At 68.1% G+C, this 57,294-nt stretch carries 53 protein-coding genes (2 of these 53 only partly in view); 34 read left to right on the top strand and 19 right to left on the bottom strand.

All coding sequences use genetic code 11. The features are described 5' to 3' along the window. Window positions 1-4,187 carry the 3' portion of a TIR domain-containing protein gene (locus ACFXKN_RS03565; RefSeq protein ID WP_378945497.1) on the top strand. It extends 1,558 nt beyond the left edge of the window, so the window shows 4,187 of its 5,745 coding nt (coding positions 1,559-5,745); the start codon falls outside the window, past its left edge; the stop codon is at window positions 4,185-4,187. 142 nt (window positions 4,188-4,329) lie between these two features. Here ACFXKN_RS03565 and ACFXKN_RS03560 read toward each other — a convergent pair whose 3' ends face one another. The 4 genes from ACFXKN_RS03560 to ACFXKN_RS03545 form a co-directional block, all read right to left on the bottom strand. Then, window positions 4,330-6,381 carry an NERD domain-containing protein gene (locus ACFXKN_RS03560; RefSeq protein WP_379432293.1) on the bottom strand — a complete coding sequence of 684 codons (2,052 nt, stop codon included), beginning with the start codon at window positions 6,379-6,381 and terminating at the stop codon, window positions 4,330-4,332. A 105-nt stretch (window positions 6,382-6,486) separates the two neighbouring features. Next, on the bottom strand, window positions 6,487-7,689 hold the full coding sequence (locus tag ACFXKN_RS03555; protein ID WP_379432292.1) for a serpin family protein: 1,203 nt from the start codon (window positions 7,687-7,689) through the stop codon (window positions 6,487-6,489). Between the two features lie 77 nt (window positions 7,690-7,766). Continuing rightward, on the bottom strand, window positions 7,767-8,390 hold the full coding sequence (locus ACFXKN_RS03550; protein ID WP_378945508.1) for an alpha-ketoglutarate-dependent dioxygenase AlkB: 624 nt from the start codon (window positions 8,388-8,390) through the stop codon (window positions 7,767-7,769). A 106-nt stretch (window positions 8,391-8,496) separates the two neighbouring features. Next, window positions 8,497-8,874: a winged helix-turn-helix transcriptional regulator gene (locus ACFXKN_RS03545; RefSeq protein WP_379432427.1), complete on the bottom strand. Its 378-nt coding sequence runs from the start codon at window positions 8,872-8,874 to the stop codon at window positions 8,497-8,499. A gap of 48 nt (window positions 8,875-8,922) precedes the next feature. Between ACFXKN_RS03545 and ACFXKN_RS03540 the strand changes: the two genes are divergently transcribed. After that, complete coding sequence (locus ACFXKN_RS03540) at window positions 8,923-9,330, top strand: YybH family protein (RefSeq protein ID WP_379432291.1); 408 nt, start codon at window positions 8,923-8,925, stop codon at window positions 9,328-9,330. A gap of 210 nt (window positions 9,331-9,540) precedes the next feature. Here the strand turns inward: ACFXKN_RS03540 and ACFXKN_RS03535 are convergent, their stop codons facing one another. Beyond that, window positions 9,541-10,506, bottom strand: coding sequence for a zinc-binding alcohol dehydrogenase family protein (locus ACFXKN_RS03535; RefSeq protein WP_379432290.1), 966 nt, complete (start codon window positions 10,504-10,506; stop codon window positions 9,541-9,543). A gap of 99 nt (window positions 10,507-10,605) precedes the next feature. Here ACFXKN_RS03535 and ACFXKN_RS03530 point away from each other — a divergent pair, with 99 nt between their 5' ends. Then, the gene (locus tag ACFXKN_RS03530) at window positions 10,606-11,181 is read left to right on the top strand and encodes a TetR/AcrR family transcriptional regulator (protein WP_379432289.1); all 576 of its coding nucleotides are present in this window, start codon (window positions 10,606-10,608) and stop codon (window positions 11,179-11,181) included. A 42-nt stretch (window positions 11,182-11,223) separates the two neighbouring features. Here the strand turns inward: ACFXKN_RS03530 and ACFXKN_RS03525 are convergent, their stop codons facing one another. Together ACFXKN_RS03525 and ACFXKN_RS03520 are read right to left on the bottom strand one after the other, a co-directional pair. Continuing rightward, window positions 11,224-12,327 carry a sensor histidine kinase gene (locus ACFXKN_RS03525; RefSeq protein WP_379432288.1) on the bottom strand — a complete coding sequence of 368 codons (1,104 nt, stop codon included), beginning with the start codon at window positions 12,325-12,327 and terminating at the stop codon, window positions 11,224-11,226. After that, entirely contained in the window at window positions 12,320-13,003 is a 684-nt protein-coding gene (locus tag ACFXKN_RS03520) for a response regulator transcription factor (protein WP_378945530.1), read from the bottom strand. Before ACFXKN_RS03520 ends, ACFXKN_RS03525 begins: the two co-directional genes overlap by 8 nt. 89 nt (window positions 13,004-13,092) lie before the next feature. On the opposite strand from ACFXKN_RS03520, the gene ACFXKN_RS03515 reads away from it, so the two are divergent. From ACFXKN_RS03515 to ACFXKN_RS03495, 5 genes are all read left to right on the top strand, one after another. Further along, the gene (locus ACFXKN_RS03515) at window positions 13,093-13,677 is read left to right on the top strand and encodes a M15 family metallopeptidase (protein ID WP_379432287.1); all 585 of its coding nucleotides are present in this window, start codon (window positions 13,093-13,095) and stop codon (window positions 13,675-13,677) included. Beyond that, window positions 13,677-15,002: a DoxX family protein gene (locus tag ACFXKN_RS03510; protein ID WP_379432426.1), complete on the top strand. Its 1,326-nt coding sequence runs from the start codon at window positions 13,677-13,679 to the stop codon at window positions 15,000-15,002. Before ACFXKN_RS03515 ends, ACFXKN_RS03510 begins: the two co-directional genes overlap by 1 nt. Before the next feature lie 40 nt (window positions 15,003-15,042). Next, on the top strand, window positions 15,043-15,678 hold the full coding sequence (locus ACFXKN_RS03505) for a LysE family translocator (protein ID WP_379432286.1): 636 nt from the start codon (window positions 15,043-15,045) through the stop codon (window positions 15,676-15,678). Between the two features lie 135 nt (window positions 15,679-15,813). Further along, complete coding sequence (locus ACFXKN_RS03500) at window positions 15,814-17,334, top strand: FAD-dependent monooxygenase (protein WP_379432285.1); 1,521 nt, start codon at window positions 15,814-15,816, stop codon at window positions 17,332-17,334. A gap of 157 nt (window positions 17,335-17,491) precedes the next feature. Beyond that, on the top strand, window positions 17,492-18,403 hold the full coding sequence (locus tag ACFXKN_RS03495; RefSeq protein ID WP_378945542.1) for a DMT family transporter: 912 nt from the start codon (window positions 17,492-17,494) through the stop codon (window positions 18,401-18,403). Between the two features lie 13 nt (window positions 18,404-18,416). Here the strand turns inward: ACFXKN_RS03495 and ACFXKN_RS03490 are convergent, their stop codons facing one another. The 3 genes from ACFXKN_RS03490 to ACFXKN_RS03480 all read right to left on the bottom strand — a co-directional run bounded on the left by ACFXKN_RS03490 (window position 18,417) and on the right by ACFXKN_RS03480 (window position 20,098). Beyond that, window positions 18,417-18,845 carry a DUF6463 family protein gene (locus ACFXKN_RS03490; protein ID WP_378945546.1) on the bottom strand — a complete coding sequence of 143 codons (429 nt, stop codon included), beginning with the start codon at window positions 18,843-18,845 and terminating at the stop codon, window positions 18,417-18,419. 130 nt (window positions 18,846-18,975) lie between these two features. Then, window positions 18,976-19,266 carry a hypothetical protein gene (locus ACFXKN_RS03485; RefSeq protein ID WP_378929126.1) on the bottom strand — a complete coding sequence of 97 codons (291 nt, stop codon included), beginning with the start codon at window positions 19,264-19,266 and terminating at the stop codon, window positions 18,976-18,978. A gap of 274 nt (window positions 19,267-19,540) precedes the next feature. Then, complete coding sequence (locus ACFXKN_RS03480; protein ID WP_379432284.1) at window positions 19,541-20,098, bottom strand: TetR/AcrR family transcriptional regulator; 558 nt, start codon at window positions 20,096-20,098, stop codon at window positions 19,541-19,543. Window positions 20,099-20,197: 99 nt separating this feature from the next. Between ACFXKN_RS03480 and ACFXKN_RS03475 the strand changes: the two genes are divergently transcribed. The 8 genes from ACFXKN_RS03475 (at window position 20,198) to pyrF (ending at window position 30,224) form a co-directional block, all read left to right on the top strand. After that, window positions 20,198-21,049, top strand: a complete 852-nt coding sequence (locus tag ACFXKN_RS03475; protein WP_379432283.1) for an SAM-dependent methyltransferase — start codon at window positions 20,198-20,200, stop codon at window positions 21,047-21,049. A gap of 416 nt (window positions 21,050-21,465) precedes the next feature. Continuing rightward, window positions 21,466-22,068, top strand: a complete 603-nt coding sequence (gene pyrR, locus ACFXKN_RS03470) for a bifunctional pyr operon transcriptional regulator/uracil phosphoribosyltransferase PyrR (protein ID WP_378945558.1) — start codon at window positions 21,466-21,468, stop codon at window positions 22,066-22,068. Between the two features lie 76 nt (window positions 22,069-22,144). Further along, entirely contained in the window at window positions 22,145-23,098 is a 954-nt protein-coding gene (locus ACFXKN_RS03465) for an aspartate carbamoyltransferase catalytic subunit (RefSeq protein WP_379432282.1), read from the top strand. Next, on the top strand, window positions 23,095-24,393 hold the full coding sequence (locus ACFXKN_RS03460) for a dihydroorotase (RefSeq protein WP_379432281.1): 1,299 nt from the start codon (window positions 23,095-23,097) through the stop codon (window positions 24,391-24,393). The genes ACFXKN_RS03465 and ACFXKN_RS03460 overlap by 4 nt, the downstream gene beginning before the upstream one ends. A 12-nt stretch (window positions 24,394-24,405) precedes the next feature. After that, window positions 24,406-24,921 carry a transporter gene (locus ACFXKN_RS03455; protein WP_378945569.1) on the top strand — a complete coding sequence of 172 codons (516 nt, stop codon included), beginning with the start codon at window positions 24,406-24,408 and terminating at the stop codon, window positions 24,919-24,921. After that, window positions 24,918-26,033, top strand: coding sequence for a glutamine-hydrolyzing carbamoyl-phosphate synthase small subunit (gene carA / locus ACFXKN_RS03450; protein WP_378945572.1), 1,116 nt, complete (start codon window positions 24,918-24,920; stop codon window positions 26,031-26,033). Before ACFXKN_RS03455 ends, carA begins: the two co-directional genes overlap by 4 nt. Beyond that, window positions 26,033-29,395, top strand: coding sequence for a carbamoyl-phosphate synthase large subunit (gene carB / locus ACFXKN_RS03445; protein WP_378945577.1), 3,363 nt, complete (start codon window positions 26,033-26,035; stop codon window positions 29,393-29,395). Before carA ends, carB begins: the two co-directional genes overlap by 1 nt. A gap of 1 nt (window position 29,396) precedes the next feature. Beyond that, complete coding sequence (gene pyrF, locus ACFXKN_RS03440; RefSeq protein WP_378946244.1) at window positions 29,397-30,224, top strand: orotidine-5'-phosphate decarboxylase; 828 nt, start codon at window positions 29,397-29,399, stop codon at window positions 30,222-30,224. 168 nt (window positions 30,225-30,392) lie between these two features. Here the strand turns inward: pyrF and ACFXKN_RS03435 are convergent, their stop codons facing one another. Next, on the bottom strand, window positions 30,393-31,496 hold the full coding sequence (locus ACFXKN_RS03435) for a serine hydrolase domain-containing protein (protein ID WP_378945580.1): 1,104 nt from the start codon (window positions 31,494-31,496) through the stop codon (window positions 30,393-30,395). 155 nt (window positions 31,497-31,651) lie between these two features. On the opposite strand from ACFXKN_RS03435, the gene ACFXKN_RS03430 reads away from it, so the two are divergent. From ACFXKN_RS03430 to ACFXKN_RS03420, 3 genes are all read left to right on the top strand, one after another. Continuing rightward, window positions 31,652-32,302: a DedA family protein gene (locus ACFXKN_RS03430; protein WP_378945583.1), complete on the top strand. Its 651-nt coding sequence runs from the start codon at window positions 31,652-31,654 to the stop codon at window positions 32,300-32,302. Window positions 32,303-32,420: 118 nt separating this feature from the next. After that, a complete protein-coding gene (locus tag ACFXKN_RS03425; RefSeq protein ID WP_378945589.1) occupies window positions 32,421-33,629 on the top strand; it encodes a histidine kinase in 1,209 nt (402 codons plus the stop codon). Then, window positions 33,620-34,276, top strand: coding sequence for a response regulator (locus ACFXKN_RS03420; RefSeq protein ID WP_378945594.1), 657 nt, complete (start codon window positions 33,620-33,622; stop codon window positions 34,274-34,276). Before ACFXKN_RS03425 ends, ACFXKN_RS03420 begins: the two co-directional genes overlap by 10 nt. 4 nt (window positions 34,277-34,280) lie before the next feature. Here the strand turns inward: ACFXKN_RS03420 and ACFXKN_RS03415 are convergent, their stop codons facing one another. Continuing rightward, entirely contained in the window at window positions 34,281-34,625 is a 345-nt protein-coding gene (locus tag ACFXKN_RS03415) for a DUF6463 family protein (protein ID WP_378945597.1), read from the bottom strand. Window positions 34,626-34,655: 30 nt separating this feature from the next. Between ACFXKN_RS03415 and ACFXKN_RS03410 the strand changes: the two genes are divergently transcribed. The 7 genes from ACFXKN_RS03410 to ACFXKN_RS03380 all read left to right on the top strand — a co-directional run bounded on the left by ACFXKN_RS03410 (window position 34,656) and on the right by ACFXKN_RS03380 (window position 41,825). After that, entirely contained in the window at window positions 34,656-35,246 is a 591-nt protein-coding gene (locus ACFXKN_RS03410; protein ID WP_378945600.1) for a TetR/AcrR family transcriptional regulator, read from the top strand. Between the two features lie 348 nt (window positions 35,247-35,594). Then, window positions 35,595-35,915, top strand: coding sequence for an integration host factor, actinobacterial type (mihF, locus tag ACFXKN_RS03405; protein ID WP_056815410.1), 321 nt, complete (start codon window positions 35,595-35,597; stop codon window positions 35,913-35,915). 6 nt (window positions 35,916-35,921) lie between these two features. Continuing rightward, window positions 35,922-36,506, top strand: coding sequence for a guanylate kinase (gmk, locus tag ACFXKN_RS03400; RefSeq protein ID WP_056810544.1), 585 nt, complete (start codon window positions 35,922-35,924; stop codon window positions 36,504-36,506). 27 nt (window positions 36,507-36,533) lie between these two features. Next, window positions 36,534-36,812, top strand: coding sequence for a DNA-directed RNA polymerase subunit omega (gene rpoZ / locus ACFXKN_RS03395; protein ID WP_378945604.1), 279 nt, complete (start codon window positions 36,534-36,536; stop codon window positions 36,810-36,812). A gap of 29 nt (window positions 36,813-36,841) precedes the next feature. Then, on the top strand, window positions 36,842-38,059 hold the full coding sequence (coaBC, locus tag ACFXKN_RS03390) for a bifunctional phosphopantothenoylcysteine decarboxylase/phosphopantothenate--cysteine ligase CoaBC (protein ID WP_378945610.1): 1,218 nt from the start codon (window positions 36,842-36,844) through the stop codon (window positions 38,057-38,059). A 215-nt stretch (window positions 38,060-38,274) separates the two neighbouring features. Further along, a complete protein-coding gene (gene metK / locus ACFXKN_RS03385) occupies window positions 38,275-39,486 on the top strand; it encodes a methionine adenosyltransferase (RefSeq protein WP_378945615.1) in 1,212 nt (403 codons plus the stop codon). 14 nt (window positions 39,487-39,500) lie between these two features. After that, window positions 39,501-41,825 (top strand): primosomal protein N', encoded by a 2,325-nt coding sequence (locus ACFXKN_RS03380; RefSeq protein WP_378945618.1) that lies wholly within the window; start codon window positions 39,501-39,503, stop codon window positions 41,823-41,825. A gap of 73 nt (window positions 41,826-41,898) precedes the next feature. Here ACFXKN_RS03380 and ACFXKN_RS03375 read toward each other — a convergent pair whose 3' ends face one another. Further along, a complete protein-coding gene (locus ACFXKN_RS03375) occupies window positions 41,899-42,744 on the bottom strand; it encodes an SDR family oxidoreductase (RefSeq protein WP_378945623.1) in 846 nt (281 codons plus the stop codon). 80 nt (window positions 42,745-42,824) lie between these two features. On the opposite strand from ACFXKN_RS03375, the gene ACFXKN_RS03370 reads away from it, so the two are divergent. Next, window positions 42,825-43,412, top strand: coding sequence for a TetR/AcrR family transcriptional regulator (locus ACFXKN_RS03370; RefSeq protein ID WP_378945626.1), 588 nt, complete (start codon window positions 42,825-42,827; stop codon window positions 43,410-43,412). Between the two features lie 60 nt (window positions 43,413-43,472). Here the strand turns inward: ACFXKN_RS03370 and ACFXKN_RS03365 are convergent, their stop codons facing one another. From ACFXKN_RS03365 to ACFXKN_RS03350, 4 genes are all read right to left on the bottom strand, one after another. Beyond that, complete coding sequence (locus tag ACFXKN_RS03365; RefSeq protein ID WP_378945629.1) at window positions 43,473-43,919, bottom strand: type II toxin-antitoxin system RatA family toxin; 447 nt, start codon at window positions 43,917-43,919, stop codon at window positions 43,473-43,475. Between the two features lie 16 nt (window positions 43,920-43,935). Beyond that, window positions 43,936-45,171 (bottom strand): aspartate aminotransferase family protein, encoded by a 1,236-nt coding sequence (locus ACFXKN_RS03360; RefSeq protein ID WP_378945632.1) that lies wholly within the window; start codon window positions 45,169-45,171, stop codon window positions 43,936-43,938. Window positions 45,172-45,241: 70 nt separating this feature from the next. Then, window positions 45,242-46,273 carry an SDR family oxidoreductase gene (locus ACFXKN_RS03355; RefSeq protein WP_378945635.1) on the bottom strand — a complete coding sequence of 344 codons (1,032 nt, stop codon included), beginning with the start codon at window positions 46,271-46,273 and terminating at the stop codon, window positions 45,242-45,244. Between the two features lie 289 nt (window positions 46,274-46,562). Next, window positions 46,563-48,725: an MMPL family transporter gene (locus ACFXKN_RS03350; protein WP_378945638.1), complete on the bottom strand. Its 2,163-nt coding sequence runs from the start codon at window positions 48,723-48,725 to the stop codon at window positions 46,563-46,565. 126 nt (window positions 48,726-48,851) lie between these two features. Here ACFXKN_RS03350 and ACFXKN_RS03345 point away from each other — a divergent pair, with 126 nt between their 5' ends. Then, window positions 48,852-49,448, top strand: a complete 597-nt coding sequence (locus ACFXKN_RS03345; RefSeq protein WP_378945641.1) for a TetR/AcrR family transcriptional regulator — start codon at window positions 48,852-48,854, stop codon at window positions 49,446-49,448. On the opposite strand, the gene ACFXKN_RS03340 is transcribed toward ACFXKN_RS03345, so the two are convergent. Continuing rightward, window positions 49,435-50,817, bottom strand: coding sequence for a flavin monoamine oxidase family protein (locus ACFXKN_RS03340; RefSeq protein ID WP_378945644.1), 1,383 nt, complete (start codon window positions 50,815-50,817; stop codon window positions 49,435-49,437). The two genes, ACFXKN_RS03345 and ACFXKN_RS03340, sit on opposite strands and share 14 nt — an antisense overlap. A gap of 259 nt (window positions 50,818-51,076) precedes the next feature. Here ACFXKN_RS03340 and ACFXKN_RS03335 point away from each other — a divergent pair, with 259 nt between their 5' ends. The 6 genes from ACFXKN_RS03335 (at window position 51,077) to ACFXKN_RS03310 (ending at window position 57,023) form a co-directional block, all read left to right on the top strand. Continuing rightward, complete coding sequence (locus ACFXKN_RS03335; protein WP_378945649.1) at window positions 51,077-51,775, top strand: PadR family transcriptional regulator; 699 nt, start codon at window positions 51,077-51,079, stop codon at window positions 51,773-51,775. A gap of 62 nt (window positions 51,776-51,837) precedes the next feature. Next, window positions 51,838-52,857, top strand: coding sequence for an esterase/lipase family protein (locus tag ACFXKN_RS03330; RefSeq protein ID WP_378945652.1), 1,020 nt, complete (start codon window positions 51,838-51,840; stop codon window positions 52,855-52,857). A gap of 76 nt (window positions 52,858-52,933) precedes the next feature. Further along, window positions 52,934-53,473 carry a peptide deformylase gene (gene def, locus ACFXKN_RS03325; protein ID WP_378945655.1) on the top strand — a complete coding sequence of 180 codons (540 nt, stop codon included), beginning with the start codon at window positions 52,934-52,936 and terminating at the stop codon, window positions 53,471-53,473. Beyond that, window positions 53,473-54,396, top strand: coding sequence for a methionyl-tRNA formyltransferase (gene fmt, locus ACFXKN_RS03320; protein ID WP_378945658.1), 924 nt, complete (start codon window positions 53,473-53,475; stop codon window positions 54,394-54,396). Before def ends, fmt begins: the two co-directional genes overlap by 1 nt. Before the next feature lie 829 nt (window positions 54,397-55,225). After that, window positions 55,226-56,584: an RsmB/NOP family class I SAM-dependent RNA methyltransferase gene (locus ACFXKN_RS03315; RefSeq protein ID WP_379432425.1), complete on the top strand. Its 1,359-nt coding sequence runs from the start codon at window positions 55,226-55,228 to the stop codon at window positions 56,582-56,584. A gap of 94 nt (window positions 56,585-56,678) precedes the next feature. Then, on the top strand, window positions 56,679-57,023 hold the full coding sequence (locus ACFXKN_RS03310) for an MmcQ/YjbR family DNA-binding protein (RefSeq protein ID WP_378945662.1): 345 nt from the start codon (window positions 56,679-56,681) through the stop codon (window positions 57,021-57,023). Between the two features lie 24 nt (window positions 57,024-57,047). On the opposite strand, the gene ACFXKN_RS03305 is transcribed toward ACFXKN_RS03310, so the two are convergent. Next, a protein-coding gene (locus ACFXKN_RS03305) for an RNA polymerase sigma factor SigF (RefSeq protein ID WP_378945665.1) crosses the window boundary here: on the bottom strand, window positions 57,048-57,294 show its final stretch. The gene runs 662 nt beyond the window's last position; the window shows 247 of its 909 coding nt (coding positions 663-909); the start codon falls outside the window, past its right edge; the stop codon is at window positions 57,048-57,050.

Raw genomic sequence — 57,294 nt, 5'->3', positions numbered from 1 at the left:
TCGATGACCAGGCCGGTGACCCGGCGCCCGTGGTCGATCCGCACGGGCGTTTGCTGGAGCGCATCGCCGAGGTCTGCGAGGCGCGCTACCCGGGCGCGCGGATCAGGCGTGTCGAGGCGGACCCACCGCATCTGTTCGTCACTCATCATCGTGACGGGATGGCCGCGCAGTGGCGCATCGGTGCCCATGTGGGGGATCCGTCCAGGCAGGTGGTCGAGGATTTCCTCGCACACGACCCGGAATTCGGCTCCGAGCTCGTCTATCGCGGTGCGGTTCCGGCCCGTTCGTTGCGGGAGGAGGCGGCGGGTCAAGGTTTACGCATCCGCAGCTTTCTGGAGTTCCAGGGCATGCTGGATCTGACCGACTACCTCGCCCAACAGCTGCTCGCCCTGCGCACCGACCGACGCTACCCGCCCGAGTTGTATGTGCCGCAACGATTTCGGCTGCTGGAACAGAGCGAAACCGCGATTCGCGACGATCTGATCGCCGAACTCATGGGCGTCGTGACCGCCGATCACGGCTGGTTCGTGCTCCTGCTCGGCGACTTCGGGCGCGGCAAGACGTTTGCGCTGCGCGAGCTCGCCCGCCGGATCAGTGAGTCGACGCCCGCGCTGATCCCGATTCTGATCGACCTGCGAGCACTCGACAAGACCCACTCGGTCGACGGGCTGGTGGCCGCCCACCTGGCGAATCACGGCGAAGACCGCATCGATCTGAAAGCGTTGCGGTACATGCTGCGCGAAGGCAGGGTGGTGCTGCTGTTCGACGGCTTCGACGAGTTGGTGACCCGGATCAGCTACGAGTTCGCGGCCGACCACCTCGAGACCCTGCTGCAGGCTGCCGTGGGCAAGGCGAAGATCATCGTGGCGAGCCGGACGCAGCATTTCGAGTCAAGGGCCCAGGTATTGACGGCGCTGGGCGAGCGGGTCGGTCTGCTCGATGACCGACGCATCATCAATATCGAGGAGTTCGCGCCGCCGCAGATCCATGCCTTCCTCACCAACCGCTACGGCGGTGACACGCGGCGCGCCGACGCCCGAATGCAATTGATCAGGGGGATTCAGGATCTGCTCGGGCTCGCGCAGAACCCGCGCATGCTCAGCTTCATCGCCGATCTCGAGGAGCGCCGATTGCGCGCGGCCGCGGGGACGACCAACGCCATCGGCCCGGCCGCGTTGTATCGGGAAATTCTCGATTCCTGGCTTCGCTACGAGGTGGACCGCACGACTACTGTCGCCGGATCGCTGCCGGGGCTGGGACTGGACGAATTATGGCGGGCCGTCACGGCTTTCGCGCTGCGGGTGTGGGAGAGCGGTAGGGGCTACCTGCGTGCAGCCGAATTATCGGAAGTGGCAAGGGAACTCACCGACACTGCCGTCCAGGATCGAATGTCGGTCCAACAGTCGGCGCATGCCATCGGATCGGGCAGCCTGCTGGTGCGCACCGACGACGACCTGTTCGGGTTCATCCATTCCTCGGTGACCGAGTGGCTGGTGGCCGATCACATCGCCCACCTGCTCGGCGCGGGCGTGCGGGCGCCACATCTCGCGCAGGCCCAATTATCGCTGCTCATCATAGATTTCCTGTGCGACCTTGCCGACCCGCGCGTGCTGCGCGCCTGGGCGGAGTCGGTGTTGTCCGACGCAGCCGCGGACCCGAACTCACGCACCAACGCGCTGCGGATCACCACTCGGCTGCGCACGGCGCCGAGCTCGGACCTACGCGGTGCGATATTGGCCGGCGAAGACCTCTCCTACCGCGACCTGCAAGGGGTCGATCTGAGCGGCGCCGATCTGAGCGGTGCGCGCTTGATCGGGGCGAACCTGACGCATGCGGTGCTGCGCGGTGCACAGCTGGTCGCGGCGCGTCTGGACGAAGCACGCCTCGTCGGCGCCGATCTGACCGACGCGGACCTCACCAGGGCGCGCCTGATCCGTACTGACCTGACCGGCTCGCGTGGGCGGGGTAGCCGCTGGCAACGCGCCGCGCTCCTGGACGTGATCGGCCACGCCGCGGGGGCGGATCTGCGCGGGGCGGCCGTGGTACCCGGCGGATCGGTGCACACCGAATTCGCTCCTGCCGCACTGGGTGTGCGGCACGGATTCCACGCCAGCCGCGGCAGGCTGCCCCAGCCCGTCGCCTACCGCCCGGACGGCGGTACGGTCGCGATCGGCAGTGACGACGGGGGTGTCCTGATCTGTGACGCCGACACCGGTCGCCCGCTACGGATGCTGCAGACCCACCGCGTGCGCACCTTTGCCGTCGCCTACACCGACCAGGTACTGATCACCGGCTCCGGCGACGGAACTGTCGGCATCTGGGATGCCGACAGTGGGGAACTGCGACGGATTCTGCGTGGTCACGAACAGTGGCCGTGGCCGGTGTTGCTCGGTCCCGACGGCGATCTGCTCGCCACCGGTGACGCGCATGGGGTGCTGCGGCTGTGGTCCTTGCCCGGCGGGGACCTGCACCACGAGTGTTCGCCACCCGAAGACGGCATGGCCTTGATCTACAGCATCGCCCTGCACGGTCGCACGCTCGCCGCCGCCTACGGCAACGGCATGGTGCGCCTATGGGACATCGAAACCGGCAGGCAAACAGGCGAATTCCAGGCAGTGGGCGGTGCCGCCTACCGCATCGCCTTCGACTCGTCGGGCACCCGGATAGCGGTAGGTGGTGTCGACGGAATACTGACGCTCTGGGACCCGGTCACGTGCACGCTCACGGGCAGACTGACCGGCCACACCGGGCGGATCTACACGTTGGCCTTCCACCCCTCCCGCGACTTGCTGGCCAGCGGGGACACCGACGGGCTGCTGCGCGTCTGGAATACCGACACCGGCGAGGTACTCCACGCGCCGACCGAACACAGCGCGGCGATCTACTGGCTGTCCTACGACCCGTCGGGTGAGCTGCTGGCCTCCGGGGACAGCGCGGGGCTCGTCTGCCTGCGTGCGACCGAGACCGGTCAGCTGCGGCACCGTCTCACCGCCCACACCGGATCTATCTGGCCGTTCGCGTTCCGGCCCGACGGCACCCAGCTCGTGGTGACCGACGACCAATTCACCACGCGTTTCTGGGATCCGGTCACCGGCGCGTGCCGATACCTGCTCACCGGGCACGGCCGCCGAACCACGGCGGTGGGCTTCAGCGCCGACTCGGCGATGTTGTCCACCCGTGGCAACGACGGCGTCGTCCGGCTGTGGGACACGGTCACCGGACGGCTCGTTCGCACGCTGACCGGCAGCGACGACCACCTGCTGACCTTCGAGTCGGCGCTGTTCAGCACGGTGCGGCCCCATCAGCTGGCCACGGTCGGCAACGACGGCAGACTCAGCCTGTTCAACCTCGACACCGATTCCTATGAGCGCCACATCAGTATCGAGGACGCACCGATCTGGGCGATCGCGTTCGACCCGTCCGGTGAACTCATCGCCACGGCGAACGACGACGACACCGTGGCGATCTGGAACCGCGCGACCGGCGCCCAGTACGGGATCTACCGTGAGCATCGAGGCAGGGTGCGATCCCTCGCCTTCAGCGCGGACGGAGCGCTGATGGCATCCGGCTGCGACGACTCCGCTGTTCGGATCTGGGATGTGGAGTCGGGGCAGTGCTTGCAGACTCTGCGCGGGCACGGAGACCGGGTGTACGGGGTGGCATTTCACGATAACCGCGTCGCCAGCGTCTCCTGGGACGGCACGGCACGGATCTGGGACGTGACGTCGGGCGAGGCGGTACACGAATTGACGCGGCACACCGGAAAACTCTGGTCGGCGGCCATCGACGCCGAGCGTGGCATCCTCGCCACCGCGGGCGACGACCTGGTGATCCGGTTGTGGGACATGGGTACCGGTCGGCATCTGCACACCCTGGAAGGTCATCGCCGCCGGGTGTCGACCTTGGCGTTCGATGCGTCGGGTGATCTGCTCGCCAGCGGTAGCGAAGATGGAAACGTCATGTTGTGGTCCGGTGCGGCGGATCACGGCGCGCCACCGTCGATTCGCGCGGTACTGCTCGGACTGCCCGAAGGATGGGCCGCGTTGACGCCCGACGGGCGATACAAATACGAGGGAAACGTCGCGGGCCAGTTCTGGCATGTGATCGGAACGACCCGCTTCGAGCCGGGCGAACTCGATCCGCATCTCGCCGAGGTCGTGCTGGTCGCCATGGATGCCCCACTGTGAGCCGATGAGCCCGACGGCCTCCGCCGATGGGTGTACGAGGAACCGGCGGAGGCACGACCGGCGCTGGGTAGGCGCGGTGTCGGGTTGTGCTCGGGGCACGGGGTGATCCTGCTACCTCGAGTGCGCTCGAGGTCAAGGGGGCTCAGCGGGGAGCGTGGACCAACGGGGCCAGGAAGCCGGTGAGCTGGGCTGTCGAGGGCTGGCCGAGGCGGCGGCCGAGGTAGTCGGGGGCGTCGGCGGCGGCGCGGCAACGATCCTGGTCGGTGTTCGACGGGTTGGCGGCATAGCGTTCGCCGAGCATGGTCGCCTTGGCGACCTCGCGTCCGGTGTGGAGTTCGTAGACGGCTACCTCGTAGGTCGCGCGGAAGAGGTTGACGGTGCGCCCTATCGGTGTGCCGGGGGAGGGACCGTACTGGCAGGTCTGGACGAGGTCGCGCAGTTCCAGCTGCTTCATGCAGGCGATGAGCTGCACGGTCGACGGGTCGTCCGGATTCCACGCGGCCGGATCGTCCGGGTGGACCATGGTCGTGAGTTCACCGGACAGGTAGATCGGCCGTGCGCCGTCGCGCTGATAGGGCGCGGCATTCGGGAACGGTTTCTTGTCCTCGCCACACATCCGGTCGAAGTCCGACATCTCGAATCGGCTCGCCTGCACCGCCGTGATCGCGAAGAACCCCGCCCCGAACAGCCCGATGAACAGCAGCAACGCGACACCGGGCCCCACGCGCAGGCCCCGCCTCGGTGTGCTGCGCTCCCGGACGGGGCGATTGTGCCACCGCTCGATCAGCGACGGACCGTTCCCCCGACGCCACGACCGCCACCTTTCCGAGGGAGTCGGTCGCCGCGTCGTCCGGTCACGTTCGACCCAATCGGACCAGTGCTCCGGGTTCTCCTGGTGCGCTTCGGGTTCCGAGGAACGGTACGGGGGCGCGACGGCAGGGGTGCTGCTCGCTGCCGACGGGGTACTCCACGATCCGGTCCCGCCTGTCGACCCTGTGGTACCGATCGCCCCAACGGCACCCAGTGCGGCAGCCGTACCAACCACGGCGGCCGTACCAACCACAGCACTTGAGCCGACCGTCGGACCCGCGTCGGCGTCGGCCGGGGTCCCGGTGAAGGCATCCTCGTCGTCCGGTGCGGGTTCAGGGACATCCGGTGACGGGTCGTCCTCGGCAACTTCGGAAGAGGGAGCCTCGTTCGTCACCTGCTCAGCGGATGCGGGTGCGGATTCGGGCGTCGGCTGTCCGATCGCTGTGGCCGATGCCACCGAGTCGTCCGCCTCCTCGGCCTGTGTGTCGGTGAATTCTTCGCTCGGAGAAGGCGGTTGTGCCGCTTCCTCGGAATGTATCGGTGTCGCGGACTCCTCGAGGTGAGTCGACGTCGGGGTTCGATGGGCGAGTCGGTCGATCGCAGCGAGGAAAGCGGGTGTTGCCGCTTGGGCGACCCGTGTCGAACTGGCCGGCGCCGCAGCGGGATTCGCTGGCGTGGCGGAATCTGCTGTCTCCGGAGGGGAGCCGGGCTCCACGGCAGTCGGGGCAGCGGGCCGAGACGTGGTCGCAGGGTCGAGAACGGCCGGAAAACCCTGTGCCACCAGCTCATCGGAGGCGGGCAACAGATGGCCCAGGTTCAGTGCGGCGAATACCCGGGTGACGTCATCGATACTGAGCCGGACGGTGCGACCGCTCTCCGCCTGGAAATAGTCGTGCAGCGCGCCGGCGTCATCGCGATCGATCAGCACCGCACGGTACCCGTCGGCGATTCTGGTTTCCTCGATGGTGATCTCGGCACCGGGCTGGGAGACCAACGCGATCACCGCGTTCACCCAGCCGAAGATCCCCGACTGCTGCAGCAAGCTCTTGGCCGCGAACACCTGCCGACGCACCTGGACGAACGGGTTCGGCACCCGCACGGCGTGATAGAGCGCGGCCGGTTCGCCGTCGATGGTCCACGGCCCGTTCGGCGGGGTGGCGAGGGTGCCTTCCTGGCGGGCGGTGAATCCCTTCACCTCCACGATGGTCACGCTCTGCGGCGTGCACACCAGGGCGTCGACCTCGACCGACCCGCCCCGGCTCTCCGGCACATGGCAGCGGAACACGGCGACGCCACCCGCCTGAAACGCCTGATCGCGGACGGCAGCGCCGACGATCTGTTCTGCGCCTTCGAGTTCGCTCTCGTCCGCGACAACGACGATCACCACGACCCCCTGTGCACCCGACTGCGGACTTCTACCAGGATACGGCCTCCACTAGCCGTATCGAAACCGAATCCTGTTGCTGAGCAACATCTTCGGCAATGTCGATTACCGATCTCGCCACGGCGGCCCCGGGTTTCGACCCCGCGCAGGCGCCTCACCGACCGGTCGGACCCACTCCACCGGCGGCTTCGTGACCTGACCGGCCACCAAGACCAGTCCGGTCGGCCGATCCACCGCGAGGAATCCGAAGGGCCGGTCGATACTCACCGACGTGATCGTCGACCATGACTTCTGCGGAATGCCGCCCAGTCGCATTCCCACGGCCGTGACGGCGGCCGCTTCGAAGCCTTCAGCGTCGAAGCGCGCGATGACATCCTGGCCCGCGGCGTTGAGCGCCAGCGGATCCGAAGCGAGTCCGGTGAAATGGGAACCGTGAATGTTCATCGCGGTGGACATTCCGAACAGCGCCGCATGACGAGCGAGGTTGTGCTTGTTCTCGACCTCGAACGGCGGCAATTTCAGCACCACGGAATCGCGACCGCCATAGGTCTCCCGTCGACTCACCGACAGGCAAGGCGCTATCGTGCCGACCGGCAGTTCTGTCCGCACATCGACGGCCCCGTCCAGCGCCGCGAGGCCGGCGGCCACGCCGTCGCGCGGATCCACTCCGATCAGCAGATGCACATCGAGTTCGCCTCTGCCCGTGACGATCACGCGGGTGACGTCGTTGTCCAGTACCGACACACTGCCGTCGGGATGGCTCGTCCGGTACAGGCCGGGTCCCCGATGTCCTTGCCACGGACCGGTTTCCGGTGTGTAGAGGACCTCGGCGAACGGAGTCACCCAGCGAGTGCGCGCCATCAAGGCGGTGGCCAGCGCGAGGACGGTGTCCGAGGTGATCGGCACCGGGAACTTCTTGATCAACCCCTGGGTCTGCTCGTGTGCCCACGCATCGAGTGCCGCCGGATCGCCCAGCTCGCCTACCGTCCCGGCGGGCATGCTGCGCACCCACTCCGCGCGCAAAGTCAGGCCCGGCCGAACCCATGCCCCGATCGCCGTCGACACCTCGCGCGAAGTGTCCAGCGATTTCAGCATATCCAGCCCCGCCGCATGCGCCTGCTCGGCCGCAACCCCTACCGCGGCGGCGAGCTCGTCGCGCGCCCGCCCGGACGCCGCCCCCGCCAATACGGCCAGCAACGGCCACAAGCCCGCCCCCGACACCACCGCGTCCTCGCCCTCGAAGGTCGCGCACCACCGCCCCGTCAGCGCATTCGAGGCCCGCACATGCGGCAACAATGAACTCCCCATCCCCGGATCCTACGACCAGCCACCGACAATCCGCCACGTCGGCGAAATCCGTAAGTATTGCTCACGCGCCAGCCGGGCTACCGGACGCCGCGTGGGCGGAACTGGACGCTGATGCGGGGTCCGACCGGGCGCGCGGTCTTGGGAACCGCGTGCTCCCAGGTGCGTTGACATGCCCCACCCATCACCAGTAGATCCCCGTGTCCCGCTGTGAATCGTACGCTCGCACCCCCACCGCGCGGCCGCAGCAGCAGCGAGCGTGGTGCCCCGACCGACACGATCGCGACCATCGTGTCGTGGGTGGCGCCGCGGCCGATCGTATCCCCGTGCCAGGCAACGCTGTCGCGGCCGTCGCGATAGAAACACAGTCCGGCCGTCCGGAACGGTTCACCGAGCTCGGCCGCGTAATGCGTGGTCAACACCGCCCGCGCTCGGACCAGAATGTGATCGGGCAGCGGATCGTTCTCCCCGAAGAACGACACCAGCCGCGGCACGTCGACGACCCGGTCGTACATCGGCCTGCGTTCGGCATGCCAGGGAACACGCTCGGCCAGCCGATCGAACAGCTGACTCGCCCCGCTCAGCCAGCCGGGTAGCACATCGACCCAGCTGGTCGCGTCGAGTTGGGTGCGCCGGATCGCCTCGATCGAACCCAGGGCAATCGCCTCACCGTCGAACAGTGAACCTTGCAGGGGCAGCGGCATGAGCGCCAGTCTACAACGGGTTCGAATGTATGTTCGATAGATGGCGCATCCAGCGCGTCGGAACGGCGCGGTAAGCGGCACGTCCCTGGCGTTGATCTCCCGCCGGCTAAATCCTGTCGAGAGCTAGACGTAAAGCAGCCAAGGTGTTGCCGGTCCGGTAGAGCTCGATCAGCAGTGGTCGCAGCGCCCGGCCGAGATCGGTGAGGTCGTAGCTCGTGCGCACGGGGAAGCCGCGATGCGTCCGTCGCTCGATCAGCGCGCGGGCTTCGAGTTCGCGAAGCCGGTCGGTCAGCACTTTGGCACTGAGCGCCGGCAGCCGGTCTCGCAGCTCACCGAACGAGAGCGGCCCACTCATGAGTTCGCGCACCACCAGGGTTGTCCAGCGGCCCGCGATGGCAGCCAGGGTGACCTCGACCGGGCAGTCCGGTTCCGGCGCGCGGGTTCGCCCGCGGTCGTCGGGCACGAGCTCGTCATCCCAGCCCATGTCGGTCACCGTTTGGTTGCCTACGCGCGCGCCGAGTTGGCTGTCGCTATGACTCGCATCAGTTCTCGTCACACCCCCACTGTCGCCCTCACCGCCGACCCGGGGCAACATCCCGCGGTGTTCGCGGCCCGCTTCAACACCGGCGACTCGGACTCGCTCGCCGAGGTGTACACCGACGATGCCGTATTCGTGCCGGAACCGGGCAGTCAGGTCACCGGGCCCGCGTTGCGAGCGGCCAATGCCGAGTTCCTCGCGCTCGGCCTGCCTATTCGAGTCAGCCCGCGCCACACTTACGTCGCAGGAGATATCGCGCTGCTGATCGTCGACTGGGAGATCGACGGCACCGGCCCGGACGGCGAGCCGGTCCATGTGTCGGGAACGGCCACCGACGTCGCCCGTCGCGACGCCGACGGCTACTGGCGCTACGTCATCGACAATCCGTTCGGTATCGCCTGAAACCGTCGGCCCGGGGGGCTACCTATCCGCGGCGGTCCGCGAAGCTGGGGGACGCCGCCGGCATCGAGACCGATGTCGGCGATGGCGATCCAGCTGGCGGCGGGTCGTCGTCGGCGGCACAGGATGAGTCGCTGAGGCCGGTCGTGTGCGGCGATGTCATCCCAGCTGATATCGACCCGCTCATCGCGGACACCCTGCGCGCCGGAATCGTCAAGGTCGCAACAGAACGGTGCCGAATGCGACCCGGTCCTCGAGCATTCGGTGCGCGTCCGCGGCGCCGGCGAGGGGGAGAACCGAGTGGACCACGGGTGTCAGTAGGCCCTGCGCCGAAGCGGTCAGCGCCGGCGACCGCTGCCGGGCGACTTCGCCGAGCCAGGCCGTGCCCGCGCAGCCGGTGAGTGTGAGCCCACGCAGGATCAGGTCGGTGACGCTCAGCTGTGCGGGTGCGCCGTCGAGCCAGCCGTAGCTGAGGATCCGGCCGCGCAGAGGTGTGATCAGGTCGAGCAGTGGGGTCAGTGAATCGCCTCCGATGGAATCGAATACGACGTCGACCGTGCCGCCGGCGAGCAGGCCGGCCAGCTGGTCTGCCCAGTCGGGCGCGGTGTGGTCGAGGACCTCGTGCGCGCCGTTGTCGCGCGCGAGGCGGGCCTTCTGTTCCCCGCCCGCGGTGCCGATCACGCGCACGCCCGCGGCGGCGCACAGCTGAGTGAGGCAGCTGCCGACGCCGGTAGCTGCCGCTTCGACCAGGACGGTCCCGCCCGCGGTGACGGCCGCGGTCTGCATCAGCGCCAGTGCCACCGACCCCGGCATCAGGATCGCGGCGGCGTGCTCGATGGTCAGCTCGTCCGGGATCACCGTCACCGAATCAGCTTCGGCGACAACGAGTTCGGCATAGGAGCCGAACCCGCTGGTCGACGCGACCACTCGTGCGCCGAGCAATCTCTGATCAACGCCCGTACCGATATCGACCACCGTGCCCGCGGCCTGGAACCCGAAGACCTCGGGCAGCGGCGCGGGAAAGGGGAACGCGCCTGCCCGAACCTTGGTCTCCGGGTACAGCACCGGCACCGCCTCGGCCCGGAGGACGACCTGCCCTTCGCCCGGGCGAGGTTCGCCGACCTCGCGCGCTACCAGAACGTCGGGTGTGCCGGTCTCGGTCATTACGATTGCCTGCATCAGAACTCCATAAGTTGACTGTCGGTCCAGATATCTCGAACGATATGGACCGTCGGTCAACTTGTCAACCGATCGGCGGGTGCCGAGAAAGCGGGTGCGATGACCGACCGACGTCCTACCGAACGCGCCGATGCAGCGCGCAACCGTCGAGCGATCCTCGATGCCACCGCCGCGCTGCTGGCCGAACACGGCGCGGCCGGGGTGACGATGGATCGGGTGGCGGCAGCGGCAGGCGTCGGGAAGGGCACCATCTTCCACCGTTTCGGCAGCCGCGCCGGCCTGCTCTACGAACTCGTGGCCGAGGGCGCGGCCGGGCTGATGACCGCGGTCTCGAGCGGCCCGCCACCCCTGGGGCCGGGCGCGCCGGCGACCGACCGGCTACTCGCCTTCTTCGACGCCATGACGAGCCTGGTCACCGACGATGTGGAACTGATCGCGGCCTATCAGGCGATGCCGCCACATCCCCGCAGCGCCGAGTTCCACACGTTCTGGGCACAGCACATCAGCGCCCTGTTGCGCGAAGCCCGCCCCGACATCGACGCCGAAACCGTCGGCGCACTGTTGCTTTCGACGGTCGGCGGGGAACTCACTCAGCAACTGGCCAGGGCGGGGGAAGTCGACCGTTTACGCTCGGCGATAGCGGAGCTGGTTCGTTCGGTTCTGCGCGCCCCCTGAGCGCGCTGTTCGCGGCCCAACCGCCGGCCGAGACCGCGCCAGTCACCGCCATGCCGTCGGCTGCAGTGGTTGCCGGGGAAGCTGCACTGTGACGCGAAGCCCGCCCGCCGGACGGGGAACGAGGGTGAGGATTCCGGCGTGTGCCCGGGTGATGCTGTCGACGATCGCCAGGCCGAGGCCGACGCCGGTGTGATCGGTGCGGATGCGTTCGGTGCCGCGCTGAAACGGCTCCACCAGCGTGGAAACCGACGCGGGGGTGAGCTGGGCGCCGGTGTTCTCGACGGTGAGCGACACGGTCTCGCGGTGCAGGCTGGTCGTGACCCACACGGTGCCCTGTGCCGGCAGATTGTGGACGATCGCGTTGTGCACGAGGTTCGTCGCCAACTGCAGCAGCAGGGCGCGTGAGCCTACGGTGGGGGTCACCTCGCCGGAGGTCTCGAGGATGACGCCGTGGTCCTCGGCGAGGGAGAGCAGTGTTTCGGTGGCTTCCTCGGCCAGCAGGGACAGATCGACGTGTTCCCGGGTGAACGACCGCTGGTCGGCACGGCTGAGCAGGAGCAATGCTTCGGTGAGGTCGATCGCCCGGGTGTTGACGGCGTACAGGCGGTCGACCAGCTCGCTGGTGACGCGGGTGCGATCATGGCGCGCCACGTCGAGCAGCGTCTGCGTGATCGCCAGCGGCGTGCGCAGTTCATGGGAGGCGTTGGCGGCGAATCGCTGCTGTTCGGTGACGTGTGCTTCCAGCCGGGCGAGCATGATGTCGAAGGCGTCGGCGAGTTCACCGAATTCGTCGCCGCGGCCGGGTAGCCGGATTCGGTGGGCGAGTGATCCGTTCGCGGCCGTGCGGGTGGCGGCGGTGATGCGAGCCAGCGGAGTGAGCATCCAACCGGCGAGAAACCATCCACCCACGAGACCGATCGCCAGCAGGAAGGCCATCACAATGGTCACGAACGGAGCGAACGAGCGCAGCAGCATGCCGCGATTGATCCAGAAATCGCCGCCGGTGGTGTAGATCCAGCCTTCGGGTAGGTACCACAGGTAGTAGACACCCACGGCAGCGATCAGCAGCGAACCCACGAGCATGATGAAGCCCGCGTAGCTGAGCGTGAGTTTGAGGCGAACACTCAATCCGGGGGCCCTACCCACGGTCTGCTCCGTCCCGCCCGGTGCTGATGCGGTACCCGACACCGGCCACGGTGGCGATGACCCAGGGTTCGCCGAGACGTTTGCGAAGCGCTGAGACGGTGATACGCACAGCGTTGGTGAACGGGTCCGCGTTCTCGTCCCATGCCCGTTCCAGTAGTTCCTCGGCGCTCACGACACCGCCTTCGGCAGCGATGAGGACTTCGAGCACCGCGAATTGCTTGCGGGTCAGCGCGATATAGCGGTCGTCGCGGTAGACCTCACGGCGGAACGCGTCGAGCCGCAGCCCGGCGAGCTCCCGCACCGGTGGCCTGATGTGGGCGCGTCGGCGGTCGAGGGCCCTGAGCCGGAGCACGAGTTCTCGGAGTTCGAAGGGTTTGGTGAGATAGTCGTCGGCGCCGAGCCCGAAACCGGACGCCTTGTCGTCGAGCCGGTCGGCGGCGGTGAGCATCAGGATCGGTAGACCGCTGCCGGAGGCGACGATGCGTTGGGCGATCTCGTCGCCGGAGGGACCCGGGATATCCCGGTCGAGGACGGCGATGTCGTAGGTGTTGATGCTCAGCAGCTCCAGCGCGATGTCGCCGTCGCCGGCGATATCGGCCGCGATCGCGTCCAGGCGAAGGCCATCGCGGATGGCTTCCGCCAAATAGGGTTCGTCCTCGACGATCAGTACACGCATAGACGCTCGATTCTCCCAGTCGGGGGATATCGTCGGCGTATCTGAAACCGCATACGCGCCGGCAACACCATGCTGCCTTGACTGAGGGCATGAACCACAGTGAACCAGCGACACGCCGTCTCCGGTCGTCCGTCGTTGCCGCCCTTGTCGTCGTCTCTGCCGGTGTCCTCGTTTATCAGTCGCTGCCGTCCCTGTCCTCGGTCGCACGATCCATCGACGCCTATCTCGGCGGCCACCGCGGTCCGCCCGGCGCGACGCTCTTCGATGACGAGAATCCGTCCCTGGGCAACCTCGACCCCGCCTTGCTCTCCGCTCTTCGCGAAGCTGCCACCGATGCCGCCGACGACGGGGTCGAGCTGGTCGTCAACAGCGGCTGGCGGTCCCCGGAATACCAGGAACAACTTCTGCGCGAGGCGGTCTCGAAGTACGGCTCGGATACCGAAGCCGCGCGGTGGGTGGCAAGCCCCTACACGTCTGCTCACGTGGCGGGCGAGGCGGTCGATATCGGGCCGACCGAGGCCGCGGCATGGCTGTCCGCGCACGGTGCCGAGTACGGGCTGTGCCAGATCTACGCGAACGAACCCTGGCATTACGAGCTACGCCCCGGCGCGGGGGAGCTCGGCTGCCCGCCCCTGTACGCCGACCCGACCCACGACCCGAGGATGCAACAGTGATCACGGCAGCCCCGGCCACCCCATGGACCGGTCGACTCGCGCCGACCCAGCTCGCGCTCCGCTTCTGCGTCATCTATTTCGGCCTGTTCTGCCTGCTCCTCACCTATATCCCGTTCGCGCTGCTCGGCATCCTCGGCCGGTGGATCCGCGAATACCGGGGGCCGTGGAACATGCCCATCACCGACCCCGTCACCGGTCCGGTCGGCAGAACGGTCTTCGGGGTCGACGCACAGCTACACCAGGACTCCGGAGCAGGCGACCAAACCGCCGTCTGGGTGCTGGTGTTCTGCCTGCTGGTTGTCGCGGTGGTGGGCACCACGGTGTGGACGGCCGTCGACCGTCGTCCCTCGTCCCCCCGCCTGCTGGCATGGTTCACGCTGTTCCTGCGGCTGTGTCTGGGCGGACAGATGGTGGGGTTCGGGTTCGCCAAACTGATCCCCACCCAGATGCCCGCGCCCACACTGGCTCAGCTGTTGCAGCCGTACGGCGAACTGAGTCCGGCCTCGGTGCTGTGGCTGCAGGTCGGTAGCTCCTATCCGTATGAGATGGCGCTCGGCGCAGTGGAAGTCGTGGCTGGGCTGCTGCTGTTCGTGTCCCGGACCGCGGTGCTCGGCGCCGCACTGAGTCTGGCGTGCACGGCTCAGATCCTGCTGCTGAACATGACGTTCGATATCCCCGAGAAACTGCTCGCCTCGCACCTGTTGCTGATCAGCCTGATCCTGCTCGCCCCGTACCTGCGTCGACTGGCCGATGTCCTTGTGCGGCAACGCGCGTGCGGGCCACTGACGCAACCCGCGCTGTTCACCGCCGCCCGGAAGAACCGCATCGCGACCTGGGCGGTGGCGGCCATGGGCCTGTGGGTCGCGCTGGGCAGCGGCTACGACCGCTGGGTGGTCTGGCAAGAGCAATCCGGTGCCGCGAGCCCCAAGTCCGAGCTGTACGGCATATGGGAGGTGCGGGATTTCACCCTCGACGGGCAGCTGGTGCCGCCGCTGACGACCGATGAAACCCGCTGGCAGCGACTAGTTTTCGACGATCCAGCGCAAGCGACCTACCAGCGGATGAACGGCGAATTGGTACCGGCACGCGCCTACTTCCGCCCCGACGGACAGCTGGAACTCGCCTCTGACACAACCGGCGCGTCCGAGCGGCGGCCACCCTTCGCGACGTTGGCCGCTGACCGACCCACCCCAGACCAACTGCTACTGAGCGGAATACTGCACGACCGCCCCGTCACGATCACCCTGGAACGCCGGGACCCGAACACCTTCACCTTGCGCAGCCGCGGGTTCCACTGGGTGCAGGACTATGCGTACTTCCGGTAATCGGAACGGCGGCGGGGTCGGGGCAGCTACGCTCCGACAGATGGTTCCGCTGTCGAATGCCGCGGCCTTCGCCGTCGCCTCCCTGATCATCATTGTGATTCCTGGCCCGAACGTGCTGTTCGCGATTGGTCGAGCACTGACGCTGGGGCGGCGGTCCGCTGTGCTGTCGGTCGCGGGTGCCGTCGCTGGATCGTTCGTACCCTTGGTCGCGGTGTCGGTGGGCCTCGGTGCGGTCTTGATGGCGTCGGCGACGTTGTTCCTGCTCGTGAAGATTGTCGGAGCCGGTTATCTGATCTATCTGGGCGTCGCGACGATCCGGCAGCGGAAGGAGCTGGCGGCGGCCTTGCAATCGAAAGCTCCGAGTATCGGTGGAAGCCGGGTGCTCGGACAGGGGTTCATCGTCGGCGCCACCAACCCCAAGACGATCGTGTTCTTCGGCGCGGTTCTTCCGCAGTTCGCGGTTCCGGCCGAAGGTGGGCTACCCGCGCAGTTGCTGATCCTCGGCGCGATCTTCCTGACGATCCAAGCGCTGTCGGATGGTTGCTGGGCGTTGCTCGCGGCGACGGCGCGGTCGTGGTTCGCGCGTTCTCCGCGTCGCCTCGAAACTGTCAGCAGCACAGGCGGGCTGATGATCATCGGAGTCGGTGCGGGGATGGCGCTGAGCGGAACCAACTAGCGTGGCCGACTCACTCGTTGCCCCTTCTAACTTATAGCTCACCCGGGGGCTTGCGGCAAGGCCCTGGTGGTGCTGCACAATCGCTGGGCAATGCAGGGACCAGCCACATTCGGGAGTGACAACAACATGCAAGAGATGACCACCGACGTGATCGTTGTCGGCGCTGGGCCTGCCGGATTGATGCTCGCGGGGGAGCTGGGCCGGACCGGTGTGCGGCCGTTGGTGCTCGAACGCCGTGAACGGCCGGGTACCGCGCAGAAGGCCAGCGGTCTCGGTGGGCGGATTCTGGATGTGTTGCGCTTTCGCGGACTGCTCGACCGGATGACGGCGGTCAGCGGTGACCCGAGTCCGAAGCCGATTTTCCCCTTCGGGGGCGTGCACCTCGACTTCACCGGTCTCGACGAAACTCCGATGCACGCCATGGCGATTCCGCAGGCGCGGGTCGAGGAGCTCCTCGCCGAGGACGCCGTCGACCTCGGCGCCGAGATCCGGCGCGGACACGAGGTGGTCGCGGTGACCCAGGACGACGACGCGGTGATCGCGCAGGTGAACGGGCCGGACGGGCCGTACCGGGTGCGCGCCCGCTACCTGGTCGGCTGCGACGGTGGCCGCAGCCGGATCCGCGAACTGGCGGGAATCGAATTCCCCGGCAGCACCTATCCGGAGGTCAACCGGTTGGCGGTGGTCGCGGTGCACGAGTCGGTGACCGTGCTCGCCGACGGCGGGATCGAGGTACCCGGTCTCGGCCGGATCGATCCGGGATTCACCCGCACCGACAACGGGGTGTTCGCGCTCGGACGGGTCAGCACCGAGGACCGGGTGATGTTCTTCCAGACCACCGAGAACGACGAAGCCGAATACGACAACGACGAACCGCTGACCATATCCGAACTCGGCGACAGCGTGCGGCGCGTGCTGGGCGCGGAGGTGCCGCTGGGTGCGCCGACCCGCTTGTCGCGCTACCAGTTCCAGGACCGCCAGGCCGAGAACTACCGTGTGGGCCGAGTTTTCCTGGCCGGTGACGCGGCCCACCTGCTGCCCGCCACCGGTGCCGCGATGAACCTCGGCATGACCGATTCGGTGAACCTGGCCTGGAAGCTGGCCGCCGACATCGGAGGTTGGGCGCCGGCGGACCTGCTCGACACCTATCACGCCGAACGTCACTTCGCCGGTGGCCGCGCATTGCTGCAGACCCGCGCCCAGGCTGCATTGCGCCAAGGCCACGATCCCGCCGCCGAGGCCTTGCGCGCGGTATTCCAGGGACTCCTCTCCGACGAACCAGCGCTGCGCCGCATGGGCGCCCTCGTCGCGGGCACCGATCTGCGCTACGCGACACCCGGAACCCATTCGCTCACCGGCACTTTCGCACCCGATCTGATCCTGGACACCGACCCGGGCACCACCACCGTCGCCGAACTCATGCACACCGCGCGACCGGTCTTCCTCGACCTGGCCGACCGCGCCGACCTGCGCGAGATCGGCCGGGAGTGGGCTCCGCGCGTCGAGATCCACTCGGCCAAGACCGTCGATCGCCCAGCCGATGCTCTCCTGATCCGTCCCGACGGTCACATCGCCTGGGCCGCGACGATCGACGAGTCATCCGACACCGCCGTAACTGCACTGCGTGCGGCGCTGACCAGGTGGTTCGGCGTCTAGGAATCGCGCGAACGCGGTAGTCTCCGACCTCCGGCGTGCGATCCGGTGAATCCGGTTCCCGCGACCGCCACGTGACGCAATGCCAACCGGCCCAGGGCTCTTCGATCCTGGGCCGGTTCGCGTTGAAATCCGTGCCCGTCTGTGGATTACTCCTGGGATGAATTCGATCTCGACAACCGAACGGCCGGCGACGCACGCGCTGCCCGGCTGGTCGGTGCCGATGGTGTTCATCGTCGCGGCGACCTCGCAATATGTGGGCGCGGCACTCGGCGTATTCCTGTTCGACACCACCGAGCCGGCCACCGTCGCCTGGCTGCGCGCCGCCGCGGCGGGAGTGGCGTTGCTGGCATGGCGGCGTCCATGGCGAACTCGCTGGACGCGGCGGGGCATCGCGACGGCGGCAGGCTTCGGAATCGTCACCGTGTCGATGAACATCGTGTTCTACGAGGCCATCGCGCGGATCCCACTCGGCACCGCCGTCGCGATCGAATTCCTCGGTCCGGTCGCGGTCGCGACGCTGGGCTCGCGACGGGCTCGCGACCTGCTTGCCGTGGCACTGGTGGCGGTCGGGGTGGTGCTGCTGGCCGGTGTGCAACTCGATGTCGAGCCGGTCGGTGTGGGTTTCGCGCTCGCCTCGGCCGTCCTGTGGGCGGCTTACATCCTGGTCGGCAAACGCGTCGCCGACACCGGTGACGGCCAGGATTCCCTCGCTGTCGGCATGGCGGCCGCGGCGGTGTTGCTGGCGCCGTTCGTGTTGATCCCGCAGCTGGCGATCGACGCCGCGGTATTCGCCGACCCGCGGACCTGGCTGCTCGGTCTCGGCGTCGGCGTGCTGTCGAGCGCGGTGCCGTACGCGCTGGACCAGGTGGTCCTGACCGCGGTGGGCCGTGCGCGTTTCGCCTTGCTGCTCGCGTTGCTTCCGGCGACCGCGACCGTCGTCGGCGCGATCGCCCTCGCGCAACGGCCCACCGCGCTGGAACTCGCGGGCATCGCTCTGGTCATGCTGGCGTTGACGATCAGTGCGCTGCCCACCCGTCAGGCCGCGCCGGAACCGCCCGCCCCGCTGTGACCGTTCGACCCGATCATGCTCGAGATGCCATGTCTGGCACCGATGCTCCGACCGATGTAGCGGCGCTGCGGATTCCGCGCAGCAGCATCACGGCGGCGACCACCACGATCGGTCCCGGGGTCGGCTCGACGATGACGGCACAGAGCACGCCCCAGCCGAGCACCATCCAGGCGAGGAAAACAGGCGGAACGATCCCGTTCCGGTCCATCCAGACAACGAGCAATCCGACGATGAACAGTGGCCAGCCGAAACCGGCGGGGTTCGCCCAGAAAGCGTTGGCTGCACCGGTGTCCTCCCACCAATGCCCCCACAGGTCCAACGACAGCCACTCATCGAAATAGGACCAGCTGGCCAGCATCCCGAGCGTGAGATGCCCGATGCCGATGATCGCGATGACCCGCCCGGCCCACTTGATCGTCCGATTCACACTCGGCTGTTCCATGGCTGACTCCCAACCTCTATACGTAACCGTACAAATCTGAGCGTATCGACACTTATACGGATACGTATAGAGGGTGGGATATGGCATGCGGCACACGGGGAATGCTGACCTCGGGGGCGAATGAGCGAGGTCAGTTGCCCTGGGCCAGGTAGTTGTAGATTTCGTGGATTTCGATGGTGGGTTGGTTAGGCATGCCGACTTCCATGCCGATGGGGCCGAGGGTGGTTTCGGCGAAGCTCTGGAATTGCTCGGGGGATTCCCAGACGTCGGTGACGTGGAATCCGTTGTCGGTCTTTCTGACCAGGTGGAACAGCAGGCCGGGGCCGCCCGAGCCGCCGTGCACGAAGCCCATCTTCGCCAGGGCCTGGTCGTACTGTTCGAGGGTCGAGCCGGGGAAGTCGAGTTCGACGGCAACCGTCATGACGGTCATCTCCTTGCGCGGTCGAGCAGGAGTGGAGTGACTGGGGCCCGGCCCAGCGAACGGCGGGTCGCGTTCGAACACCGTGACCCGGCGCTCCGATCGGATCACGATCGCTCTGGGCGGCGGTACGAACTCACCGTCGCGATGTGGTGCGCATCACAGTCTAGTCCGTGGGGTCATAGGCCGACAAGCGACCTTGTAGCCCTCCGGACGGCAGCCCGTTGTCGCCCAGGCCATTCCGATACCGGAGTCTGCGGGTGCATTTCCGACTCGCCTAGTGGATCCTGGCGAGGATATCGATCGCGATATCCGTTGCGGCGGTGTGCATCTGATCATCGGTCAGCTCGAGGTCGCCCATCATCGACAGGCTCCAGCTGATCGCGAGCAGTGCTTGCCGGGCGTGGTAGATGTCCAGCGGGGCGGCGTCGGGCTCGGTCATGAGGTCGGCGAGAACGCGGAATTGGTAGCGCAGGCCCGCACCGAAACCGAGGTCACGGAACGCGGGCTGGTTCTCGTGCCAGAACCGCACCATGTCACGGCCGAGGCTGTGGAGCAGCGCGCTGTAGCGGCGCAGGATCTGCTCGGCACGCCCGCGCCCGGGCGGGGTTTGTTCGGCCCAGGTGACGATGTCGTCGATGCCGCGACGCAGATCGTCGGACAGGCTGACGACGATGTCTTCCTTCGTCCGGAAGTGGTAGTACAGCGCGGCTTTGGTGACACCGAGCCGCTCGGCGATCTCGCGCAGCGACGTCTTCTCGTAGCCGCGCTCGGAGAACAGTTCCATCGCCACCGTGCGGATGCGTTCCCTGGTGTCGCTACGACGTCCGTCCACGGGGCTTTCCTTTGCTTGACGACCGGCTAGGGCGAGCCTACCGTCGGACCATGACCGAAATCACTAGCCGGTCGGCAAGTTAGTTTGGAGGAGGGGCAGATGACGCAGGTGAACGTACCCACCGCGGGGGTGGCACTGACCGCGATCGGGGTCGCGCTGATTCGCGAGCAGGAGTCGCGCAGGCCGGATCGGCTCTACGACGACCCACTCGCCTCGGCGTTCGTCGACGCCGCGCGCCGAGATTTCGTCCGCACCGAGAACGGCACAGCGCGGTGGGAGCGAGTGGAGGCGGTGGCCGAACAGTTCTTCGCGGGCCGATCCGTCGGCGTTCGGTTGGTCGACGACCAGGTGGCCGCGGCCGTCGCCGCCGGCTGCCGCCAGATCGTCCTGCTCGGCGCGGGGCTGGATACCCGCGCCTACCGGATGGGCCTGCCCGCCGACGTCACCGTCTACGAACTCGACCTGCCCGAGCTGTTCGCCTTCAAGGAACCGGTGCTGCGCGCCGCGGGCGCCACACCGACGGCGCAACGGCACGTCCTGCCGATCGACCTGCGAACAGCCTGGGCCGTCCCGTTGCGCGAGCGCGGATTTCGCCCCGACCAGCCGACGCACTGGATCGACGAGGGCGCGCTCGCGTACCTCCCGCCCGAAGATCACCGCGATACCGTGGCGGCACTGACGGCGCTGTCCGCGCCCGGGAGCCGATTCGGCCTCAGCCGGTTCGCGGTCGATCCCGACGCCGCGCCGTACGCCGAACTGCGCCGGCTCGTCTCCGGTGACGACGATGCGCAGGCTCCGCCGCTGGATGCCGGACGCCCTGCCGAACACTGGCTCGTAGCGCACGGTTGGCGCACCGAGTTCCGCGCCTGGGACGACATGATCGTTGCCCTCGGTCGAGACGTGGCGGTGAACGACCCGGCGGTCGGCGTCGTACTCGCCGAGCGGGTGTGATCGAAGGCGAACCATTCGCGCCGGGCTGCGGCAGTTATCAAAGCCGTCCCGACGACGTGAAGGCGATCACGGACCGGTTCGCGCCGGGCGGTCACAGCGGCGCTACGTGGCGGTGAAACACGCGCGCTCACTGCACTTTCGGCGCGCATGTGATCACCGACACGGCAGCGGTCGCCTCTCGGCGGTCCGTGGTCGCGCTCACAGGCGGGCCTACCTGGTCAAAGGCCCCCCGTGGCGCTGATAGGCTGACGGGCGAGTTAGGCATCCTTTAACGGACCGTCCGGTGAGGCGGGGAAGGAGGTCGGCATGGCTGTGCCCGAACGGGTGGCCAGAACCGGCGTGAGCGAGCGTGCGAGCGAACCAGCAATACAGCGCGCATCGCGCACCTGTCCGCCGAGCGCCAGCGAGGTGGACAGGTGAGCGAAACATCGCAGCGGCACACCCCGGAGTGGGTGGCAGCCGGTCGCGAGTTGCTGTCGCCATCGGATGTGACCAGGACCGTAGCGCGGATCGCGCATCAGATCATCGAGAAGACCGCTTTGGATTCCGGCGACGCCGACGCACCGCGGGTGGTTCTCATGGGTATCCCCACCCGCGGCACCACGCTGGCGAACCGGCTCGCGGACAAGATCGAGGAATTCTCCGGTGTGCGCCCCGCGCTCGGCTCCCTCGACATCACGCTGTACCGCGACGACCTGCGCAGTCGCCCGCACCGCCCGCTCGAGCGCACCTCGGTACCCGACGGCGGCATCGAGAACTCCCTGGTCGTCCTCGTCGACGACGTGCTGTTCTCGGGTCGCACCGTCCGCTCCGCCCTCGACGGCCTCCGTGACCTCGGTCGCCCCCGCGCCGTGCAGCTGGCGGTCCTCATCGACCGCGGCCACCGCGAGCTGCCGATCCGCGCCGACTACGTGGGCAAGAACGTGCCCACCTCCCGCGCCGAGGACATCTCGGTGCTGATGGTCGAGCACGACGGTCATGACGGCGTGTATCTGCATCAGGAAGGTCAAGAGCAGTGAGGGCGCGAAGCGACCGAACCATGAACACAGCCACCCAGTGGGTCACGCCGGAGCCGAGCGTCAGCGAGGTGGAAGCGTGAAGCACCTTCTGACGGTCGCCGACCTGGATCGCGGCACCGCCACCGAACTCCTCGACGAAGCCGAACGCTTCGAACAGGCCCTGCTCGGCCGCGAGGTGAAGAAGCTGCCGACCCTGCGGGGCCGCACCGTGATGACGGTGTTCTACGAGAACTCCACCCGCACCCGCGTGTCCTTCGAGGTCGCGGGCAAGTGGATGAGCGCCGATGTGATCAACGTGAGCGCGTCGAGTTCCTCTGTCTCCAAAGGCGAATCGCTGCGCGACACCGCGCTCACCCTGCACGCGGCAGGTGCCGACGCGCTGATCGTGCGCCACCCGGCCTCGGGCGCCGCGCACCAGATCGCGCGCTGGATGGAGCAGTGGGCCCGCGAGGAGAACCGCGCCGCCCCGTCGATCATCAACGCGGGCGACGGTACCCACCAGCACCCCACCCAGGCTCTGCTCGACGCACTCACCCTGCGTCAGCGTCTCGGCGATATCGAGGGCAAGCGGATCGTGCTGGTCGGCGACATCCTGCACAGCCGGGTCGCCCGCTCCAACGTCTCGCTGCTCAGCACCCTCGGCGCCGAAGTGGTTCTGGTCGCGCCGCGCACCCTGCTGCCGGTCGGCGTGGAGGCCTGGCCCGCCCGGATCTCGTCCTCCCTCGACGCGGAACTGCCCGGTGCCGACGCGGTGATGATGCTGCGGGTGCAGGCCGAGCGGATGAACGGCGGGTTCTTCCCGTCGGCCCGCGAATACTCGATCAACTACGGACTGTCCGAGCGCAGGCTCGCGTTGCTCGACGACGACGCCGTCGTCCTGCACCCCGGCCCGATGCTGCGCGGTATGGAAATCGCCTCGGCGGTCGCGGATTCGCCGAAATCGGCTGTGTTGCAGCAGGTCTCGAACGGAGTGCATATGCGGATGGCCGTGTTGTTCCGGCTGCTCGTCGGCCAGGAGGAAACGGTATGAGTGAGCTGCTGATCAAGAACGTCAAGCCCTACGGCGAAGGCGACCCCGTCGACGTGCTGGTGCGCGACACCATCATCGCCGACATCGGTACGGGCATCACGGCGTCCGAAGGCGCCGAGGTGATCGAGGGCAACGGCCAGATCCTGCTGCCCGGCTTCGTCGACCTGCACACGCACCTGCGTGAACCCGGCCGCGAAGACACCGAGACCATCGAAACCGGTTCCGCCGCAGCCGCATTGGGTGGCTACACCGCGGTATTCGCGATGGCCAACACCAGTCCGGTCGCCGACTCGGTGGTCATCACCGACCACGTGTGGCGTCGCGGCCAGGAGGTCGGCCTCGTCGACGTGTTCCCGGTCGGTGCCGTCACCGTGGGCCTGCAGGGCAAGCAGCTCGCCGAGATGGGCACCATGGCCGCCGGGGTCGGGCAGGTCAGGATGTTCTCCGACGACGGCTACTGCGTCGACGACCCGTTGATCATGCGCCGCGCCCTCGAATACGCGAACTCGCTCGGCGTTCTCATCGCCCAGCACGCCGAGGAGCCGCGCCTGACCAAGGGCGCCATCGCGCACGAGGGCCCCAATGCCGCGCGCCTGGGACTGCACGGCTGGCCCCGCGCCGCCGAGGAGTCGATCGTCGCCCGCGACGCGCTGCTCGCTCGCGATGCGAACGCCCGCGTGCACATCTGCCACGCGTCCACCGCGGGCACCGTCGAGCTGGTGAAATGGGCGAAGTCCCAAGGCATCTCGATCACCGCCGAGGTCACCCCGCACCACCTGCTGCTAGACGACTCGCGTCTGGAGACCTACGACGCGGTCAACAAGGTGAATCCGCCGCTGCGCGAATCCGCCGACGTGGCCGCCCTGCGCCAGGCACTGGCCGACGGCATCATCGACTGCGTCGCCACCGACCACGCCCCGCACGCCGAACAGGACAAGTGCTGCGAATTCGCGGCCGCCCGCCCCGGCATGCTCGGCCTCGAGACGGCGTTGTCGATCATCGTGCAGACGATGGTGGCTCCCGGCCTGCTCGACTGGCGCGGCGTCGCGAAGGTGATGAGCGAGAAGCCCGCCGCGATCGTCGGACTCGACGACCATGGCCGCCCGATCGCGGTCGGCGAGCCCGCCAACCTCACGCTGATCGACCCCGACGCCGAGTGGACGGTGCGCGGCGCCGAACTGGCGAGCATCTCGAACAACACACCGTTCGAGGACATGACGTTCCCGGCCGAGGTCACAGCCACCGTGCTGCGCGGCCGGGTAACTGCCCGCGAGGGCAAGGCGGTCGGGATCTAGGGAGGCCAGGACGTGGAAAGAACGCTGTGGGTAGTCGGGCTGCTGGCATTTTTCTTTGTGTGCCTATGGCTGATGTACCGGGCATGGCAGAAGAAGGCCACGCGACAGCAGGCACGCATCGGTGAACTGCCGACGGTGCCGGCCGAACTGGGCGCACAACTACTGGAACCGACCACCGGCATGTACCTGGGCAGCACCATCGCGCCCAGCTGGCAGGACCGGATCGCGGTCGGTGACCTGGGATTCCGGGCGACCGCCGAACTGACGCGGTTCGAACGCGGAATTCTGCTCGAACGCGACGGTGCCACGGTGATCTGGATTCCGCAGGAATCGGTGACAGCCGTGCGTACCGAGCGCGGACACGCGGGCAAAGTGATGACAGAGAATGGTGTGCTGGTAATTCGCTGGACACTGCCGACGGGAACCGAGATCGATACCGGTTTCCGCGGTGACGACAAGACGGTGTACCCGGCATGGACGGCCGGGACAGCGGATTCCACCAGGGTGACGACGGGAGACGATGAATGAGTGCAGTAAAGGCAGCCTTGGTGCTCGAGGACGGCCGCGTATTCCGCGGAACCGCCTTCGGCGCCGAGGGTCAGACACTCGGTGAGGCCGTGTTCTGCACGGCGATGACCGGGTACCAGGAAACCCTGACCGACCCCAGCTACGCCCGCCAGATCGTGGTGGCCACGGCCCCGCAGATCGGCAACACCGGCTGGAACGACGAGGACGACGAGTCCGCCAAGATCTGGGTCGCCGGTTACGCCGTGCGCGACCCCTCGCGAGTCTCCTCCAACTGGCGCGCCACCGGCACGCTGACCGACGAACTCGACCGCCAGGACGTGGTCGGCATCGCGGGCATCGACACCCGCGCGGTGGTCCGCCACCTGCGCAGCCGCGGTTCGATGAAGGCAGGCATCTTCTCCGGTGCCGCGCTGGCCAACGACGAGGAGCTCCTCGCGCGGGTCAACGGCCAGGCCTCGATGCTGGGCGCCGACCTCGCCGAAGAGGTGAGCACCGACGCGATGTACACGATCGAACCGGTCGGTGACCACAAGTTCACCGTCGTCGCGGTCGACCTGGGCATCAAGACCAACACCCCGCGCATGTTCGCCGAGCGCGGCGTGCGCACCCACGTGGTGCCGTCGAACACCTCCCTCGACGACATCCTCGCGCTGAACCCCAACGGTGTGTTCCTGTCGAACGGCCCCGGCGACCCGGCCACCCAGGTCGGCGCGATCGCACTCACCCAGGGTGTCCTGGAACGCGGGATCCCGCTGTTCGGCATCTGCTTCGGCAACCAGATCCTGGGCCGGGCACTGGGTCGCAGCACCTACAAGATGAAGTTCGGCCACCGCGGCATCAACATCCCGGTGATCGAAGAGGGGACAGGCCGCGTCTCCATCACGGCCCAGAACCACGGCTTCGCCCTCGAAGGCGAGCGCGGCGAGGTGTTCGACACCCCGTTCGGCAAGGCCGAGGTCTCCCACATCTGCGCCAATGACGGCACCGTCGAAGGGGTCCGGCTGATCGACGGCCGCGCCTTCTCGGTGCAGTACCACCCCGAGGCCGCCGCAGGCCCGCACGACGCCGCATACCTGTTCGACCGTTTCGCCGGTCTCATGGAAGGAGCCTGATGCCTCGCCGCGAGGATCTGAAGCACATCCTGGTGATCGGCTCTGGCCCGATCGTGATCGGCCAGGCGTGCGAATTCGACTACTCAGGCACCCAGGCTTGCCGGGTGCTGCGGTCCGAAGGACTGCGCGTTTCGCTGGTGAACTCCAACCCGGCGACCATCATGACCGACCCGGAATTCGCCGACGCCACCTACGTCGAGCCGATCACCCCGGAGTTCGTCGAGAAGGTCATCGAGAAGGAACGCCCCGATGCCATCCTGGCCACCCTCGGTGGGCAGACCGCGCTCAACACCGCCGTCGCCCTGCACGAGAACGGTGTACTGCAGAAGTACAACGTGGAGCTGATCGGCGCCGACTTCGACGCCATCCAGCGCGGTGAGGACCGGCAGAAGTTCAAGGACATCGTCGCCAAGGTCGGCGGTGAGAGTGCCCGCAGCAACGTCTGTTACACCATGGACGAGGTGCGCGCGACCGTCGCCGAACTCGGCTACCCGGTGGTCGTTCGGCCCTCCTTCACCATGGGCGGCCTCGGCTCGGGCATGGCCTACAACGAGGCCGACCTCGACCGCATCGCCGGTGGTGGCCTGGCCGCATCGCCGACCGCGAACGTCCTGATCGAGGAGTCCATCCTCGGTTGGAAGGAGTTCGAACTCGAGCTCATGCGCGACCGCAACGACAATGTGGTCATCGTCTGCTCGATCGAGAACGTCGACCCGATGGGTGTGCACACCGGTGACTCGGTCACCGTCGCCCCCGCGATGACCCTCACCGACCGCGAATACCAGAAGATGCGCGATCTCGGCATCGCGATCCTGCGCGAGGTCGGCGTCGACACCGGCGGCTGCAACATCCAGTTCGCGGTGGACCCGGCCGACGGTCGCCTGATCGTCATCGAGATGAACCCCCGCGTCTCGCGCTCCTCGGCGCTGGCGTCGAAGGCCACCGGGTTCCCGATCGCCAAGATCGCCGCCAAGCTGGCCATCGGCTACACCCTCGACGAGATCGTCAACGACATCACCGGCGAGACCCCGGCGAGCTTCGAGCCGACGCTGGACTACGTCGTCGTGAAGGCGCCGCGGTTCGCATTCGAGAAGTTCCCCGGCGCCGATGCCACGCTGACCACCACCATGAAGTCGGTGGGCGAGGCGATGTCGATGGGCCGCAACTTCTCCGAGGCTCTCGGCAAGGTGCTGCGCTCGCTCGAGACCAAAGCCACGAGCTTCTGGACCACCGACGACGGCCAATGGGCGGCGACGGATCCGAGCGATCCGGCCTCGGTGCGCGAGGCCATCGAAGCCATCCTCGCCGACCTGCGCGTGCCGACCGAAGGCCGCATCTACCAGGTCGAGCGGGCGCTGCGCTTCGGCGCGAGCGTCGCAGAGGTCGCGCTGGCCTCCGGCGTGGACCCGTGGTTCGTGGCCGAGGTGCTCGCCCTGGTCGAGCTGCGTCAGGAGGTTCTCGACGCGCCCGTGCTCGACGAGGATCTGCTGCGTCGTGCCAAGCACTACGGCCTGTCCGACCGTCAGCTCGCCGCGCTGCGGCCCGAGCTGGCCGGTGAGTCGGGTGTGCGGTCGCTGCGTCACCGTCTCGCGGTGCGCCCGGTCTACAAGACCGTCGACACCTGCGCCGCGGAGTTCGAGGCCAAGACGCCGTACCACTACAGCACCTACGAGCTCGATCCCGGCGCGGAGTCCGAGGTCGCGCCGCAGCGTGAGCGTGAGAAGGTCATCATCCTGGGTTCGGGCCCGAACCGCATCGGTCAGGGCATCGAGTTCGACTACTCGTGTGTGCACGCGGCACAGACCCTGTCGGCCGCCGGGTACGAGACCGTCATGGTCAACTGCAACCCCGAGACCGTCTCCACCGACTACGACACCGCCGATCGCCTCTACTTCGAGCCGCTCACCTTCGAGGACGTCCTCGAGGTGTACCACTCCGAAGCCGAGTCGGGCACCGTCGCCGGAGTGATCGTGCAGCTCGGCGGGCAGACCCCGCTGAGTCTGGCGCAGCGGCTCACCGACGCCGGCGTGCCGGTGGTCGGTACCTCCGCGGCCGCGATCGACCTGGCCGAGGACCGTGGCGAATTCGGTGACGTGCTCGTCGCCGCCGGACTGCCCGCGCCCAAGTACGGCACCGCCACGAACGTGGCGCAGGCGAAGAAGATCGCCAACGAGATCGGTTATCCCGTCCTGGTCCGCCCGTCCTACGTGCTGGGCGGGCGCGGCATGGAGATCGTCTACGACGAGACCTCGCTCGAGGGCTACATCTCCCGCGCGACCGAGCTCAGCCCCGATCACCCGGTGCTGGTCGACCGCTTCCTGGAAGACGCCATCGAGATCGACGTCGACGCACTGTGCGACGGCGACGAGGTCTACCTCGGCGGCGTGATGGAGCACATCGAGGAAGCCGGTATCCACTCCGGTGACTCCGCCTGCGCGCTGCCCCCGATCACGTTGGGCCGCAGCGACATCGAGGCCGTGCGCCGCTCCACCATCGCGCTGGCCAAGGGCATCGGCGTCAAGGGTCTGCTCAATGTGCAGTACGCCCTCAAGGACGACGTGCTCTACGTCCTGGAAGCCAATCCCCGGGCGAGCCGGACGGTTCCGTTCGTCTCGAAGGCCACCGCCGTGCCGCTGGCCAAGGCCTGCGCGCGCGTCATGCTCGGCGCCACCATCGCCGACCTGCGCGCCGAAGGCATGCTGCCGCCCGAGGGCGACGGCGGCCACGTGCCGCTCGACGCGCCGGTCGCGGTGAAGGAAGCCGTGCTGCCCTTCCACCGGTTCCGTCGCGCCGACGGCTCCGGCGTGGACTCGCTGCTCTCCCCGGAGATGAAGTCCACCGGCGAGGTCATGGGCATCGACGCCGACTTCGGTACCGCGTTCGCCAAGAGCCAGGCCGCCGCCTACGGCTCGCTGCCGACCGAGGGCACCGTGTTCGTCTCGATCGCCAACCGCGACAAGCGCGCCATGGTGTTCCCGATCAAGCGCCTGCACGACCTGGGCTTCCGGATCCTCGCCACCGAGGGCACCGCGGAAACCCTGCGCCGCAACGGCATTCCGTGCGAGCAGGTGCGCAAGCACTCCGACCCGGAAGCCACCGATCCGGCCACCGGCATGCCGGAAGCCTCGATCGTGGAGCAGATCCGCGACGGCGAGATCGACATCGTGTTCAACACCCCCTACGGCAACTCGGGTCCCCGCGTGGACGGCTACGAGATCCGCACCGCCGCGGTGGGCGCGAACATCCCGTGCATCACCACCGTTCAGGGCGCGGCGGCGGCGGTGCAGGGCATCGAGGCCGGCATCAACGGTGGTATCGGGGTGCGCTCGCTGCAGGAACTGCACTCGAAACTGCGTGGCTGACATGACATTCGGTCACCGGTTGCAGCAGGCCATGCGGCAGTTCGGACCCGTGTGCGTCGGCATCGACCCCCACCCCGCCTTGCTGCGGGCGTGGGGGCTCACCGAAGACGTCGACGGGCTCGAGGCTTTCGCCGAGATCTGTGTCGAGGCCTTCGACGGTCGGGTCGCGCTGGTGAAGCCGCAGGTCGCGTTCTTCGAGACCTACGGTTCCGGTGGCATCGCGGTGCTCGAGCGCACCATCTCGGTGCTGCGGGCCTCGGGCACCCTGGTGCTGGCCGATGCCAAGCGTGGCGACATCGGCTCCACGATGGACGCTTATGCGAACGCCTGGCTCGGCGACGGACCCCTGGGTTCGGACGCGGTGACGGTGTCGCCGTATCTCGGTTTCGGGTCCCTCGACCCGGCGCTGAGCCTGGCGCAGGCCAATCACCGTGGCGTGTTCGTGCTCGCGGCGACCTCGAATCCCGAAGGGGCGCAACTGCAACGGATCACCGCCGCGGACGGTCGCACGATCGCGCAGACGATGGTCGACGAGGCCGCGGCCCGCAACGCCGGGTCCGGTTTCGGTTTCGGCTCCGTCGGTGTGGTTGTCGGTGCGACGCTTACCGAGGCACCCGACCTGTCGGCCCTCAACGGCCCGATTCTGATGCCCGGTGTGGGCGCGCAAGGCGGGGGAGCGGACTCCATCCGCGCCCTGGTCTCGGAGGCGAACCTGGCTGCTGTCGTGCCCAACGTGTCCCGCGAGGTTCTCAACGCGGGCCCGTCGGTGACGGCGCTGTGTGACAAGACGGCTCAGCTGCAAGAGGAGTTCGCCTTCCTGCAGGGCTGACGTGACGAGAGGGGCCGGGGCAGCTACGCGCTGCCCCGGCCTCGTCGTTCGGTCACCCCCGGTGTCGGGAGAGACAGTACGTGCCGTGGGCATCGTGGGTGGAATTCGGGGCGGGCGAGTCGTTTGTCGCGCACCGACATTGTTGAACCTGTCCGTGGCGGACGGCGTTCAAGCGAGGCAGTAGGTCGCCGTGACCGTGGCGAACATCGACAGCGCGTCCGACGAGGCCGCGGAGCCGACCACCATCGTCAGCGACCGGCCGTCGGCCGACCGGAACGCGTAGGTGACGTAGCCGAGCAGTTCGCCGCCGTGTCCCCACAGGTCGCCACCACACGGTGGTTCGAAACGCTGCAGGCCGAGCCCGTAGTGGAAACCCATGCCCATCGGTACCGTCTCACGCATCCGGTCCAGCGAGTCGGGGCTCATCAGACGCCCACCGAGCAGTGCCGCGAAGAAGGCGTCGAGATCGGCTGTGGTGGAGATCATTTCGCCTGCGGCCCAGTCCAGTGAGGGGTTCATCTCGGTCACGTCCACCCGGCCGGCACCGTCGATGTCACGGTGTGCGGTGAGGGCGGGCGCGGGGACGCGGCGGTCGTCGCCGGGCACGGTGGTGGCGGTCAACCTCAATGGTGTGAGAACACGGTCGCGGATCTCGTCGCCATAGCGGTGCCCGGTCACGTGCTCGATCAGCAGGCCGAGGGCGATGTAGTTGGTGTTCGAGTACCGGAAGCGGGCGCCCGGTGCGAAATAAGGGTCGTGGCGCACCGCGGTGGCGAGCAGATCACGCGGTGCGTGAGCACGGAACCGGTCATCGCCGCGCCAGCGGTTCGTCGACATGCCCGGCTCTTTCATGTAGTCGTAGAGCCCGCTGGTGTGATTCATCAACTGCCGCACCGTGATCCGCTCTCCGCCGGGAATCGGCTCTGGCAGCTGCGTGGCGATCGAACCGTCCAGCGTGACCCTGCCCTCATCGACGAGTTGCAGCACGACGGTGGCGACGAAGGTCTTGGTGATGCTGCCGATCCGGAACCTGCTGTGCGGTCCCGGCGTGCTCGCCTGCCCCGCCGCGCTGCCTTCGTACTGCCATTCGCGCTGCCGCTCGCCGTCGGAGACTCGTAACACCACATCGGTGTCGTTCCAGCGCGCGGCGGCCTCGACCGTATCCCCGACAACCCGCCACCGTGCCGTCACGAGGACCAGAGCGGCCATCAGCGTGGCCACCAGCACGGTGCCCACAACGACCGCAGAGGCCCGAAACAGTTTCTGTCGCATACCTTTCGACGCTAGGGACGCGTCCGGCCCGCAGCGATGGTGTACGCCCCGCGAGAGGGGTGCGGAAAACCCCACCCCCGAGCTGAGGTCGCACCTTGTAGACCGGGTGGTTGACGCTACTGATCGCGGGGTCCCGGCTACCTAGCGTCGAAAGCATGGATACGACAGGGAATTCGACCGAACTGACCGGCATCGCGGGGTGGGCGGTACAGCTGATGGAACAGCTCGGTGGCTTCGGCGCCGGCCTCGCGATCGCACTCGAGAACCTCTTCCCCCCACTGCCCAGCGAGGTGATCCTGCCCCTGGCCGGCTTCACCGCCAGTCGCGGCCGGTTCGGCCTGGCCGAGGTCCTGCTGTGGACCACCCTGGGCTCGGTGGTCGGCGCGCTCGCCCTCTACGCCCTCGGCGCCGCCCTCGGCCGCGACCGCCTGCGCCGCATCGTCGACCGGCTACCCCTGGTGAGACTGTCCGACCTGGACCGCACCGAGGACTGGTTCGCTCGCCACGGCGACAAGGCGGTCTTCTTCGGCCGGATGATCCCGATCTTCCGCAGCCTGATCTCCATCCCCGCCGGCGTCGAACGCATGCCACTCACCCGCTTCACGGTCCTGACCACGGCGGGCAGTCTGCTGTGGAACGCGGTCTTCGTCCTCGCGGGCTACTTCCTCGGTGAGAACTGGCACGTCGTCGAGACCTATGCCGGTGTGCTGCAGAAGCTGGTGATCGCCGCTGTTCTCGTGGCAGCGACGGTATTCCTCGCCCGCCGCCTGCGTCAGCGGCTGACACGGGAGAATGTCGGACGATGAGAACTACGCACACGCGACTGCCGCCGGTGCACGCGTGCCATCGCGTGCTGGTCACGCAGAATCTCTCGCCGCGGGCGGGCGCCGCCGCTGTGCGTGCCGCACGCCCTCGGCGAACACGATGGACAGCCGCACCTGCGATATCTGCGGCCGATCGATGAAGGGCTTCGCGGGCGATGTGGCTGTGGCACGGAAGAATCGGGTGGTGAGCCCGGCCTCGGTGCGATCGTCACGCTCGGCCGCCGCGATCGTCGGCTATCTGCTCGGCGTGGTCACCGTGCCGCTCGACCTGCTCGGTGTGCTCGCCGCGCCGATTTCGGCGGGCTTCACCGACCGGATCGCCCGCGTCGAACAGCAGCGCCTCATCCGGTTGCTCGGTGTGCGGTCGAGCGGTGTGCCCCGCGGGCCGCGGGCTGCGGGGTATCTGGCGGTCCGCGCGCTCGTCGGGGTGCTCGGTGCGCTGGTGCTGGCCCTGTCGGGGTTGGGGGTCGTCGTCGCGGTGGCCGTGGTCTACGGCGCGTCCACCGGAGCCGCGGTGCCGATCATCGACGCGACCGAACCCGGTCAGGTCACCTGGACGACAGTCGCCGTGCTGGCACTTCCCGGAGCGGTGCTCTGTTTCCTCGCCGTGCAGGGGTTGCTCGGGGTGGTGCGCGCCGAAGCCTGGTGCCTGCGCCGGAGTACGCGCCCAGGGCAGGACGAGCTGGCCCAGCGGGTCGCCCAGCTCACCACCACCCGCGCCGAGGTGGTCGAAGTGATCGATGACGAACGCCGCCGCATCGAACGCGACCTGCACGACGGTGTCCAGCAGCGGGTGGTCGCCCTGTCGATTCTGCTCGGCCGGATGGACCGGACGATCGATGAGAGCGCCCGCGGCGAATTACAGCAGCGTGCGATCTCCGAGACCGGGCACATCCTCGACGAACTGCGCGAAGTCTCCTGGCGGATCTACCCGGCCATGCTCGCCCGCGACGGTCTGCGCGCGGCCCTCGAGGCCCTCGCCGACCGCACACCGATTCCGACTCGGCTGACCGTCGATCTCGACGAACGCCCACCGCGCCCCGCCGAATCGGCCTGCTATTTCACCGCCAGCGAGGCGATCACCAACGCCATCAAGCACTCCGGGGCCACCACCATCGAGGTCGATGTCGAGCGCGACGGCCGGATACTGCGCCTGCGTGTGCGCGACGACGGAAAAGGCGGCGCCGACCCTTCCGGTCACGGCCTGACCGGCATCGCCACCCGCGTCACCGCATCGGACGGCACCATGACGGTGGACAGCCCGTCTGGTGGCCCGACGATCATCACTGTGGAGGTTCCGTGCGCATAACCCTGGCCGAGGATTCAGCGCTACTGCGCGAGAGCCTGGCTCAGCTCCTCACCGCCGAGGGCCACGAGATCGTCGACTCCGTCGGTACCGCCGTCGAACTGCTGGCCGCCGTGCGGATTCGTCCACCGGACTTGGTCATCGCTGACGTCCGGATGCCACCCGACCACGTCGACGAGGGGATCAGAGCGGCCCTGGAAATCCGCCACGATCAGCCGGGCATCGCCATCCTGGTGCTGTCGCAGTACGTCGAGCGCAGACACGCGGCGGAGTTCCTCACCGGCACCGGCGGCATCGGCTACCTGCTCAAGGACCGGGTCGCCGCGATCGGGGCGTTCCTCGATGCCGTCGACCGGGTGGGCGCGGGTGGTACCGCCTTCGACCCGGAAGTGGTCCGCCAGCTCCTTCTGCACAATCGCGCCGACTCGCCACTGCACCGACTCACCGAGCGCGAACGCGAGGTGCTCGAACTCATGGCGCAAGGTCTGAGCAACGCGGCGATCTGCGGGCAGCTCCACGTCACCCGCAGCGCCGTCGAAAAACACATCAACGCGATCTTCACCAAGCTGGACCTCCCGGTCGGCGAGGCACACAACCGGCGGGTTCTCGCCATCCTGCAGCACCTGCGGGCGGGCGCGGCGCAGGGGTGAGGGCTCAGGCCACGACCCGCTCGTTCCTGGCTCGCCACCAGCCGTACGCACCGATGCCGAGCGGTGCCAGCACCGTCAGGAACCCCGACAGCGGCATGAACGCCAGGCCGGACACCGTGACCGCGCCGAGCGCGAGCAGCACCGCGCCCGGCACGTACCCCAACGCGCGCTCCAGCGCGATCATCGCGATGCCGAAACCGATGCTGACCACGCCGAACTCGGTGAACCAGAAGGTGAGCTCGACATCGTGATCGGCGGCGAAGAACAACGCGATGCCGAGGCCGGTATGGGCGGTGCCGATGAAGGTGAGCAGCGCACCGGCAAGCGGGAATCTAGTTCTTGAATTCATATTCATAAACTGTGCCACTAGGCTGATCCGGTGGCAAGACCCCGCCTTTTCACCGACGATCAGGTGCTCGACGCGGCTCGCGACCTGCTCGCCGACCCGGCGATCACCCGCCCCGCCATCACGGCGATCGGCACTGCGGCAGGCGTGCACTCGGGGTCGATCTATGTGCGTTTCGCCTCACGTGACGAACTGCTCGCCCGCCTGTGGTTGCGGTCGATCCGCCGGTTCCACGAGGGCTTCATCACGGCACTGACCGGCCCCGCGCCGCTGCTGTCCGCCGCCACGTTCCTGCCGCGCTATTGCCGCGCGCACCCCACCGAGGCGCGGGCGATGAAGATGTTCCATCGCGACGAACTCCTCGAGGTGGGCGCCGAGGATCTGCGGTCCGCGATCGCCGGCGTCAACGACGGGATGAACGCCGCCCTGCGGACTGCCGTTGTGACCGAATTCGGGATCGCCGACGACCGATCGCTGGCCATCGCGGGCGCCGCCGTGAAGGCGATTCCGTACGGACTTGTCCGCGATTACGTCGCCCGCGCCACCCCGATTCCGGACTGGATCGACGAGGTCGTGGCGACCGCGTCGGGTGCGGTTCTCGACGAGTTTCGCGCCCGATCTTGACGACACGCTGTGCGAAATCGTGCGACACGCGGGCTTTTTCAGGAAACCCGCTGGTCGCGCGCCACCGGGTTTGCCAGGGCGGCACCAGGCCCTCACGCTACCTGGTGGCTATCATCGCCCATATCGGGATAACCGCAGGTGGGGATGCATTTCAGTGATTCGGCTGTACGATCGAGACGGTGGAATCAGCCGTCACCGCATCGGGTCCGCGCGCGCCATACGGCATTCGTAATCCTGCCCTGACCTGGGGGTCGGGTTCGCAATCGGCGCGCACCGTGGGTACGGTCGCACAGACCGTCCGGGTAACCGGCGGTAGATCTGGCAATGAACGATGAGACGGAGGAACCCGTGGCCCTTCCCCAGCTGACTGATGAGCAGCGCGCCGCTGCTCTGGAGAAGGCGGCTGCCGCTCGCCGCGCTCGGGCAGAGCTCAAGGAGCGCCTGAAGCGCGGTGGAACGAACCTGAAGCAGGTCCTCACCGATGCCGAGTCCGATGAGATTCTCGGCAAGATGAAGGTTTCTGCGCTGCTCGAGGCTCTGCCGAAGGTGGGCAAGGTCAAGGCGGCGGAGATCATGACCGAGCTGGAGATCGCGCCTACGCGTCGTCTCCGTGGTCTCGGTGCCCGGCAGCGCGCCGCGCTGCTCACCCGCTTCGACTTCGACGCCTAAAGTCTGGTGGACAAAAACACGCGGAAGGGCCGGCTGGTAGTACTGGTCGGCCCCTCGGCTGTGGGTAAATCCACGGTCGTGCGGTGCGTGCGGGAACGCCTGCCCGAATTGGTCTTCAGTGTGTCGGCCACGACGCGGGACCCACGTCCCGGCGAGGTCGACGGTCTCGATTACCGCTTCGTTTCCCGAGTCGAGTTCGACGCCATGATCGCGGCGGACGAATTGCTCGAATGGGCAGACATCCATGGGGGGTTGCAGCGATCGGGCACCCCCGCCGCCCCGGTGCGCGAAGCGCTGGCGAGCGGACTTTCAGTACTGATCGAAGTCGACCTGGCCGGTGCACGGTCGGTCCGGCAGGCGATGCCGGAAGCGCTGCTGGTGTTTCTCGCGCCGCCGAGCTGGGAAGAACTGGTCTCGCGGCTGCGTTCGCGCGGCACCGAGACGCCCGAGGTGATCGAGCGCAGGCTCGAGACGGCCCGGGTCGAATTGGCGGCCTGTGACGAGTTCGACACGGTCATCGTGAACAGCGAGGTAACGACCGCTTGTGAGCAGTTGGTATCGTTGTTCGTTAGCACAAATTCGAGTTCTTGACCCACTAACCCGCAGGAGTCACCCCTAGTGAGCACGGACATCACCGCAGTACCCGCGTACGACACTCCGATCGGCCTCACCAACCCCCCGATCGACGAGCTGCTCGACCGCACGTCCTCCAAGTACGCCCTGGTGATCTACGCGGCCAAGCGCGCCCGTCAGATCAACGATTACTACAACCAGCTCGGTGACGGCATCCTCGAGTACGTCGGCCCGCTCGTCGAGCCGGGTCTGCAGGAGAAGCCGCTGTCGGTCGCCATGCGCGAAATCCACTCCGACCTGCTCGAACACACCGAGGGCGAGTGACAATCTCTAGTCCGGAGGCGTAGAAGACCATGCGGATCGTCGTCGGGGTCGGCGGGGGCATCGCCGCCTACAAGGCGTGTGCCCTCGTTCGCCGTTTCACCGAGACCGGACACCAGGTGCGGGTTATTCCCACCGAGTCGGCTCTGCAGTTCGTCGGTAAGGCGACTTTCGAGGCGCTGTCCGGTCAGCCGGTGCACACCACGGTGTTCGCCGACGTGCCCGAGGTGCCGCATGTCCGGATCGGCCAGGAGGCCGATCTCGTGGTCATCGCCCCCGCCACCGCGGATCTGATGGCGCGCGCCGCACAGGGGCGCGCCGACGATCTGCTCACCGCCACCTTGCTGACGGCCCGATGTCCGGTGCTGTTCGCGCCCGCGATGCACACCGAGATGTGGGAGCATCCGGCGACGGTGGCCAATGTCGCGACCTTGCGCGCGCACGGCGCCAACGTGATGTCACCCGCCTCGGGTCGGCTCACCGGCACCGATACGGGTCCGGGACGGCTGCCCGAACCGGAGGAGATCTTCGGTCTGGCCTCGCTGCTGCTCGAACGTGCCGACGCGCTGCCTCGCGACCTGACCGGTCGCCGCGTGGTGATCACCGCCGGTGGTACGAGGGAACCCCTCGACCCGGTGCGCTTCCTCGGCAACCGCAGCTCCGGCAAGCAGGGCTACGCCCTGGCCAGGGTCGCCGCCCAGCGTGGCGCCCAGGTGACACTGATCGCGGGCAACACGATCGAGCTCGCACCGCCCGCCGCGGTCGAACTGGTCCACATCACCACCGCCGACCAGCTCAAGACCGCGGTCGACAAGCACGCGCTCGGCGCCGATGCGGTGATCATGGCGGCCGCGGTCGCCGATTTCCGTCCGACACACGTGGCGGCCGCGAAGATCAAGAAGGGCGCCGACGAACCCGACGTGATCCCGCTGACCAAGAACGAGGACATCCTCGCCGGCTTGGTCGACGCCCGCACCGAGGGACGGCTCGCCGGTACCGCGATCGTCGGTTTCGCCGCCGAGACCGGTGACGACAACGGCGACGTGCTCACCCACGCGCGCGCGAAACTGGCGCGCAAGGGCTGCGATCTGCTCGTGGTCAACGCGGTCGGCGAGGGCAAGGCGTTCGAGGTCGACACCAACGACGGCTGGTTGCTCGGCGCCGACGGCACCGAACAGGCCCTCGATCACGGGTCGAAGGCGCTGCTGGCCAGCCGGGTGCTCGACGCGCTGATCCCGTTGCTGCCCTGACCGGGGAGTTCGCGTCGATTTCGCGCCAAAAGAGTTGCGCGGCAACGTGGGTCGCGCAGTCTACCGTCCGCGCGGGTGTTCGCGGTGTGGCTTGATACTTACCCGCCACCATGTCGGTGGTTTGGAATAGTCTTGATGAGAAGGGTTGCGCGGTAGCACCGAGAAGTTACCGTCACAAGCCGAACGAGTTACCCGTTGAGGGAGAGGGAATAACTGTGCGTACGACAGGTAGTCGGCTATTCACCAGTGAGTCCGTGACCGAAGGTCATCCGGACAAGATCTGTGACGCGATCAGCGATTCCATCCTCGACGCATTGCTCGCGGAGGACCCGAGCAGCCGGGTCGCGGTGGAAACCATGGTCACCACCGGGCAGGTCCATGTCGCGGGCGAGGTCACCACCTCTGCCTACGCCGACATCCCGCGGATCGTGCGCGAGAAGGTCCTCGAGATCGGATACGACTCCTCCGCAAAGGGATTCGACGGCAACTCCTGCGGTGTCAACATCGCGATCGGTGCCCAGTCGCCCGATATCGCCCAGGGTGTCGACACCTCGCACGAGGCGCGCGTCGGCGGCTCCGACGATGCGATCGAGCGCCAGGGCGCCGGCGACCAGGGCCTGATGTTCGGCTACGCCACCATCGACACGCCCGAGCTGATGCCGCTGCCGATCGCGCTCGCGCACCGGCTCTCGCGCAAGCTCACCGAGGTCCGCAAGTCGGGCGTGCTGCCCTACCTGCGTCCCGACGGCAAGACCCAGGTCACCATCGAATACGACGGTGACCGGCCGGTCCGCCTGGACACGGTCGTCATCTCGACCCAGCACGCCGCCGATATCGACCTGGACAACCTGCTTGCCCCCGATATCCGCGAAAAGGTCGTCGACGCTGTCATCGGCGATCTGAACCTGCCCAGCCTCGACACCTCCGATATCCGTCTGCTGGTCAACCCCACCGGCAAGTTCGTCCTCGGTGGGCCGATGGGCGACGCCGGCCTGACCGGCCGCAAGATCATCGTCGACACCTACGGCGGCATGGCCCGCCACGGTGGCGGCGCGTTCTCCGGCAAGGATCCGTCGAAGGTCGACCGCTCGGCCGCCTACGCGATGCGCTGGGTCGCCAAGAACGTGGTGGCCGCGGGTCTGGCGGATCGCGTCGAGGTGCAGGTCGCGTACGCGATCGGCAAGTCGGCCCCCGTCGGTCTGTTCGTCGAGACCTTCGGCACCGAGAAGATCGACCCGACCAAGATCTCCGTCGCCATCTCCGAGGTCTTCGACCTGCGTCCGGGCGCGATCATCCGCGACCTGGACCTGCTGCGCCCGATCTACGCGCCGACCGCGGCCTACGGACACTTCGGCCGCACCGATGTCGACCTGCCCTGGGAGCACACGGACCGCGCCGACAAGCTGCGCGCGGCCGTCGGCCTGTAGTAGTCACGGACCGCGTGACAGCGGACGATTCATCGACAGCAGCGGGACACCCCATCGCGAGGGTGCTCCCGCTGTTGTCGCCTGCCCACCTGGACCGGGACTTCGATTACCTCGTCCCCGCTGAACTGGACGAGATCGCGCAGCCGGGCGTGCGCGTGCGCGTTCGGTTCGCCGGTCGCCTCGTCGACGGTTACCTCCTGGAGCGTCTCCCGCGCAGCGACCACAACGGCAAGATGCTGCCGCTGGAACGAGTCGTCTCCGCGGAACGTGTCCTCACCCCGGAAATTCTGCGACTGGCCACTGCTGTCGCCGCCCGTTACGCCGGGACTCGCGCGGATGTCCTTCGCCTGGCGATACCCCCGCGTCATGCCCGCACCGAAACCGGCGGTGCGAAGAAGGCCGATGTCGTGAAGAAGCCGGCGGGTTCGGCGACGCAGATTGTCGATACTACCGATGATTCGACGTTCGAGCCGGCAGGGTCACCCGCCGTCGATGAGCAAGGCACGGGCGACTCGGCGCCGGAAGGGGTTGAGGGTGAGCATGTTTCGCGCTCGACTGCGGTGGCCGACTCGACTGGTGAGGGTGCCTCGACTGGTGTGAACAGCTCCACCGGCGCGGACGGCTCGGCCTCGGCGGGTTCTGGCGACGTCGGCGATTCGACCACGGAGGTCGGCGGGGCAGCAGCGGGCGGGTCGGATTCGCCGTCCCCGGGGGTCGAGGTCGATCGCATGCCCAGTGTCGAGGTCGACGCGTCAGCGTGGGGTCGGTACGCGCACGGCATGGGCTTCGTCGGCGCACTGGCGCAGGGTAGGGGGGTGCGGGCGGCGTGGCAGGCCTTGCCGGGGGAGGACTGGGCGGCGCGGCTGGCGGAGCTGGCGGCGACCGTGGTGGCGGCCGGGCGCAGCGCGGTGTTGATGGTGCCGGATCAGCGGGACCTCGATCGATTGCTCGCCGAATGTGTTGCGCTGGTGGGGGATCAGGCTGTCGGGTTGTCTGCCGGGTTGGGGCCTGCGGCGCGGTATCGGCGGTGGTTGGCGGTATTGCGGGGGCAGGCTCGGATCGTGGTGGGAACTCGGGCGGCGGTGTTCGCGCCCGCACGGGATCTCGGGTTGATCGCGATGTGGGACGACGGCGACGACACCTACGCCGAGCCGCGGTCGCCGTATCCGCATGCTCGTGAGGTGGCGATGTTGCGGGCGCACGAGACGGGGGCCGCGTTCGTCGCCGCCGGGTTCGCGCGGACGGCCGAGATCCAGGCGGTCGTCGAATCCGGTTGGGCACGTGACCTTCTCGCGGAACGTCACGTGTTGCGAGAGGTGACGCCCAGGATCAGCGCGCCGGGCGACAGTGATTTCGCGCTGGAGCGGGATGCGCTGGCGCGGTCGGTGCGGATGCCCGGTGTGGCGTTCGCCGCGGCGCGGTCCGCGATCAAGGAGAACGTGGCGGTGCTGGTTCAGGTGCCGCGGCGCGGGTATGTCCCGTCGCTGGCCTGCGCGAAGTGCCGGACGCCCGCACGGTGCCGGCACTGCAACGGTCCGTTGGCGTTGCCGCACGCCACCCATGGTGAAGCGGCCAGTCCGCAGTGCAAGTGGTGTGGGATCACCGAGGCCGCGTTTCGCTGTCAGGCGTGTGGTGCGCGAGCGCTGCGCGCGACGGTGATCGGGGCGGCTCGGACCGCCGAGGAACTCGGGCGTGCGTTCTCGGGGGTGCCGATTCGGACCTCGGGAGGCGGGGAGGTACTCGACACTGTCGAACCCGGCGCCCAGGTGGTCGTCGCGACGGTGGGCGCCGAGCCTCTCGTTCCCGGCGGCTACGGGGTGGCGCTGTTGCTGGACGGATGGGCCCTGCTCGGCCGCGCGGACCTGCGCGCGGGCGAGGACACCCTGCGCCGCTGGATGGGTGCCGCCGCCCTGGTCCGCCCGCGCGGCCAGGTGATCGTGATGGCCGAGCCCTCCCTGCCGACCGTGCAGGCGCTGGTCCGCTGGGACCCGGTCAACCACGCCGCGGCCGAACTCGACGCCAGGGCCGAAGTCGGGTTTCCGCCCGCGATCCGGCTGGCGGCCGTCGACGGGACGACCGATTCGATCGCCGAACTACTCGAAGCCGCCGCTCTTCCTGACGGCACCGAGATCCTCGGCCCCGTCCCGTTGCCACCCACTGCGCGTAAACCGTTCTCGGGCACTGACTCTCCGGCCGAAGTCGAGCGGATGTTGTTGCGTGTCGCCCGGTCCGACGGTGCTCCGCTCGCCCGCGCGTTGACCGCCGCGCAGGCGGTGCGGAGCACGCATCGGTCCGATGCGCCGCTGCGGGTGCAGATAGACCCGGTCGATATCGGGTGATCGGCCTGCTCGGCGGTGGCCGATCCGGTCAGGTATGCGCGCGGCTGAGGGAGGCTCTCCGTCTCCGTGCGCGTCAGGCGTACATCTCCCGATGGCGTTGTGCCCACTGGGTGTACGAGGTGGCTGGGCGGCCGAGAACACGGTCGATGTCGTGGCTGACCTGCTGTTCTTCGGGGGTCGGGGTGCCGAGGATGGTCAGGGTGTGGTCGGCAACCGGTTCGGGCATGAAGCGGAGCATGTTCTGTTTGGCCTGTTCCGGGGTGAGTTCTACGAAGGCGATCGGGGTACCGACCGCTGCGGCCAGTGCCGCGGCCTGGTCACGCGGGGTGATGACGGCTGGGCCGGTCAGGGTGTAGGCGTGGGCGTGGTGGCCCGCTTCGAGCAGCGTCGCGGCAGCCACGGCGGCGATGTCGGCGGGGTCGACGGCGGGCAGGCCGACGTCGCCGAAGGGCGCGGGGACGATGCGTTGGGTGCGAATCGGTTCGATCCAGGCGAAGGTGTTGGAGAAGAACGCACCCGGACGCAGCGCGGTCCACTCGAGGCCGGATTCGGCCAACGCCTGTTCGAACGCGATGGTTCTGGCGTAGCCGTCGGAGTGCTGGCGGGTCACCGCACCCTGTGACGATACGAAGACGACCCGGCGCACGCCCGCGTCGGCGGCGGTTTTCAGCACAAGGGCCGGTTCGGGGCCGGTCATCAGTTGCTCGCCGGTGACGAGCAGGAACAGTGCCTCGGCACCCTCGAGCGCGGGGGAGAGGCTGTCGAGATCGCCCAGGTCGGCGACCGCGTGCTCGACACCCGCGGGCAGGGAGACGGGGCGAGTGCCTCGGGAGACGGCCCTGACCCGCTCGCCCGCGTCGGCGAGGAGACCGACCAGGGTGCTGCCGATATTGCCGGTTGCTCCGGTGACGACAATCATGCGAATCCTTAGTTAGTTGGCTGACTGACTTGCTGGACAGAACGTATCCCATCGGCAGCCCACTGTCTATAGTTAGTTGTATGACTAAATCGGACGCGCAGGTCAGCCCACAGATCGGGAAGCGGGAACGCCTGGTTCAGGCGGCGATGCGCGTTTTCTACCAGCAGGGCATCGAGAAGACGACGATCGCGGATATCGCACGCGAGGCCGACGTGCCGGTCGGCAATGTCTACTACTACTTCAAGACCAAGGATCAGTTCATCGCCGCGGTCATCGAGCTGCACGCGCAGGTGCTGGCGGGCGCGGTCACCGAGCTCGCGGAGCTGCCGGGCCCTGCCGAGAAACTGAAGGCGATGGTGCGCAGCTGGGTCGACCAGCGGGAGATGGCGGCGAGGTTCGGTTGCCCGACCGGTTCACTCGCCGCCGAACTGGACAAGCGCGAGGATGCCTTCGGTGGGGAACCGGCACGGGTGATCGGGCTACTCGTGGAGTGGGCACGCGAGCAGTTCGCCGAGCTGGGCCGCGCCGATGCCGACGAACTCGCGATCGCGTTCGTCGCCGCGTACCAGGGAATCTCGTTGCTCACCAACACCTTCCGCGACCCGGACCTGATGGTCACCGAGGGGGCGCGCCTGCAGCGATGGATCGACGAGCTGGCCCGGAAGTAGGGGCGCGTTCTGCCGAGCACTTCGATGGGCTCGGCAGAACGCCTGGTCAGGTGGCTTGGATCAGGATGCGACGGCTACCGACGCGCTGATGGCGGTCATCAGCTCGTCGATGTTGTCGTGCAGGGCGCGGGTGGCGATCGGGTCGAGCATGGCCGCCAGACTCGGCATGCCGAGATCGAAATCGGCGTCGAAGCTCACCACGGCGTCGGCGCCGTCGGCGGCCACCTCCCAGCGGCCCTCGAAGGCGACCAGATCGCCGGCGACCTGGACGAACGAGTAGGTGCGGGCCGCGGTGTCGAACAGGTCGCGTTCGGTCCAGCGCAGCGAGCCGTCACGGAAACGGACCTCCCAGTCGCTGGTGGCGGCGCCACCGTCGGCATCCCAGGTCACCTCGACCTGCTGCACACCGTCGGCGATGTGGGGGTAGCTGTCGAGATCCTTGAGCTGAGCGAAAACCGTGTCGGCGTCGATGTTCTCGATGCGTCGGCTGAGCGAAACAGTAGGCATGGCAGAACTCCTGTGATCAGACGTGAGCGAGTAGTGCGGTGAGTGCGTTGTCGAGTGCGACCAGGACGGTGCGCTCCTGGTCGTCGGTGAGCACGGCGGGCGGGGTGAGCCGCACGACCGCGCTCGCGCCGAGTGAGTGATTGACGATCACCCCGTGCGCGAGCAGGTCGGTGACCAGCTCGGCGGCCAGATCGGGTCGGGTGAACTCGATGCCGATGAGCAGACCGCGACCGCGTACCTCGCGGACGGTGCGGCCCACATACTGCGCGCACAGGTCACCGACCGTGGCGAGCATCCGCTCACCCAGTTCCGCCGCGCGTGCGGCGGTGTCACCGGCGACGAGCGCACCGACCGTGGCGATCACCGCCGCCGAGGCCAGCGGTGACCCGCCGAAGGTCGACGAGTGCAGGGTCGGGTCATCGGCGAAGGGCCGAAACGCGGTCGCGGTGGCGAGCACCGCCGACACCGGAACCACTCCGCCGGACAGTGCCTTGCCCACCAACAGCACATCGGGGCAATCGATCTCAGGCTGATGTGCCCACATCGTGCCGGTGCGGCCGAGGCCGGTCTGGATCTCGTCCACGATCAGGAACGCGTCGTTGGCCCGGCACAACCGCTGCACGGCGGCGAGATAACCCGGCGGCGGGATCACGACGCCACCCTCACCCTGGATCGGCTCCAGAATGACCGCACCGCGCCCCTCGGCCGCGACGAGCTCGGCCTCGAGTGCCGAGATGTCGCCGTAGGGAATCGCGGTGGCGGACAGCAACGGCTGAAAACGCTGCTGGTACTCCGGCTTCGGCGTCACCGCCAGCGCGCCGGTGGTCTTGCCGTGGTACCCACCGAGCATGGTGATCAGCCGGTCCTTGCCGTGTGCCCGGGCGATCTTGAGCCCGAGCTCGGTGGCCTCGGCGCCGGAATTGAGGAACGCGACGGACTCGAGCGCCTCCGGCGCGATCGAGACCAGCGCCCGTGCGGCCTCGGCGACCTTGGGCTCCAGCAACAGCCGGGTCGCGAGAGGATGCGTGCGCACCTGCTCGACCACCGCGGCCACCACCGGTTCGGGGCAGTGCCCGAGCAGGAACACCGCGTACCCGCCACAATCGATGAAGGAACGGCCGTCGGCGGTCTCGACGATCGCGCCGTGCGAGGCCACTTCGACTGGTGCGCTGACGAATTCGGCCAGGGCCGCGCGCCCACGACCCAGATGCGCCCGATACAGTTCGACGATCTCGGCGCGTTCGATGGTCATGCTGTCTCCATTCGGCATGCTCGGGCTCCCTCCGTGGTTACGCAGGCTGCCGCCTTCGGGCGCTGACCGCTCATGCCGCTACCGTCTCGGGTAGCCAGTACGCGCGCACGGTGCGGGTCAGCAGATCGCGCGCGGTGTCCAGGCTCGGCTGGATGCCGACGAACGGGCCGGTGCCGAGGCTGGATTCGAACGGCGCGTCGGTGAACAGCGATGCCATGGCGAGCAGATTGTCGAACTTCTTGCGTGCCTTGGCATCGAGCACATCGCCGAGCATCGGCAGGATCAACCGCTGCACCGCCTCGATCTGGAAGTAGCGCGGGCTGTCGAGCTCGGTGCCCTCGGCGCGGTAGAGCTCACGGCACAGCTCGACGATCGCGCCGGTCTCGATGGCGTGCTCACCGGCGGTGAGCCAGTACTCCGAGCCGTCGGTATCGGCGGTGGCGAGGCGGGCCAGTGCCGACGCGACGACATCCTGGGCGAGGAAGTCGACCTGGGCGGTGTCGCTGAACGGCACGAACGGCAGCGCGCCCTTCACATAGGCGCCGAGGAAGGTGTGCAGGCCCTGGTGGCGAATGATCTGCCCGGTCGCCGAATCGCCCATGAGCAGCGACGGACGGGCGATCACATAGGGCACGCCCGACCCGCGCACCGCCGCTTCGCCGTCGATCTTGGACCGCAGGTACATGTCGCGACCGTCGGCACATCCGGTGCCCGTGACGACCAGCGCCGACTCGGCGCGGGCGACGAACGACGAACTGGTGTGCACCAGATCGGCGCCGGCGACCTCGCAGAACCGCAACACATTGCGCGTGCCGTTCACGTTGATCGAGCGGATGGTCTCTTCGTCGCGGTTGAAGTCGACCATGGCCGCCACGTGGATCACCCGGTCGACCTCGTCGGCGATGCGCTGGTAGTCGTCGCCGAGACCGAGATCGGGCTGACGGATATCGCCGCTGAGCCAGGTGACACCGGGACGCGCGGCCCCGGTCTTGCTGTGGCCGACAGCGTAGATGCGATGGCCGGGCAGTAGTTCGACCAGTGCGCCGCCGATAACGCCGGACGCGCCGGTGATCAGGAAAGTGGACTCACGGTTGATGCTCATGTTCCCTCCACTCCGGGGGCGGGGATCGAACGAATTCGTCGCGCACCCGGTAGTAGTTCGGTGGACCCGAGAAGCGGATGTGTTACGCCGTTGTGACCTCCGCGAAATCCAAAGTAGCCCAATGAATTTCGATTTCCGGTGACGTCCAGGTGAACTCGGAGAGGCGATCGGGCCATTTCCCGGTGCGATCGCGAAACATGTGATCAGCGCCGTCGGAAGCTGTAAAAGCCCACGTCAACGGCGCCCGGCACGAAACTCGCCGGGCGTCGTCGACGCGGGTGAAATCCGGTCAGGCCGTGACGATTTCACGCTCCGGTCGGATTTCGGTCACCTTCGGCAGCGACTCTCCCTCGATGTCGACATGGGGCAGCAACCGCTCCAGCGGCCCCGGCAACCACCACGCCCAGCGGCCGAGCAGTGCCATCACCGCGGGGATCAGGGTCATCCGCACGACCAGTGCGTCGAACAACACGCCAACGCCCATGGCGAAGCCGATCGGACCGATCATGATGTTGTGGCTGAACAGGAATCCGGCGAAGACCGCGATCATGATCACCGCCGCCGCCGCGACCACGCGCACACTGTGGGCGTAACCGGTGCGTACCGCGGTGAGCGCTGAACCGTCCCCGGTGACGTAGGCCTCGCGCATCCGCGACACCAGGAACACCTGGTAGTCCATCGCCAGCCCGAACAGCACGCCGATCAGCAGAATCGGCAGGAACGCCAGGATCGGTGCCGGGTGGTGCACATTGAGGACCGAGCCCAGCCACCCCCACTGATAGACCGCCGTGGTCGCGCCGAGCGCCGCGGCCAGGGAGAGCAGGAAGCCCAGCGCCGCGGTGAGCGGAACCAGCAGTGAACGGAACGCCAGCATCAGCAGCGTCAGGGCCAGGCCGACGACGACGATCAAGAACGGTGCCAACGCGGCGGAGAGCTTGCGCGCCACGTCGATCGCGATCACCGTCTCGCCGGTCAGATGGAGGGTCGCACCGTGTTCGGCCCGCAGGTCGGCCCCGCCGCGCCGGATCGACTTCACCAGGGTGGCAGTGTCTTCCGAGCTGGGCTCGGTGGTCGGGACGACCACGAACTGAGCGGTGTCCGCGCCCGCGTTGACCTCGGGTGGCAACGTCATCGCGACGCCGGGCAGCGCGGTGATCTGCTCGATCGCGGCCTGGGTCTGTGCTTGGATGCGGCTCGGTTCACCCTGCACCACCGCCACGAGTGGCCCGTTCAGTCCTGGTGTGTAGGCCTCGGCGAGCAGATCGTAGGACTGCCGCGCGACGGTATCGGTCGGTTCCTGGCCCGCGTTGGGCAGGCCGAGGCGCAGGCCGAGGGCAGGCAGTGCGACGACCGCGAGCACGCCGATTCCCGCCAACAGGGTGAGGATCGGTCGCTTGGTCACGGTGTCGCCCCAGCGGTTGGGCCGCTGTGACGCCTCGATCGAGGCCAAGCCTCGCCCGCGCGGAGTCAATCGCTCGCCGGCGAAGCCGAGAAGCGCGGGCAGCAGCGTAATCGCCAGCAGCACAACGACTCCGACGCTGGCTGCCGCTGCCAGGCCCATGCCGGTGAGGAACGGTATTCGGGCGATCGCCAAGCCACACAGGGCGATCAGCACGGTGGCACCGGCGAAAACGACCGCGCTGCCTGCCGTTCCGATGGACCGCGCCGCCGATTCGCGCACCGGCATCGCCTCGGCCAGTTGCTGACGATGCCGCGACACGATGAACAGCGTGTAGTCGATACCGACCGCCAAACCGAGCATCAGCGACAGCGCCAACGTGGCCGACGACGCGTCGAACAGCGTGGAGGCCGCGACCACGCCACCGGTGCCGATGCCCACTCCGACCAGCGCGAGTAGCAACGGCAACCCCGCGGCGAGGAGTGAACCGAAGGTGATGACCAGCACGGCCATCGCGATCGCCACACCGACCGCCTCGGACGGTCCGACGAACGAGGCCTCGGTGTAGAACGGCCCGCCGGTGAGCATCGGCCGCAGCCCCTGCGCGCTCAACCGGTTGCGGACCGTCTCCACGGACTGCTTCGCGGTCGGGTTCACCGGGGTGGCGAAGGAGATGTCGACGAAGGTGACGTCGCCCTTCTCGGACACCGCGAACACGGCCGGGGTGACGCCGTCGATGCCAGGTGTGCCGCTCAGTGTCGCGAGTTCGGCATCGATCTGGGTCAGCGGCAGCGGTTTGCCGTCGGGAGCCCGCACGACGAGCCGGGCGGGCGCTTCGCCCTGCGTGGTCGGTGCGCCCTTGCCGAAGCTGTCCTTCAGCACGATCTGGGCGCGGTCGGATTCGGTGCCGGGAATGTCGAACCGATCGGAAACCCTGGCGCCCAAGGTGATTCCGACGAGTGCGACGGCAGTGGCGATGAGTGACCACACGGCGACCACCCACCACGGATTGCGAAAACAGAGATCGCCGAGGCGATAGAGAGCCCGCGCCATGGTTACCCCTCCAGGGTATTTAACCTACAACTGGCTGATTACCTACACGTGTAGGATAAGCCCGGTCGCCCGGCGGACGTCAACGTGTCGCGCGACACAGGGACCCATGGATGTGAAGGTGGAGATGTGATTCGAACGCAGCCGGCCGGGCGCAAGCCGACCTCCGACGATCCGCGGGTCCTGCGCAGCCGGAGTCTGCTCCAGGACGCGATCCTCGGGCTCGGGCTCGAAGGCCCGGTCGACGGCATCGCCATCTCCGACATCACCGGCCGGGCGGGCGTGAGTCGCAGCACGTTCTACGACCACTACACCGACAAGGAGACGTTGCTCGCCGACGCGATCGAACGGCACGCGCTCGACGCGGGTATTTCGCTGCGCGAGGGCGGGTTCGACGACGGTCTACCCGACCAGCCGCCGCAATTCCTGGTCGGCTACGTCCAGCATATCGCCGACCACGCCCAGCTCTACCGGAATGTGCTGGGCGCGCACGGGTCAGCCGCAGTACACGCGCGACTGACCCGGCGGATCGCGACCATCCTGGCCGACGGCATCCGACTGCTCGGCGAGCACGCGCCGGTGGTCTCGGGCGTGCCGATCGAGGTCGACGCGGCGGCGCTGGCGGGCGCGATGCTCGCGGTGCTCACCCACTGGCTCGAGAATTTGCCCGAGACGCCGCCGCCGGTTGTCGCGGAATGGATCTGGGAGATTCTCACCCGGGAATGAGGTGTGCTCCGGTGTCGAGCAGGGTGTGGACTTCGGTGGCGGCGCGTTCGCCCGAGGTGAGCGCGCCGTCCATGTAGCCGTTCCATACTGTCGCGGATTCCGCTCCTGCCCAATGGATTCGGCCGATCGGGACGCGCACGGTGTCGTGGTAGGCGGTCCAGGCGCCGGGTGGCAGATAGCCGCCGTAGCAGCCCCTCGACCACTCCTCCTGGCTCCAGTCCTTCTCCACGAACTGTTCGGGTTCGGCGGCCGCGGGCCCGAAGTGGCGGGCGAAACACGCGAGCACCTCGGCCTTGCGTTCGGCGGCGGGGAGTTGCCCGAGCCGCCGGGCATGGCCCGCCTCGAGGAAGCCGAGCAGTACGCCCTTGCTGCCGTCGGGCGGTGAGTTGTCATAACAGAGTTTCACCGGGCCGACGTCGCTGGTCGCCTGGCCGTTGAGCCCGTCGCGGCGCCAGAACGGCTCGGCGTACACGGCCATGCATTTCACGACCGAGCCCTGAATGTAGCGCTGCGTCAACTGGTCTCGGTGCCCCGGCAGTGGCGGGTCGTAGCTGATCCGGTTGGTCAGGGTCGGTGGGATGGCCACGATCACCGCGCTCGCGCGGACCGTGCGACGGTCGGCGACCACGGTGACGTCGTAGTCGGTGGTCTCGATGCGCCGCACCGGCGCGGAGAGTTCGACCACGTCGCCGAGATCCTCGGCCATCCGCTGCGCGATGCGCTGCGAGCCGCCGACGATGCGCCACTGCTGGGCCCCGTCGACGGTGGAGATCAGCCGGTCGATGCCGCCGCCGGAGTGCAGGTAGAACAGGAAGTGCAGCAGCGAGATGTCGGCCGGTTCGGCCGCGAATACCGCCTGGCAGACCAGCGCGCACACCTCGCGCGCGCCCTTCGTGCGGACATTGCGGCGCAACCAGCTGTCGAAAGTCTGTGCGTCCCATACGGATGCGCGCCGGGCGGTCCAGGGCGCGTCGAGCGGCACCGTCCTGGCCATTCGGTCCAGGCGCACCTGGGCTTGGGCGACATCGGCCAGCACCACCGGGCGCAGGGGTGGGATCGTGCCGCGATAGCGCTTGGTGCGGCCGCCGAATTCGACCTGGGCCAGGCCCTCGTTGTAGGTGGCGTGCCTGCTCAGTCCGAGTTCATCGATCAGGGCGAGCACGCGATCCTGCGTCGGGCCGACCCACTGGCCGCCGACCTCCACGACATTGCCGTCACCGATGGATTCGTTGAGCGTGCGCCCACCGACCCGGTCGCGGGCCTCGAGCACCAGGACGCGATGGCCCTTGGCGGTGAGCTCTCGCGCGGCGACCAGCCCGGCGAGTCCGGCCCCCACCACGACAACGTCATAAACATCGGTACCCGTCACGTCGACCCTCCGGTGAACTTCGACTGAACGCTTGTCCAGTTCAAGCCTAGGCCGCGGGCTGTTTCGCCGGGGTGAAATGCGAAAGGAGTCGGCGCGTCGGGCGTCGTGTCGCCTCGGGGCGTTCGGCGATATCTGCCGCGGTGCGGGCCGAAGGGCAGGGCTGGGTCCGACGCGAATTCAGATCACTCCTTGCATTCGATGCATTGCCGATATATCGTCGATATTGTCAAGAACAACGAGAGAGCCTGAGGAGGCTGTCATGCAGAACCAAGAACAACGAGAATTCGGACACTTCCGGCGCGGTCGCGGACCGGGCCCCCGGGAATTCGGTCCCGACCGCCAGCAGTTCCGCCACGGCGGACGTCATGGCCACGGCCCCGAGTTCGGACCCGGCTTCGGCCCAGGTTTCGGACCGGGCTTCGGTCCCGGCTTCGGCCGGGGACGCGGCCGCGGCGGCCGTGGCAGGCGCGGTGACGTGCGGGCCGCCGTGCTGCTGCTGCTCGTCGAGCGCCCCATGCACGGCTACGAACTGATCCAGCAGATCCGCGAGCGCAGCGACGATGTCTGGCGCCCCAGCCCGGGGTCCATCTACCCGGCGTTGGCCCAGCTCGAGGACGAGGGCCTGGTGCTCATCGAGAAGGTGGCCGGTCGCAAGACCGCGCAGCTCACCGATGAGGGCAAGGCCTATGTCGAGACACATCGCGAGGATCTCGGTGACCCGTGGGCCGAGGTCAAGCAGGATGTCGGCGCCCAGGCGCTCGACCTGCGCGGCCTGGTCGGACAGGTGATGGGCGCGGTCGGTCAGGTAGCCCAGGTCGGCACGGCGCAGCAGGCGGCGAAGGCGGCCGAGGTGCTCGCCGAGACCCGTCGGGCGCTGTATCGAATCCTCGCCGAGGACGATGTCACCCTCCCCGAGGACGATGGCACCGTCGAGGGTGACGCAACCCCCGAGAAGTGAGGGCGCCGTGAACCCCCTGCCCGGCGTGCGGTTGTCGGACCGATGGAGTAAATGTTTGGGATATGGAACAACCGGGAACGTTGTGGGGTTGGGGAACATCACGATTTCGCGGCGCGGTGTCGGTCACGGCACTCGCCTGCGCGGCGGTGATCGGTGTGTCTTTCGCGCCGATCACCGCCGCTGAACCGACGGGCTATCGGCCCGCGGTCATTCCGATGGAGGCGGGTCCGGCGCAATCCGATCATCTGGATGCCGCCCATTACATCAATGCCCATCCGAACTCGGTTCCGGTGGGCCTCAACAACTTCGGGTGTACCCCGAGCGCCGAGCATCCGCGCCCGATCGTGTTGGTGCACGGCACCGACTCGAGCGCGTACTCCGACTGGGCGGGCATCGGACCGCAGTTGGTGTCGGCCGGCTACTGCGTCTTCGCGCTGAACTACGGCGGGGCGCCGGGCGCCGACACCTACGGCACCGAGGACATGCGGATCAGTTTCGCCCAGCTCGCCCAGTTCGTCGACGATGTCCTCGTCGCGACCAAGGCGACCAAGGTCGATCTGGTCGGGTTCTCACAGGGGGCGAACGTCAGCCGGTTCTACGTCAACAAACTCGGGGGCGCGCCGAAGGTCGGGACCTGGGTCGGCCTGGCCTCGCCCAGTTACGGCGGGGTCATGTACGGACTGGTTCCGGTTGGGCAGGCCATTCCCGGAATGATGGATGTCTTCGCGAAGGTCACCTCGACGGCTGCGGTCCAGCAGGCTCAGGGCGAACCACTCATGGTCGAGCTCAACGCGGGGGGCGACACCGTGCCCGGTGTCCGTTACGTCACCGTCGGCAGCCGGGTCGACGAGATGATCCAGCCGTTCTCCAACATCGCGCTGCACGGTGCGGGCGCGGAGAACCTCGTCCTGCAGGACCTGTGCGCCGACGACCTGACCGGCCACTTCCACCTGGTCTACGACCCCTTCGTGCAGCAGTTGCTCCAGCGCATCCTCGACCCCGTCCGGGCACCCGCCCCGGTCTGCACACCGGTCCCGCTCGGGACCGGCATCCCCGAGGTGATCATCGCGGGCAACTCCTGACGGCCGGGCTGGACGGAAGCACCTCTGGGGGTCACTAGACTGGGACAACCGCAATTCGTCCTCCCCGGGAGCCGCCGTGACCATTCAGCCCGTTCGCCTGTTCGGCGACCCGATCCTGCGTTCGCGTGCCGACGCGGTCACCGAGTTCGGTCCCGACCTCGCCACGTTGGTCGCCGACCTCACCGAGACCATGCACGACGACGGTGGGGTCGGGATGGCCGCGCCGCAGATCGGGGTCGGGCTGCGGGTGTTCGTCTACGACACCGGCGACGCCGCGGGTCATGTGGTGAATCCGGAATGGTCGGCCATCGGGGCCGACGAACAGGTCGGTCCCGAGGGGTGCCTGTCGATTCCCGGCGTGCGTTACGACGTGCGCCGGGCATCGCGCGTTCGGGTCACCGGGGTCGACATCACCGGTGCGCCGGTGGACTTCGAGGCCGACGGGCTGCTCGCGCGCTGCGTACAGCACGAACACGATCACCTCGACGGCGTGCTTTTCATCAACCGGCTCGAACCGGCCGACCGCAAAGACGCGATGCGCACCATCCGCGCATCCGACTGGTTCCGCGGCGGGGTCACCGTGCGCGAATCCAGTGGTGTCGGCGGTGGTCGCTGATGCGCCTCGTTTTCGCGGGCACGCCCGAACCCGCGGTGCCGTCGCTGCGCCGGTTGATCGAGAGCGAGGGCCACGAGGTCGTCGCGGTGGTCACCCGGCCCGACGCGGTCGCCGGCCGTGGCCGCAAGATCATGCGCTCGCCCGTGGGACAGCTCGCCGATGCACACGGCATTCCGGTGTACACACCGCGCAAGCCGTCGGAGCCTGAATTCGTCGCCGCGCTCACCGAGCTCGCGCCGGACTGTTGCCCGGTCGTCGCCTACGGCGCGCTGCTGCCGCAGCAGGTGCTCGACATCCCCGCGCACGGCTGGATCAATCTGCACTTCTCGCTGCTGCCCGCCTGGCGTGGGGCGGCTCCCGTGCAGGCGGCCATCGACGCGGGCGATGACATGACCGGCGCGTCGACCTTCCTGATCGAAGCGGGTCTGGACACCGGCCCGGTGTACGGGGTGATGACCGAGAAGATCGGGCTCACCGACACCGCGGGTGAGCTGCTTGCCCGGCTGGCCGAGGCGGGCGCGGTGTTGCTCGAGAAGACCCTGGACGGGGTGGAAGACGGGTCGCTGCAAGCTATTGCGCAACCCCACGACGGTGTGTCCTACGCGCCGAAGGTGACCGTGGAGGCGGGGCGGATCGGTTTCGACGGACCCGCACTTGCCATCCATCGCCACATCCGCGCCGTCACTCCGGCGCCCGGCGCGTGGACCGAGGTGAACGGGCTGCGCCTCAAACTCGGCCCGGTGGAAATGGTGGAGGAAACCTTGCCCGAACGCGAGATCGAGGTGCGCAAATCCGGCGTCTTCGTCGGAACATCGACCACAGCGGTCCGTCTGGGGCAGGTCCAACCGCCCGGCAAGAAGATGATGAACGCCCTCGACTGGGCCCGCGGCGCCCGCCTCACCCCCGGCACGGTGATCGGATGAGCGAGCGTAGCGAGTGGCAGCTGAATACCGCTGCCATGGCGGTCATGCCGGAGCCGAGCGGCAGCGGGGTGCGGGCATGAGCGCCTCGGACCGCAGGCGTCGCCGCGAAGCCGACGCCGCCAAGGGCGTCTCGTCCCGCGACGACCGCAAGCCCACCGGAAAAGCGGGCGAGCCGCGCGGCAGCAGCCCCCGTGACGACCGCAAGATCACCGGCAAGAACGTCGACGGCGGTTGGGCCGCCCGCGCCGCGAAGGGCACCACCACCCCGCGCGCGGACGGCGACCGCTGGACAGGCCGCGACGACCGCGGCGGCGCCGATCGACCGCGTCGCGACGACCGCGAGAGCGGCCGATCCGGCGCACCCCGCCGTGCGGACGACCGTCCCGGTTTCGCGCGCGGCGCGCAGGGTCGTGACGCGAGCAATCAACGCGGCGACGCTCCGCGCCCCGGCGCGCCCCGCCGCGAGGACGACCGTCCCGGTTTCGGCCGCGGCGCGAGCGAGCGTGCGCAGGGTCGTGACGCGGGCAATCGACGTGACGAGGCTCCGCGCTCCGGTACACCTCGCCGTGAGGACGACCGTCCCGGTTTCGGCCGCGGCGCGAGCGAGCGTGCGCAGGGTCGTGACGCTGCTGACCAGCGCGGTGATCGTGGTGCCGCGGGACGCTCCGGCTCGGCACGTTCCGGCGAGGGACGATCCGACCGTGGCGGATCCCGTCCCGATCGTGGTGCGCGCGAAGGAGATTCGCGTGGTCGTGGCGCGGGCGGCCGAGATGCTGGTGGGACGGGCAAGGCCGCCCCTGCGCGTCGTCCCGAGCGCCCCGATCCCAGCGTGCCCAGTCCGCGCAAGCGGCGCGGGGAGCCCGTGGATCCGGCGCGCGAGGTCGCCCTCGATGTGTTGCGTGCGGTGCGTGAGCGCGCCGCCTATGCCAACCTCGCGCTGCCGAAGCTGTTGCGCGAGCGCAAGATCAGTGGGCGCGACGCCGCGTTCGCGACCGAGCTCACCTATGGCGCGAGTCGTTCGCAGGGGCAGCTCGACGCGGTGATCTCGGCGTGCGCGGGCCGCCCGGTCGACGAGATCGACGGGCCCATCCTCGATATCCTGCGCCTCGGCGTCTACCAGCTGCTGCGGACCCGTACCGGCGCGCACGCCGCCGTCGACACCTCCGTCGACCTGGCCAGTGCCGAATTCGGCCAGGGCCGTGCCGGTTTCGTCAATGCCGTGCTGCGCCGGGCGGGAGAGAAGACCGCGCAGGAGTGGATCACCGAGTTGGCCCCGGCCGACCCGGTCGGCAAGCTCGCCTTCGAACACGCGCACCCGAAGTGGATCGCCCAATCGTTCGCCGACGCGCTCGGCGCACAGGCAGGCGAGCTCGACGCACTGCTGGCAGCCGACGACGAGCGCCCGGTCGTGCACCTGGTCGCGCGGCCCGGCGAGATCACCTCCGAAGAGCTGGCGCTGGTCACCGGCGGCGAGGAAGGCCGCTGGTCGCCCTACGCGGTGTACCTCGACGGCGGCGACCCCGGCCAGCTCGAACCGGTCCGCGACGGCATTGCCGCCGTGCAGGACGAGGGCAGCCAGCTGGTCGCGCTGGCCCTCACCCGCGCGCCACTGGAAGGCGAGGACAAGGGACGCTGGCTCGATCTTTGCGCAGGTCCCGGCGGTAAGGCGGCTTTGCTCGGCGCCCTCGCGGCGATCGACCTGTTCACCGTCGACGCCGTCGAACCGGCCGAGCACCGCGCCGAACTGGTCCGCAAATCCACCCGGAACCTGCCCGTCACCGTGCACGTCGCCGACGGGCGCGACAGTGGTCTGACCCCCGGCTACGACCGCGTTCTGGTCGACGCCCCGTGCACCGGCCTCGGTGCCCTGCGTCGGCGTCCCGAGGCGCGCTGGCGTCGTACCCCGGCCGACGTGGCCGAACTGGTCACCTTGCAGCGTGAACTCCTCACCGCCGCATGGGATCTGGTGCGTCCGGGTGGTGTCGTCGTGTATTCGACCTGCTCACCGCACCTCGCGGAAACAGTCTCGGTGGTCGCCGATTTCGTTCGTCGCACCGGCGCCGAGGAACTCGACAGCCGCGAGTTCCTGCCCGGCGTCACCGATCTCGGCGACGGCCCGTCCGCGCAGCTGTGGCCGCACCGACACGGCACCGACGCGATGTTCCTGGCGACTTTGCGCAAGAAGTAGAGGCGACGATACGACGGCGCCGTTCCCCACACGGGGGACGGCGCCGTTCCATTTGTCCAAGCGGGAAGCGATCGCCGCGGAGGAGAATCGGCGTATGACGATGACGTGGGAGCAGGTGGTCGTGATGGCGACGGCACTGCCGGAGGTAGCGGAAGGCACCTGGTGGCGCAGCCCTGGCCTGAATGTCGGCGGAAAGAGCTTCGCCCGATTACGTGACGAAGCCGAAGGCGGCCTTGTTCTGCTCTGTGAGCCCGCGGAAAAGGAGGCACTGCTGGCCTCCGGCGACCCGGCTTTCTACACCACCCCGCACTACGACGGGCACCCGTACATCCTCATCGACCTGGACGCGGTCGACCCGCAACAGCTCGCCGAGCTGCTCGACAGTGCCTGGTGGCTGCGCGCACCCGCGAAGCTGCGCCGGGCCAGGCAGGGCGCGTAGGACACCGTTGTCCCGTCCCGCGAGTCAGTCCCGTTCGGACAATTCACGCAGGCGCGCAAGGGTTTTCGCGAGAATTCGCGATACGTGCATCTGCGAGATCCCCAGCTGCGAAGCGATCTGGGTCTGCGTCATCGACTCGAAGAATCGCATGGTCAGAATGCGGCGCTCACGTTCGGGCAGGCCCGCCAGCAGTGGCCGCACCGCGATGTACTCCTCGACCCGGTCGAACTGCGATTCCTCCTCGCCGAGAGTGTCGAGCAGCGATGCGTCG

Origin of the sequence: Nocardia sp. NPDC059195, assembly GCF_042754695.1 — a bacterium.
Classification (GTDB): domain Bacteria; phylum Actinomycetota; class Actinomycetes; order Mycobacteriales; family Mycobacteriaceae; genus Nocardia.
Note: the sequence above shows the minus strand (reverse complement) of the source record. Positions and strands in the feature narration are given on the sequence as shown.

Bases quoted from the DNA above. Each gene is read 5' to 3' on its own strand.
- ACFXKN_RS03530 (WP_379432289.1), top strand. From the start codon at position 10,606: ATGACCGACCGACGTCCTACCGAACGCGCCGATGCAGCGCGCAACCGT.
- ACFXKN_RS03425 (WP_378945589.1), top strand. From the start codon at position 32,421: ATGGACAGCCGCACCTGCGATATCTGCGGCCGATCGATGAAGGGCTTC.
- ACFXKN_RS03360 (WP_378945632.1), bottom strand. From the start codon at position 45,171: ATGACCATCGAACGCGCCGAGATCGTCGAACTGTATCGGGCGCATCTG.
- ACFXKN_RS03310 (WP_378945662.1), top strand. From the start codon at position 56,679: ATGACGATGACGTGGGAGCAGGTGGTCGTGATGGCGACGGCACTGCCG.
- ACFXKN_RS03460 (WP_379432281.1), top strand. From the start codon at position 23,095: ATGAGTGAGCTGCTGATCAAGAACGTCAAGCCCTACGGCGAAGGCGAC.
- ACFXKN_RS03520 (WP_378945530.1), bottom strand. From the start codon at position 13,003: ATGCGTGTACTGATCGTCGAGGACGAACCCTATTTGGCGGAAGCCATC.
- ACFXKN_RS03370 (WP_378945626.1), top strand. From the start codon at position 42,825: ATGACTAAATCGGACGCGCAGGTCAGCCCACAGATCGGGAAGCGGGAA.
- ACFXKN_RS03330 (WP_378945652.1), top strand. From the start codon at position 51,838: ATGGAACAACCGGGAACGTTGTGGGGTTGGGGAACATCACGATTTCGC.
- ACFXKN_RS03550 (WP_378945508.1), bottom strand. From the start codon at position 8,390: ATGCCGCTGCCCCTGCAAGGTTCACTGTTCGACGGTGAGGCGATTGCC.
- ACFXKN_RS03515 (WP_379432287.1), top strand. From the start codon at position 13,093: ATGAACCACAGTGAACCAGCGACACGCCGTCTCCGGTCGTCCGTCGTT.
- ACFXKN_RS03435 (WP_378945580.1), bottom strand. From the start codon at position 31,496: ATGCGACAGAAACTGTTTCGGGCCTCTGCGGTCGTTGTGGGCACCGTG.
- fmt (WP_378945658.1), top strand. From the start codon at position 53,473: ATGCGCCTCGTTTTCGCGGGCACGCCCGAACCCGCGGTGCCGTCGCTG.
- ACFXKN_RS03490 (WP_378945546.1), bottom strand. From the start codon at position 18,845: ATGGAACAGCCGAGTGTGAATCGGACGATCAAGTGGGCCGGGCGGGTC.
- ACFXKN_RS03475 (WP_379432283.1), top strand. From the start codon at position 20,198: ATGACGCAGGTGAACGTACCCACCGCGGGGGTGGCACTGACCGCGATC.
- ACFXKN_RS03355 (WP_378945635.1), bottom strand. From the start codon at position 46,273: ATGAGCATCAACCGTGAGTCCACTTTCCTGATCACCGGCGCGTCCGGC.
- coaBC (WP_378945610.1), top strand. From the start codon at position 36,842: ATGCGGATCGTCGTCGGGGTCGGCGGGGGCATCGCCGCCTACAAGGCG.
- ACFXKN_RS03555 (WP_379432292.1), bottom strand. From the start codon at position 7,689: ATGGGGAGTTCATTGTTGCCGCATGTGCGGGCCTCGAATGCGCTGACG.
- carA (WP_378945572.1), top strand. From the start codon at position 24,918: ATGAGTGCAGTAAAGGCAGCCTTGGTGCTCGAGGACGGCCGCGTATTC.
- ACFXKN_RS03500 (WP_379432285.1), top strand. From the start codon at position 15,814: ATGACCACCGACGTGATCGTTGTCGGCGCTGGGCCTGCCGGATTGATG.
- ACFXKN_RS03375 (WP_378945623.1), bottom strand. From the start codon at position 42,744: ATGATTGTCGTCACCGGAGCAACCGGCAATATCGGCAGCACCCTGGTC.
- ACFXKN_RS03545 (WP_379432427.1), bottom strand. From the start codon at position 8,874: ATGGGCTGGGATGACGAGCTCGTGCCCGACGACCGCGGGCGAACCCGC.
- ACFXKN_RS03415 (WP_378945597.1), bottom strand. From the start codon at position 34,625: ATGAATTCAAGAACTAGATTCCCGCTTGCCGGTGCGCTGCTCACCTTC.
- ACFXKN_RS03535 (WP_379432290.1), bottom strand. From the start codon at position 10,506: ATGCAGGCAATCGTAATGACCGAGACCGGCACACCCGACGTTCTGGTA.
- ACFXKN_RS03495 (WP_378945542.1), top strand. From the start codon at position 17,492: ATGAATTCGATCTCGACAACCGAACGGCCGGCGACGCACGCGCTGCCC.
- ACFXKN_RS03430 (WP_378945583.1), top strand. From the start codon at position 31,652: ATGGATACGACAGGGAATTCGACCGAACTGACCGGCATCGCGGGGTGG.
- ACFXKN_RS03540 (WP_379432291.1), top strand. From the start codon at position 8,923: ATGACTCGCATCAGTTCTCGTCACACCCCCACTGTCGCCCTCACCGCC.
- ACFXKN_RS03335 (WP_378945649.1), top strand. From the start codon at position 51,077: ATGCAGAACCAAGAACAACGAGAATTCGGACACTTCCGGCGCGGTCGC.
- pyrF (WP_378946244.1), top strand. From the start codon at position 29,397: ATGACATTCGGTCACCGGTTGCAGCAGGCCATGCGGCAGTTCGGACCC.
- ACFXKN_RS03365 (WP_378945629.1), bottom strand. From the start codon at position 43,919: ATGCCTACTGTTTCGCTCAGCCGACGCATCGAGAACATCGACGCCGAC.
- ACFXKN_RS03505 (WP_379432286.1), top strand. From the start codon at position 15,043: ATGGTTCCGCTGTCGAATGCCGCGGCCTTCGCCGTCGCCTCCCTGATC.
- ACFXKN_RS03350 (WP_378945638.1), bottom strand. From the start codon at position 48,725: ATGGCGCGGGCTCTCTATCGCCTCGGCGATCTCTGTTTTCGCAATCCG.
- carB (WP_378945577.1), top strand. From the start codon at position 26,033: ATGCCTCGCCGCGAGGATCTGAAGCACATCCTGGTGATCGGCTCTGGC.
- ACFXKN_RS03485 (WP_378929126.1), bottom strand. From the start codon at position 19,266: ATGACGGTTGCCGTCGAACTCGACTTCCCCGGCTCGACCCTCGAACAG.